Origin of the sequence: Methylocystis sp. L43 (assembly GCF_015709525.1) — a bacterium.
Taxonomy (GTDB): domain Bacteria; phylum Pseudomonadota; class Alphaproteobacteria; order Rhizobiales; family Beijerinckiaceae; genus Methylocystis.
The window spans coordinates 172055-229725 of sequence record NZ_JADNRA010000032.1; the positions used below are offsets into that span (position 1 = coordinate 172055).

Sequence of the window (57671 nt, forward strand, 5' to 3'; positions counted from 1 at the left end):
AATTACCGTCTCCGCGCGATGCGTTTCGCGGTTGACCGGCGTGGATGCCCGGCACAAGGCCGGGCATGACGGCTGAGAGTGAGCTGAAATCCACTCGAGCTCGAAGCCCTGGGCTGGACGCGCGCGCGCTTGCGACTTGCGCCTCCCTGTGGCACACAGGCGCCGAACGCGTCGGACGCGATTTCAGTCGTTTCGGGCGATCAAGCGCTGCAGTAGCTCAGTGGTAGAGCACTCCCTTGGTAAGGGAGAGGTCGAGAGTTCAATCCTCTCTTGCAGCACCAGCTTTCCCTAAGGAAATCCAACACTTTGCGAAAGACACGCTCGCGGCGTTTCAGAACGTCCGAGACGGAACGGAACGCGAAAACCCGCGCAAGTTGGGTGAAAACTGGGTAGCGCGTCTACTTCGCCAGGCGCAGTTCGCCACCTCGCGCGGCGAAGAGCAGGACCGCCTCTCACGTGGCATCTATATCACCGCCGTCGCTGCGCGCGAGGAAATGGCGAGAATTCCCCGCCGCATCGTGGACGCCTTTGATGGCGCGATTCCCGAGTTCGCCGCCGCGCTCGCCGCGAAGTGGCAGATCCCTGCGCGAGACGCGACGCATCTGCTGCGCGCAGAGTTTCGGCGGACGCGAACTCGGATGGCGCAGGAATTCGCCGCGCTCGCGGCTGAAGGGCCGGAATTTATCGAACACGACCTGGACGACGACAGACTGACGACGATCTCGGAAGGAAAATTTGAGCGGAATGACAACAACCAAAGGCCACAGCGCCGTTCGGGCAATGAAAAAGCCGACCAAGCTCTCGGAAGGCACGGTCTGGGAGAACTTGGAACTGTTTCCGACGCCGCCATGGGCGACGCGGGAGCATGGCGGCAAGGCGGGGAGAGGAAGAGCCAGTTGGAACTTTGTGCCGCCGTTATGGTTGTGCGTGATCACCAACCATGAGGGCTAAAGCCATGATTGAGAACATCGACATGGATGCACGTAAACGAGCTGCCGTAGGTGTTGCGGCGCTAGTTGGGGTTCTCGTTGGACTTTCCATCCTCACGTCGGAGTTCGGCCGCAGATCGACCGCGCAATTGGGTACAAATTACTCGGATGGCGCCTTAAACGCTGAAGGGATGTTGGCCGAAGTCCGGAACATGCCGCAGAACATTTATGGGTATGCCGGCGGCATGGCGAGAAATGTCGCAGCAGCTGCGAAGTGGTCGGAGGAGGAGTGGACCGTCGCCATTAACGCTGTCAGCGAGCTTCGGCAGAAAAATGAAAAAAATAACGTGGCTCGCCAAGATGACTCCAACGGGGCTTGGCAGCCGCCCGAGGAGATTCGAGGCAACCCCAACTAATTCGCAAAGCGGTCAAGATCAACATTTCATCCAAACGAGCCTCCGCTTCGCGCAACGCGGCCTTAGCTTCCGCGTTGCGTCGATCCCTAGCGAGCACGACTTTAACAGCGCGGGTCCATCGGGTGGGTGGAACTGGATCTTCCGGAGGAACGGCGCTCACTCCGCAGTCGCAGCACGATAACAAGGAGCGATCGCGCCGGCGTCGGCAGGGGCGAGGCGATGCGTGACCGTAAAGGCATGTTAACCATCGGGAAGAAGCTGTGCGCGGGCGCACTGTTCATTTCCATGAGACGCGCGATGATCTGATCGTTGCGAAAACGTTCTGCGTTTCGGAGCGATCAGGGGCCGGGCTGTGAAGGCGCGCCGGCCCCTTTTGCGGGCTTTTTCGATGTCGTCGAGGGGGACGGCGACGCGAGGCGCGCCGGGAGATCTTACGAGAGGATCGAGTTCAAGCGGGAGAAGGCTTTTGAGCTGTAGTCTCTAAAGGGAAGGCTTTCGAAAAAGTCCTCAACGGCTTTGGGGTTCTGGCCCCAGGCGATCAGGAAGCCCGCCACCGCCAATAGCAGCAGGGACAGCAACCCCGACGAGAGGCCGGCGAGAACCCCAACCGCCAGAACGACACCAATCTTGGTCCTGTTGCTCATCGCCATCGCTACGTCTCCTGATTGCGCCTCATCCGCACGCATCACTTAGATCAACATGGTTAATGAACAATGAGCGCGCAAGCTCGCCTGCGCGGCTTAGGCATGGGACAAGCACGGCGCTCCGACGCACGCCAGACTGCTCGGGCGAGCGGGCCCGTTGAGCTTGGAGCGACTTCGAGACAGGCCAGAGTCGATTCAGCAAGCGCGTCGCCGGGGCGACAAACCGGCCCTGAACTCGCGACTTGCGGCGACCGAACGTCTTCAGCCGGAGTAATAGCTGACGATCGCAGCGCCGAGAAAGAAACCGATCGCCCCTAGAATCATCAGTCTCGTTAAACCTTCCGGCATGAACTCTCTCCAGGCAGCGCCGCTCGCCTCAAATTAGCGGTCTCAAGTCCAAGATCAAGAAGCGCTGCGCCCAGAGCGTCGCGATCGCGTGGGCGGAAAAGAAAAGAAAAACCGCAGGCGACGCGGCCTGCGGTTTAAAAAATTTAGCACGCCTTTAGTAGTTATAGAAAGCGACGCAGACGCGGTTGCCGTAATAGTCCCAGCCCCAGCGCGCACAGCGTGGCGGCGGAGCGGTCGCCGCGCCGACGACGGCGCCGCTGGCCGCGCCGATCGCCGCGCCGGCAAGCGTGCCGCCCGCGCGTCCGCCGGACGCCAGCGCGCCAATGCCCGCGCCGCCTAGGCCGCCGATCACGGCGCCGCCTGCTGCGCGTTCACCGGGAGTGTTGCACGCCGCAAGCGGCGCGGCCGCCGCCAGGGCGGTCGTCAGCAGCAGAACTTTCTTCATGCGTTTCTCCTAGGGTGAGGCTGGATCGTCCGCATCCAGGCGAAGCGGCGCCGGACCAGTCCGTTCAATGCGCGCCGCGCGAGTCTTTAACGACGCCGCGGCCGGCGACCGCTTGGGTATGCCGCAAGCCGCATTGGCGTCGCGTGGAGTTTAATAAAAGCGGTCTGCGATGACTGTCGCAAAAATACAACATCGTGCGAGTTTCAGGCGTTCGCCGCTTAGGAAAAGCCCGAAACGCGACGCGTTTTCGCCATAAAGGGACGCGCGCGGCGCTTGGGGCGGGGCCGTAAATTTGCTAGCAGCCACTGTCATTTGCTTTGAAGGACATCGCTCTCATGGATGCAGCCGCATGCGCGGAGGAATTTCGCCGCCGTCTCGACGCCGCCGCCGACGCCACCGAATCCGCGCTCGACGCGCTGCTCGCGCCTGCGCCGCTTCCCGGCGAGATCGCCCGTCCCCCGCGCCTTCTCGAAGCGATGCGTTATTCCTCGCTTGGCGGCGGCAAGCGGCTGCGGCCGTTTCTCGTCATCGAATCCGCGCGACTCTTTGGCGTCGTCGGCGAATCGGCGCTGCGCACCGCCTGCGCGCTTGAAATGATTCATTGCTATTCGCTCGTCCATGACGACTTGCCGGCGATGGACGATGACGATCTGCGCCGCGGCCGGCCGACGACTCATAAGGCCTTCGACGAGGCGACGGCGATCCTGGCGGGCGACGGGCTGTTGACCTACGCGTTCGACGTCGTCGCCGATCCGAAGACGCATCAAGACGCTGGCGTGCGCGCGGCGCTGGTGCTCGCCTTGGCCCGCGCGGCGGGGCTTGGCGGCATGGTCGGCGGACAGGCGCTCGACCTTGCCGCTGAAACCGCGGCGACGCCGCTCACGCTCGAAGAAACCTTGCAGATGCAGGCGATGAAGACGGGCGCTCTGTTACGCTTCGCCGTCGACGCCGGAGGCATCCTCGGCGGCGCGTCTGTGTCGCAGGCGCGTGCGCTGACGCGCTATGGCGAAGCGCTGGGCGCGGCTTTTCAGATCGCCGACGACATTCTCGACGCAGAGGGCGACAGCGCCGCGCTCGGCAAGCGCGCCGGCAAAGACGCCGAACGCGGCAAGGCGACTCTCGTCGGTCTTCTCGGTCTCGACGCCGCGCGCGCGAGACGGGACGCGCTGGTCGCGGAAGCGACGGCGGCGCTGCGCGAGACAGGACTGGGGGAGGGAACCGACATTCTGGCGGAGGCCGCCCGTTTCGTCGCCGCGCGGCGCAACTGAGGAATCGCGCCGATGCCCCGACTAGGACTGTCCACGACCCGTCGGCGCGCCTCGGCGATCCTGGCGCCATTTCGTATTGTTCGCGCGCGCCCGCAGCTCTTTCTCAGTCTCGCGCTCGGCGTCATTGTCGGATTGCTTCTGCCGCAGGCGATGCAGCCGGTCGCCCGCGCGCTCGTCGCATGGAACGCCGTCGCGCTGTGCTATTTCGCTCTCGTCTACATGCTCATCGCGGGCGCCACGCACGACACCATTCGCGAGCGCGCCCAGATTCTCGACGAGGGCCGCTTCGTCATGCTGTTGCTCACGACGGCGATCGCCACCGCCTCTTTCGGAGCCGTCGTCGTCGAGCTTGGTTCGGTGAAGTCAATGGAAGGCTGGGAGAAGGGCGCAGCCATCGCGCTCACCATCATCACGGTGCTCAATTCCTGGCTGTTCCTGCACCTGACCTTCGCCTTTCACTATGCGCATGAATTCTACTTCGAGGAAGAGCATGATCCGGACGAGCCGCCGACGGCGCGCGGCGGACTGCATTTTCCTAACACCCGGATGCCGCAATACATCGACTTCCTGTATTTTTCCTACGTCATCGGCGTCGCCTTTCAGACGGCCGACATAGAAACCTGCTCGTCGCCGATGAGACTGCTGGTGGCGACGCATGGCATCGTCGCGTTTTTTTACAACACCACCATCCTCGCGCTCATGGTGAACGTCGCCAGCCAGCTGGTCTGAAGGACATATGAAGGAAGACGCGGCGGCGATCGACATCAAGACCGAAGCCGCGCGACTGCGCGCGATTTTGATCGGCTCGGTCGGCAATCTCGTCGAATGGTACGACTTTTACGTCTATTCGGCCTTTTCGCTTTACTTCGTCGACTCGTTCTTTCCTGGCGAAGACCCCCTCGCGCAGATGATGTCGGCCTCCGGCGTCTTTGCGCTTGGTTTCTTGATGCGGCCGATCGGCGCCTATGTCTTCGGACGGATCGGGGACGGGCGCGGCCGGCGCGCCGCGCTGATGCTCTCGGTGCTGCTGATGTGTCTGGGTTCGCTCCTCATCGCGCTCGCGCCGACCTATGCGACGATCGGCGTCGGCGCGCCGGCGACGCTGCTCTTCGCGCGCCTCGTTCAGGGCGTCAGTCTTGGCGGCGAATATGGGTCGAGCGCGACCTATCTTGCCGAGATGGCGCATCCCGAGCGCCGCGGTTTCTATTCGAGCTTTCAATATGTGACGATGATCGCCGGCCAATTGCTGGCGCTTTGCGTGCTGCTCATCTTGCAGAATGTTGCGCTCGACGCTCAGGCGCTGCGCGACTGGGGTTGGCGCATCCCCTTCGCCTTCGGCGCGCTGCTCGCCATCGTGGCGCTCTATATGCGCCGCGACCTTGCCGAGACGCCCGCCTTCAAGGCGTCGCGCGCCGAGCGGCGGCGCGGATCGCTCAGCGCGCTGCTCGCGCATAAGCGGGAGACGGCGACAGTCGTTGGACTGACGCTCGGCGGCACCATCGCCTTCTATGTCTACACGACCTACATGCAGAAATTTTTGAAGCTCTCCGCCGGATTGAGCGATGCGGAGACGACGTGGATTGCGGCCGGCTCGCTTCTCTTCGCGCTATGCCTGCAACCGATCTACGGCGCCTTGTCGGATCGCGTCGGCCGCCGGCCGATGCTCATCGCCTTCGGCGTGCTGGGAACGATCTTCACGGTTCCGCTGCTGACTGCGATTCAGAATGCGCGAGACGCATGGATCGCCTTTGCGCTCATCTGCTGCGCCTGGCTGATCGTCGCGCTCTATACGTCCATCAACGCCGTCGTGAAGGCCGAACTCTTTCCAGCGGCGATCCGCGTCACCGGCGTCGCGCTGCCGTATGCGGCGACGGTGTCGCTCTTTGGCGGTTCGGCGGAATATGTGGCGCTCTGGTTCAAGGCGCAGGGGCATGAGAGCTGGTTCTTCTACTATGCGAGCGCCGCAATCTTCATTTCGCTCATCGTCTACGCGACGATGCCGGATACGAAGAGGAATTCTCGGATTGAGCAGGAAGAAAGTTAGGCCTGCTCCGCAGCCGGCCCTATGCCGAGGTCCGACAGGCGCACAGCAAGTTCGGGCGCAAGCATCGGCGTCGCAAGCTCGCTTGACGGAAGCTCCGCGATCTCCGCGTAGCCGCTGGCGCCCAACCGGCGATGAATCCAGATTGTCGCGCGAATGGCGTCGACGACCCACACCTCGCGAACGCCATGAGCCGCATAAATGCCGATCTTACGGCCCTTGTCGTAATTGAGGCTCGAATCCGCGACTTCGATCGCCAGCAGCACAGAAGATCCGTCGAGCGCCTGAAGATCGAGATCGCGACGAAAGACACAGAAATCTGGCTCGACAAACGTGCGTGCGTCGAGCCGAAGCGTGGTTTCCGGCGCGATGGTCAGATGGGCTGGCGCAACACGTTGCAAGAATCGATTCAGCTCAATCTTAATCCACTCATGCCGAGCCCCCTTGGGCGACATGGGCACGACCTCCCCGCCGATGAGTTCGAACCGTTCGTCTTCGTCGATGATGCCGACGCGGACCATCTCCTCGACCTCGGCGACCGTCCAGCAGCGCCGAGGCATGCCCTCGGCGGCCTGGGTCGAGAGTGGGAGTGACGCGGGTCGCAGATGCGGGTTCATATGGGCGCCATAGCACGTCCAGCGCTGGGGGACGTCAGTTATCCAAAAAGCTTCGGAGCTTCCGGCTCCTTGACGGATGCTTCAGCTTCCGCAGCGCCTTTGCCTCGATCTGACGGATGCGCTCGCGCGTCACCGAGAACTGCTGGCCGACTTCTTCGAGCGTGTGGTCGGTGTTCATGCCGATGCCAAAGCGCATGCGCAGCACGCGTTCCTCGCGCGGCGTCAGCGAGGAGAGAACGCGCGTCGTCGTCTCGCGCAGATTCGACTGGATCGCCGCCTCGATCGGCAGCACGGCGTTCTTGTCCTCGATGAAATCCCCAAGATGCGAATCCTCCTCGTCGCCGATCGGCGTTTCGAGCGAGATCGGCTCCTTGGCGATTTTCAAAACCTTGCGCACTTTCTCGAGCGGCATGGCGAGCTTCTCGGAAAGCTCTTCGGGAGTCGGCTCGCGTCCGATCTCATGCAGCATCTGGCGCGAGGTGCGCACGATCTTGTTGATCGTCTCGATCATATGCACGGGAATGCGGATCGTGCGCGCCTGGTCGGCGATCGAGCGGGTGATCGCCTGACGAATCCACCATGTCGCATAGGTCGAGAATTTATAGCCGCGGCGATATTCGAATTTGTCGACGGCCTTCATCAGACCGATGTTGCCTTCCTGGATGAGGTCGAGGAATTGCAGGCCGCGATTGGTGTATTTCTTGGCGATCGAGATGACGAGACGCAGATTCGCCTCGACCATTTCCTTTTTCGCCTGCCGGGCTTCGCGCTCGCCCTTCTGCACCATATGCACGATCTTGCGGAACTCGGAGATCTCGAGTCCCGTCTCGGTCGCAAGCGCATGAATGTCGCCGCGCAGATCCTTGATGCGATCCTTGTCCGCGGCGACGAACTCCCTCCAGCCCTTGGAGCCGAGCTTGGCGACGCGCATGACCCACTTCGGGTCGAGCTCCGAGCCGTGGAACTTGTCAATGAAGTCTTCGCGCATCACGCCGTGGCTGTCGGCGAGCCGCAGGAGCTTCGTCTCATAGCCGATGAGTCGCTTGTTGATGTCGTAGAGCTGCTCGACCAGCGCTTCGATGCGGTTCTGGTTCAGCGACAGCGATTTGACGTCGGCGACGACTTCCTTCTTGAGCGTCTTATATTTGCGTTCCTGCGCGGGCGTCAGGGTCTCGTTCTTGAGCTTGTTCTCGACGTTCTGGTCCTGGAGCCGGCGCAGCTTCTTATACGCGTCGGCGATGCGCGCGAAGGTTTCGAGGACCTTCGGCTTCAGTTCCAATTCCATCGCCGAGAGCGACACGGAGTTTTCCATGTCGTCTTCTTCCTCGAAAGATTCTTCGGCGGGCGGGACGTCCTCCTGCAGCCCGGCGGGCGGGGTCCGCGGCGCGGTCGCCGGCGCCACCAGGTCGGCGGCGGGCGCCGGCTCAGCGGTTTTCGTCGCCTTGCCCTCGGGCCCGGCGTAGGTCGCCTCAAGATCGATGATGTCGCGCAGCAGGACCTTGCCGGCTTCCAATTCCTCGCGCCAGATGATGATCGCCTGAAAGGTCAGCGGGCTCTCGCAGAGCCCGGCGATCATCGCCTCGCGTCCGGCCTCGATGCGCTTGGCGATCGCGATTTCGCCTTCTCGCGACAGAAGTTCGACCGAGCCCATCTCGCGCAGATACATGCGCACGGGGTCGTCGGTGCGATCGGCGGGCTCCGACGTGCGCGTCGCCACCGCGGTCGCACGCGGGGTCTCGACGAGTTCCCCGCCTTCCGGTTCTTCTTCCTCGGGGCTTTGTTCTTCGGCCTCGACGTCGTCCGGATCGTCGCCTTCAGAGACAGTGATGCCCATCTCTGAGAGCATCGCGTAGACGTCCTCGATCTGATCCGACGACACTTCCTCGGACGGCAGCACCGCGTTCAGCTCGGCATAGGTGACAAAGCCGCGTTTTTTCGCGAGCTTGATCATCCGCTTGACGGCGGCGTCGTTGAGATCGAGAAGCGGTCCGTCGGAAGCCTCCGTCGCCGCTACGGTTTCGTTCTCGACCTTATTTTCGTCTTTCTTCGCCATCCACAAGCTCCAAACGCCTCGCCCCGGATCGGCTCCCCGAACCAGGCAAGGCGCAAGTTTTCCAAAAATAGCCAGAGAGGCCGGCCCTCTCTACGCCAAAGCGCGGCAAGCGGACGAAAAAAGCCCTGCCGACCGCGAAAATACCTTCGCACCGCCCCCTAGCGGCGCGTCTTCCATCCCCTCTTCGCCACGGCGCCAACCCATGCGAATTCACAAATTGCGCGATGGCCGGCCGGAAAGCGACCCATACCCTTCCACCGCTGCTTCTGCGCCCTCGAGCGCCGACAACTGGGTCTGAATATCCTTCAGCCGCGCATGATCCCGCTCGCTGGGGTTGTCGGCGAGCAGCGCTTGCACCGCGCGCAACTCTCTATTTAACGCCAATGATCTGCGATGCAAGGCGAAAGCCTGTCGCAGGCTCTCGCCGGCGTCCGCCGCCGCAGCCTCGGGGCGCACGCTCCAGAGCGTCGAATGGGCGGCCATCGCCTCCAGCCGGGCGACCGTCCGCGCGAGTCCAAGCGACGCTAAGAACGGGTGAAGCTCAAGTTTATCGCCCGCGCTGCTCTCCGCAAATCGCAGGAGCGCGTCGCGCAAGTCGCGCGCGTCGGCGGACTCAAGATCAAGCGTGGCCAGATCCTCCGCACGGGAGTCGATCAGATCCGGATGGTTGATCAGGATCAACAGGATAAGCGCCTCACGCGGCGCAATCGCCGACTTGACGCCGCGAAACAGCGGCGAATTCGCCAAGCCTGGACCAATGGTCAAAGGGCCCTCGTCGGAAGCGCGCCGGCGACCGCTCGCGCCACGCCGCGCGACGTCTGGTCGTCGAAACTGGGCGCGCCGGTCGCGACTAAAGAGGCGATCCAGCCGCTGCGCCAGCTCCTGGAGGTAATGACGTCGCAGGTCGTCATCGCCGATCTGACCGACAATCTCGCGCAGCCGCCGCTCGAGGGCGGCGCGGCGCTCGGGCGTGTCGAGCGTCGTCGCGTCGGTCTCGCGCATCCACAGGAGATCGACGAGCGGCAGCGGGTGGTTCAAAGCTTCCGCAAGCGCCTCGGCCCCGCTTGAGCGCAGCAGTTCGTCAGGGTCCTGGCCGTCCGGCAGAAGGACGAATCGCAGCGAGCGCCCGGGGCCAATCAGCGGCAGCGCCGTATCCACGGCCCGAAAGGCCGCTTTCAATCCCGCCTTGTCGCCGTCGAAGCAGAGGATCGGCTCCTCGGCCAGGCGCCAGAGCAGGGCGCATTGTTCGGGAGTCAACGCCGTGCCGAGCGGGGCGACGGCGTTGGGGAAGCCCGCAGCGGCCAGCGCGATGACGTCGACATAGCCCTCGACGGCGATCACCGCGCCGGTTTCATGCGCCGTCTTGCGGGCGTTGTGCAGATTGTAAAGCGTCGCGCCCTTGTGAAAGAGCGGCGTCTCGGGGGAGTTGAGATATTTGGCCTGAGCCTCCGCCTCCAGCGCGCGGCCGCCAAAGGCGATGACCCGTCCGGCGCGGTCGCAGATCGGAAACATCACCCGATTGCGGAACCGATCGTAAGGAACGGCGATCTCCTCGCCGTGGACGAGCAGGCCCGCTTCGATCATGGTTTCGACGCTTGCGCCCTTGGCGGCGAGGTGATCGCGCAGCGCATGGCGCTCGGGCGGCGCAAAACCCAGACGGAATTTTTCGCGCGCGGCCAAGGAAATCTGCCTGCGGTCGAGATAGGCGCGCGCTTCGCGACCCGCGGCGCCGGCGAGCTGCTTTTCGAAAAAGACCGCCGCCGCCTCCAGCGCCTCGCCCAGCGTCGCGCGCCGTCGATCCTGTTCCTGCTGCTCTTTGGTCTCGACGGGCAGGGGCAGGCCGGCGAGGGCCGCCAGCCTCTCCACCGCCTCGGGGAAGGAGAGCCCCTCCGTCTCCATGAGAAAATCGAAGATGTTGCCGTTCTTCCCGGCGGAGAAGTCGAACCAGCGCATCTTCTGGTCGTTGACGTAAAAGGAGGGAGTCTTTTCGGCGTTGAAGGGCGACAAGCCCCGCCACTCCCTGCCTTCCTTCCGAAGCTTCACCTTCTGGCGCACGACCTCGGAGACGGGCAGGCGCGCCCGTATCTCATCGAGGAAGGAAGGGGAAAAGCGCATCGGCTCTCCCTAGCACTCCTTTGCGGCAGGGCGCGAATTCACCAGGATCGTTTGGTCGCCCGCCCGACTCACGGCAAATAGGGAGCATAACGTTGAGACAGAAAATGACTGAAGCGGAAATTGACGCCGCCGTCGCAGCCGATCCCGATTGGGCGGAGTTCGAGACCGTCGACTGGAGCAAGGCGGAGATCGTCACGCCACCGAGAAAGCAAGCGATTTCGATCCGCCTTGATCAGGACCTGATCGATTATTTCAAGTCGCAAGGCCCGGGCTATCAGCGGCGCATCAACGCCGTCCTGCGCAGCTATGTGAAGCAGCGCAAGGCGGGTTGAGCGCGGCTATTCCGACACGACCCGCAGCGGCGCTGTGAAGTCTGGCAGCGAGTCAAAACTGATCGGACCGCCGAACGTCAGGCGCACCGCCGGCGGCTCGACCGGCTTGAAGTGGCGGTCCATGACGCCGACGCCGCAAACCGCGCCGGGAGCGAGGCCGTTGACGCACTGCTGGTAGAGAGGATCGCTCGGCAGCAGCGACCCATAGCCGTAAGTGATCTGGTCGGAGCGCGAATTGAAAATGTTAAAGGCGTCGAACTGGATGCGCCAGCCGTCCGCCCAGCGATAGCCGAGCCGCGCGTTGAGGGTGCCAGTGGCGGGCGAGGTGAAATAGCCATCCGGCGTTAGCGGGCGCGCGCCGAAATAACGATATTTCATGCCGGCGAACCAGCCGGTGGCCTCGCCGATTTCAAGCCCGCCCATTGCGACGATCGCGGGGGCGTTGAAGAGATAGTTGCCGGGGGCGTTGCCAAGGAAGGTTCCGTAAGGCAGCGTCTCCGCCGTCGTCAGTTCGGCATAGCTGAGCCACGCATTCTGATCGACGCCGCGGAAGCGCGTATTCACAATGGCCACATTGCCGTCGAAGCTGATCCAGGACACCGGATGATAGTGATTGGCGATTTCGATGCCGTAGCGGCGACTCGGGCGGCCAAATTCCGTCGTGCCGGCGTCGCCGACATATTGGTTTTCGGAGTCGAGATTGAGCCAGAACAGGCTCACGCTTGAGTCGAGTCCCTCGATGAATTTGGTGCGCCAGCCGATTTCCGCGCCGCGCGACTTCACGAGCAGCGGAATGCGCCCGACGACGGAGAAGCTATCGAGGTCGAGCCCCTCGATGCCGCCAATTTCCGCGCTCGCGAAGCTCTGCACCGTGCCGCGTGCGTCGGTGGAATGGAACCCTTCGCCGAAATTCAGGAACATCTCGGTCGCATACCAGGGACCGAGAATGATCGAGGCCTTAGGACTGAAGATAGACGCGTCCTTCTGGCCATTGTTGAAGGGACCGGTCCACAGAAAGACCGGCAGCCCGGCGCTATTGAAGACTTTCGGGGCGTCCGCCAGGGTCTGAATCGAGTTGGTGGCGGCTGAATAAAGGTCGACGCGCGCGCCCGCCACCGTTCGCAGCCACGGCGTCCAACTCACCGTCGTATCGGTCCAGATGCCGATGCTGCCTTCTCCGACATAATCGTTTCGGATCGAATCGTAGATGTTGCGGCGGAAGCTTTCCTGCAGGCCCAGACGAATGTCGTCATAGCGACCCTGAAGCCCGAAGCGGGTCTGGACGGGAAGACCGAAAGAGTTCCAGGCGATCCCATGCTGAGCGTTGACGCCGACGATCGTGCGGCGGTCGAACTGGCGGAACTGATCTCCGACGTCAGGATGCGCGAGGTAGTACGTGAAGTTGTTGTAGAGCTCCAAAGTCGAGCGGATCGCGTAGGCTTCGACGCGCGAATAGTGATTGCCTTCTGTCTGGCTCCATCGTCCAGAGAGCGAAAAACGAGTCGTGTTGCCGCCATCGGTCGGGTCGAGCGTGCCCCATAGCGACAGCAGGCCGGAGTTGACGGCGCGCATGGGAATCTGATCGGTTGAATACCAGCGGTTGGCGTAGGCCATCGCGGTCAACGACATGCCGTCGCTCTGCGTGCCGCGCGTCCAGCGCAAGACGCCGTTGATCTTCTTTACTTCGTCGCCGCGCTCCCAGGGACCGTTGTAGACATTCATTTCAACGGCGCCATAAGCGTCGCCGCCATAGATGTCCTTGTAAGGCTGGATGGCGAATCCGCGGCCATAGCCGAAGCTGCCGCCTGTTCCGGAGAAATAGCCTTTGTCGATTTTATCGATGTATTGGATGTAGATCGAGCCGGCCGAAGAGAAGTCTCCGTCTTCTGCCGCGTAGGGCCCCTTGTGCACCAGAATCGACGATAACAGCTCGGGCATGAGAAAATTCGTGTCGGCGTAGCCCTGCCCGTGGCCGTGCGTGCGCATGTTCAGCGGCATGCCGTCGAGATAGAGCGCAAGATCGGTTCCGTGATCGAGGTTGAAGCCGCGCAGGAAATATTGGTTGGCTTTGCCCTCGCCTGAGTGCTGCGAGACGATCAAGCCTGGCACGATTTCAAGCGACTCGCTGGGACGCGAATAGGGATAGGCCGTCACTTCCTCGCCGGTGTAGAACTTGTCGCTGGACGACGTGAGCGGCGGCGGCTCTTGCCCGACCGACACCGTGGGATCCTGAATGGCTGGCGTGGGACGAACTGGGCCGCGGCTCGCCTGCCCACTTGGTCGCGATGGCCTCGCAGCGGTGCTGGCCGCCGGGCGATGACCGCCGACATTGATCGTTGGCAGCGCGGTGAACTGCGCCTGCGCCTCCGCGCCCAGGAGCGATATCGCGACGGCGACGGCGGATACGGAAGCGGCGTTTCTGCGGTTCATTCGACGTCACCAACATGCGCGTTATTGTGATTTTTTTTGAAAATTGTCTTACGCGATGCGTTGGGTCAATTGGCTCAATGCAATTTGCCGAAAGCGTTGCCGATTTGCCACAGACGACGCGCTCTAGCTGGAATGGTGCGGGTGGCGGCCGGTCGTGTGACGATCGACGTGGGGCGTTTCGCCCTGCTCGAGATCCGCCGGCAAGACGACGAGCTGCCCGTATCGAACGCCGCGCTCGCCTATCACATGGCCGGCGAAGTGCTCGACATCGGACTTCTGGCCCTTGAGCAGCGACACTTCGAGACAGGTCGCTTCATCGATGTGCACGTGCAGCGTCGCGATCGACATGTCGGCATGAGAGTGATGGTCATGCATCAGTTTTTTCGACAGCTGTCGCGTCTCGTGATCATAGACGTAAACGAGCGCGGCCATGCAGGGGCGGGCGCTGTCATCGGCTTCGGGCGTTTTCAGCAGCCCTGCGCGGACGAGATCGCGAACGGCCTCGGAGCGATTTCGATGACCGCCTGCCTCCATATACTGATCGAGCGCGCTCATCAGCTCTTCGTCGATCGTTATCGTTACGCGTTGCATATGACGGCTCCGGCTGTTCGCGCCTCGCCAAGCGTTCAACCCAGCAAACGTCGGGCAAGCGCGACCACTAGTTCATTACGCCAAGGCGCATAGGCCGCCAATAGCGTCGCGGTTTATCCCATCGGTGATCATCAAGACATTCGACTCGCCTTTTATCGGATGAGTATTGACCAGCGCGCGATGGGCGCTATTGTCTGCATCCGTGCGGTTTTTGAGATTTTTTGGGAGGAGTCTATGGCGCGCTCATCGGACAATCCACAGAACAAACGTCGAGGCAAGAAAGCCCTCGGGGTGATGGGTGTATCTTTGTCGCTTGCGGGCGCCGCCTGCGTCGACAGTTCTCCTGCTGATGCTTCGACGGCTCCCACGACCAGCCGGACGCGCACGATCGACCTCCGCGAACAGGAAGTGTTCGACGTGGGGCTGAATTCGTTCCGCCTGTTCGATCGCGAAGAAGTCCCGGCTGTCAAGACCGAGCAGGTCGCGTGGTGGGTCGGATGCCGCGGCTGCGGCTGCAGGGGCTGTGGCTGCCGCGGATGTCGGGGCTGTGGCTGTCGCGGCTGCGGCTGCCGTGGTTGCGGGTGACGCACTACTGCACATTTGACGGCTGAGTCGGTTCCGATAGGCCATCGGCGCTTCGGCCCGAGGACGTGGGCCGAGGCGAGGCGTGCAGTCAGGTCGTGCGGAACATTTACATAGTGTTCCGCGCAGGTCTGTGGGTCTACGTCGTCTCTCGGATTCCTGAATCGAACAAATCTCGTCGCTCCTGGGCGCGACGAGACGGGGGCGCGCGACAGCCAAATGACAATTGACGTATCTAAACCGCTTGCGCCGAAGCCGGTTTCACAAGAGCGGTTAGGCGACGCCCTTCGATTTGCGCCAAATTTTTCTGTCTATGTCCTGCCGCCTGACGCTGTCTGCCTTTATTCGGAGGACAGAAAGTTTTTCCTTCGAGGCGCGCTTTATTGCGCGCTGGCGGAGCGGATCGGCGCGGGAGAGGACTCCGACGCCATACGCCGGGCGCTCTCCGCAGAGTTTCCCCTCGACTCAATAGACGAGGCGTTCAAGCGACTGCTTGATCGCCGATTCGTCGTCCCGGCGGGCGCATCCGATGACGTTGCGGCGGCCTACTGGGCGAGTCTCGGCCTGCAGCCCGAGGTCGCCGCCAAAAATCTGCAGAAGGTCTCCGTTCAGATCGAAGCCATCGGGATCGGCGGCGCGCGGGAGCTGGAGAAGGCGCTGGACGTTTTCGGCGTCAAGGTCGTGAAGCGCGGAGGCGATCTGACCATCGCCTTGGTCGGCGATTATCTTGAAGGTCAACTCGCGGAGTTCAACCGCCGGCGGCTCGAAGCGAAGCAGGATTGGCTGTTGGTGCAGCCTTCCGGCGTTTTCCCGCTGGTCGGCCCGATCTTCAGCCCGGGCAAGAGCGCCTGCTGGAGATGCCTCGCCGATCGCATGAACTGGAATCGACAGGTCAAGGCTTTCCTCGGCCGCAAGGAGGCGCGCTGCGTCGCTGTCTCGCCGCTTGGCGCCAATCCGCTCGGCCTGAGCGGCGCCGGCATCGCCGCCGCAGAGATCGCCAAGGCGATCGCCAGCGGCTTCCGCACCGATCTGCACGAGCACATCGTGAGCCTGGACCTGATGGGCTCGACGGTGGCCCGTCATTATGTGCCGGCTCGGCCGCAATGCCCAAGCTGCGGCGAGCCCGAGCTGCGCGATCCCGCGCGAGCGCCCACGCCCATCCCGCTGCATGCCGGCAGCGCGAGCGTCGTGACGAGCGGGGGCTACAGATCGGTCGCGCCGGGCGACACTCTTGCCCGCAATCGCAAGCATGTGAGCCCGCTGACCGGCGTCGTATCGCATCTCGATCGGATCAAGAGCCAACAGCCGCTCGACGCGAGCTTCATCGCCAGACATAATTTTTCGCCGCGCCCCGAAACTGTCGACGCCCTCCAGGCCGGACTGAGCGGAGACAGCTATGGCAAGGGCAGCGTCGCCGAACAGGGCGAAGCCAGCGCGCTGATGGAGGCGATCGAGCGCTACTGCGGGATTTTCCAGGGCGACGAGATCAGGACCGTCCGACGATTTACGGATTTCCCGGCCGGCGAGGCGATCCTGCCCGATGACATCCTGCTCTATAGCGACGCGCAATATGAGCAGGGCGCGAAAAGCGGCGGCTGCGGCGAGGGCGCAAAGCGCTTCGATGCCGCCGCGGAGGCGGAATGGTCGCCAGTGTGGTCGCTGCGCGACGAATGTTTTAAATACGTTCCCACCGGCCTTCTGTATTTCTTCCACGAGTCCGGCTGCGCGAATCAGATCAGCGCGGATTCGAACGGTTGCGCGGCGGGCAATACGATCGAGGAAGCCATTATTCAGGGTTTCCTCGAACTCGTCGAGCGGGACGCATATGCGATCTGGTGGTACAACCGTCTGCGTCGTCCGGAGATTGATCTCGACAAGCTCGGCGACAGCTATGTGCGCGACCTCCGCGCCGTCTTCGCGAGGATGGGCCGCGACGTCTGGGCGCTGGACATAACGAGCGATCTTGGCATTCCCGTCGTCGTCGCCGTGGCCCATTGGATCGAGGACGGACGGGAATATATCGAAGTCGCAGCGGGCGCGCATTTCGATCCAAGGATCGCGACGCTGCGCGCCATGACCGAGCTCAACCAGTTTCTTGCCATCGAGAGCCTCGGCGGCCGTCCCGAGCTCGGGCCCGATGACGATTATGGAGGCGACCCACTGCCGCTGCGCAAGCACGCCTATATGCGGCCGCAGGGCAAGGCGTCCTTCGGGCGGTCGCGGTTCAAGAATTTCGCCCAACTCGACGGCCGCGACCAGGTGCTGGCCTGCGTCAAGCTCGCCGCGCGGGCTGGGCACGATTTCCTCGTCCTCGATCAGACGCGCCCCGACATTGACGTGCCGGTGGTCCGGGTGATCGTTCCGGGACTGCGGCATTTCTATCGCCGCTTCGGCCCCGGACGTCTCTACGACGTGCCCATCGCGCTAGGTCTGCGCAAGCGGCCGGTGCGCGAAGCCGATGTCAATCCCTTGTTCCCCCGCACCTAATTTGTTTAGCGATACGTCCCAACCGCCCGCGCCGCCGGCAAGGCTCTTCGCACGACTCAATCCTGGCGTGACGCTCGAGCCCAACGCCACGGGCGGCCTCTCCGCCGTTTTCGACGGTCGGACCGTGGAGTTCGGAACTTTCGGCGCCGATGTCGCAGGGCGCGCCGCCGAGTTCGAAACGGGCGTAGCATTCGATGGGGAGCGGGACGGGGAGATCCGCGAACTCGTCCGCAGGCTGGCGCTTTACGGACTCTTGGAATATCGCCTGGCCCGCGCGCCGAGCGGTCCCGACCTCATCGTCATCGAGCCGCAGATGCGCGACTATGCGCCACGGCTGGTCGCGGTGGACGAGGATCGCGCGGTGGCGCTGTCGCGCTTCGCCTATATTCGGCGGCGCGGCGCCGACATGGTGCTCGAGTCTCCGCGCGCATGCGCGCTCTTCCGATTGTGCGATCCTAGCGTTGCAGCAATGATCGCGCATCTGTCGGAGGCGCGTACGGTGAGAGAGCTCCGCAATTCGCCTAACTTTCCGGGCGTTGAGCTGCTGGCGCTGCTCCTTGACGGCGAGATCCTGTTCACGCCCGACCCTGACGGCGACACAGCGCTTCGCGCGGCCGAAGGCGACGACGATCTCATCTTATGGGATTTCCACGATCTGCTGTTTCACGCCCGCAGCACGAACGGGCGTCACGCCAATCCCTCCGGCGGAATCTATGCCCACGCGCATCTCGCAGCGCTGCCGCCCGCGATACGGCCGAGCTGGCCAGGGCCGGCGATCGACTTGAAGACGCTTGATGCGGCGCCGCCTTCGGCCTTTGCGGCACTGTTGCGGCGCCGACGCTCGACTCGCATTTTCGATGAGCAGCGCCCGATCACGCTGGCGGAGGTGGCGCGGCTCCTCGACGGCGCCGCACGAATCATATCGCGAGAGCGAAAGACTGACGAAGACGAGGATGAATCGTTGGAGGTCGCCCCTCGCCCCTATCCGTCGGGCGGCGCGAGCTATGAATTGGAGCTCTATCTCGCCGTCGACAGATGTGAGGGTCTGGCACGCGGCTTCTATCATTACGACGCCAGCCGCCGCGCTCTTGTTTTGATCGAGACCAACGCGCATTGGCTTACGGCGATGCTGGAGGACGCGCAATTCGCCATGGGCGCGCCGGCGGTCCCGCAAATCCTCATTACAATGTCGGCGCGGTTTAGCCGCGTGTCCTGGAAATACAGCGGTTTCGCCTATGCGCTCGTTCTGAAACACGTCGGCGTGCTGATGCAGACGCTCTATCTGATGGCCGCCGAGATGGAGATCGGCGCCTGCGCGATCGGGGTCGGAGACATCGACCTCTTTGCAAAAATGACGGGCCTCGCGTTTCACGTCGAAGGATCGGTCGGCCAGATCGCGATCGGACGCGGCGTTCAAAGCGATTCAACGCCCGTCACCGATTGACGGCGCATCGCCAGCGCGACTGACAGATCTGCGATCAGGGATCGTCCCATGACTGGCGCAGCACGACGCGATGTATTGATCGGAGCCGGGACATCCGCTCTGGCGGTCGCGACCGCGCCATGGTCGCGCGGGGCGTTGGCTCAGAAGACCCATTCCCTTCCCGCATCGGAGTGGGATTACTGCACGATCAAAGATCTCGTGGCCGCCTTGCGGGCGCGAAAAATTTCCGCGCTGGAGCTCACGGATTGCGCGATTGCGCGCATCGAAACGGGAGACCGCCGCGTCAATGCCGTCGTCGTGCGAGACTTCGAACGCGCTCGCGAGGCGGCCAAGGCGGCGGATATCGCACTGTCTCGCGGAGAAAGGGGCGCATTGCTTGGCGTCCCGATGACGGTGAAGGAATCCTTCGATATCGCCGGACTGCCGACGACCTGGGGCGACCCGCAGTTCACGCGCTTCATGCCGCAAGAAGACGCCTTGGTCGTGGCGCGTTTGAGGAAAGCGGGCGCCGTGATCCTTGGAAAGACCAATGTTCCGCTGATGCTGAGCGATTGGCAGACCTACAACGACATCTACGGCACAACCAACAACCCTTGGAATCTTCGGCTCACGCCAGGGGGATCCTCGGGCGGCTCGGCGGCGGCGCTTGCTTGCGGTTTCGGGCCGCTGTCGATCGGCTCGGACCGTGGCGGTTCGTTGCGCGCGCCAGCGCATTATTGCGGCGTCTATGCTCACAAGCCGACATCAGGCCTTGTGCCTAATCGCGGACTGACCCCGCCGGGCGCGCCGCCCTTGCCGCGCGATTGCGATCTCGGGGTCATCGGTCCTATGGCGAGAAGCGCTGCGGACCTCGCGCTTGCGCTCGATGTGATCGCAGGACCGGACGAGGAACGCGCCGGCGCCGGCTACCGGCTGGCTTTGCCCTCGGCCCGGCACGATAGCCTCAAGAACTTCCGCGTTCTCGTCATCGACACGCATCCGCTTGGCCGTACCGCCAGCGTGGTGAGGGCGGCGCTCGGTCGATTGTCGGAGCGGCTCGTCCGTGCGGGGGCCAAACTCGCGCACGCGAGTCCTTTGCTGCCCGACCTTGCCGAATCGGCGCGTCTTTATGTTCGGCTGTTGTCCGCATTTTGGGGCGCGGATTTGCGACCCAGCGTCTATGCCAGGCTGCGCAGCGCGGCCGCAGCGCTGTCGCCCCGGAACCGGAGCCTCGCGGCCGAACGTACGCGCGGCGCGGTCATCAGCCATCGGGATTGGCTGGCGGCGGACGGGGCGCGGAGCGAGCTTCAGGAGCGGTGGCGAGAGCTCTTTCGTGACTGGGACGTCGTGCTCTGCCCGGCGACGCCGACGCCCGCTTTTCCGCACGATCATTCGCCGATCGAGTCGCGACGCATCCAGATCGACGGCCGATCCTACGCCTACCTCGACGCCCAAATCCTGTGGGCGGGGCTTGCCACGATCTCCGGTCTTCCGGCGACGGTGGCGCCGATCGATCGAACAGAGACCGGCTTGCCGATTGGCGTGCAGATCATAGGACCTTACCTCGAAGATCGCACGACGATCGCCTTCGCCGAACTCCTCGAGCGGGAGTTCGGCGGTTTCGCGCCTCCGCCGGATTACGCGTAGGTCATTGAGCGCAACGCCGCCATCCGCGCTCTTCGTAACCCCAACGGACGCGTCGCTGGCGTTAATTTTTCTCCGCCGGCGACGGCGACGCCTGCAGGGCGACTAAGCCGAGCTGTCATTGACGACCGCCACAGGGGGCCGGCCGACGTCGCGCACAACAATCATTGGCTGTCGGCGCGCGCCTTCAGGTCGTCTCCATAACTCCCAAAACCGCGCCGATCTTCTGCGCCAATTGCTCGATCGAGAATGGCTTTGGCAGGAAATTAACGCCGCGATCGAGCACGCCGTTATGAATCACCGCGTTTCGCGAAAACCCCGTTGTAAACACCACCTTCAGATCGGGACGACGGCGCAGCGCCTGTTCTGCAAGGGCGCTACCGTTCATGTCTGGCATAACGATATCGGTGAATAGCAGCGCGATCTGAGGATTGGCGTCGATAAGCGCAAGCGCCTCGGCGCCGTTCCCCGCAGCGAGCGCGCTATATCCCAAGTCGTCCAACATCGCGACGGCGACGCTCCGCATCCGGTCCTCGTCTTCGACCACGAGGATGAGCATCTCCGGCGTGCCCTCAAAGCCGGCCCGATATCGCTCGTCTGGTGAGTTGGAGCCACGGCTTCTCGCTCGATGACGAAGCGCGGCAGATAAATCTTCACCGTCGTGCCCTGGCCAGGCTCCGAATAGATTTTGATGTGCCCGCCCGACTGCTTGACGAAGCCGAATACTTGACTGAGGCCGAGTCCCGTTCCTTTGCCAGGGCCCTTGGTTGTGAAGAACGGCTCAAACGCCTTGGCGATAACCTCCGGCGGCATGCCGGCTCCAGTATCGCTGACGGCGACCAATACGTATTGACCCTCCTTCACTTCGGCGTGTTCCCGCGCGTAGTGGTCGTCGATATAGGCGTTCGAGGTCTCGATCGTCACCTTGCCTTCGTCGTTCATCGCGTCGCGGGCGTTGACGGCTAAGTTCAATAGCGCGCTCTCGAGTTGGTTGGGGTCGACGTGGACCCGCCAGACCCCGCTCGCCAGAACCGTCTCGACGTTGATGGATTCGCCAAGGGTGCGCCGGATCATCTCCGCCATGCCGCCCACCAACTTATTGGCGTCCACGGCCTGAGGCGCGAGCGGCTGCTGACGCGAAAAGGCGAGCAGGCGATGGGTTAAAGCTGCCGCGCGATCGACGCATTCCATGGCCTTGTCGATCAAGCTGTCCTGGTCGATCTCGCCGCGCGCCATCTTGCGCTTCAGGAGGTTGAGGCATCCGACGATGACCGCAAGCATATTGTTGAAGTCATGCGCCAGTCCGCCTGTAAGTTGACCGACGGCTTGCATTTTTTGAGACTGTCTGAGTTGGCTTTCCACGCGCTCCCGCCGTTCGCTTTGCTCGGCTGCGAGGGTGAGCGCGTTTTGAAGCGCAATATTGGCTGTTTGGAGTTCGCCAACCTGCCGCTGTCGGTCCTTGAGGGTCGCCCAACCCAGGAGAGCCGCTAACAGGAGAGCGCCTGTAACGCCGAACTGCGTCAACGTCACCGTCCAGCGCATTTCGGCGTTTCTTTTCGTCAAGAGGCGCGCTTCTTCGGCGAGCATTTCGGCAATAATGCTGCGCGCCTCGTCCATGAGCTGTTTGCCGGCGTTAACGCTATCGGACAAAGACATATCCGGCGTGATCCGGCGTTCCTGAATGCTTTTTTGTAATGAAGCCAGTCTTTCCGCCGCGACCGAACGCAAGCGGTCCAGTCGTTGCTTCTGCTTTTCGTTGTCTGATACAGCCCCTTCCAACGTCGCCCAGCGCTCGCCGATCGTTTGGTCGGCGTTACGGAACCGCTCCAAAAACGCTTCGTTGCCCGTCAGCAAGAACCCCCGCTGGCCGGTTTCCGCATCCTGAAGGGTGGAGAGAGCTTGCAGAAGCGCTGTGCGCGCTGAAAGCGTGTGCTCGACCCATGCTTGAGCTATCACCTGTTTCTCAAGGGAGAGGGCCGCGCCAACGATCGCTGCGACGAGAAGTCCAAAGATAGTCCAGGCAGGGTCTTTCTTGGAAGCGTAACCGTTACTGTCATTTTCCATGACCTGTTCCACGACCTGGCAGACAGACGACGCGATCAGATTTACACGAGTGGGGGTCTGTCAACCTCCCGCTGCATTGGCCCGCGTGCTCAGGACGGCGTACGTCTCTCCCGAGGACGCGCCGCGCGCTGCTCGCGCCATGATGACAGCGCAAAGTCTTTGTGGAATGCCTTGAGCGGAAGCGCGGCGGGCGCGCCCGCCGGGTCATGAGTCGCTCGGGTTAAGAGGCGCCGGCGATCACGGCACTGATTGAACGCCCTGCGCTCCAGACGCTTCTTACGTTCGAACCGCTTCCATGTTCTGAGCGGGAATGGTGTGGGCCGTCTTATCCCAACTCAACGGTTGCCCGCGCACTTTATGGCGCCAAACGAAAATATAGAGCGCGCGCAACGCTGCGGAGAAATTAATGAAGTTCGAGAAAACGACCCTTGGCGCCGCCATCAGACCTTGGCCGAACCCATAGATCGACGTCGTAAAGATCATTCGCTGGATGAGCCGGTTGATGAGCAACAGGATGTTGACGAAGAACACTACGCGCAGGGTAGGGTCGAGCATTGCATAGCCGGCGATGCGCCATTCTTCGCTCACTGTTCCAAGAAGAAGGATCGCAACTGCGTCGAAGGCCAGGAAATATGCGACGACGGCGATGATGCCGGACAGGATGCCCTTGCGGTCGCGTAGAAAAAACAACCTCTCGGTAAGCGTGTTGCCCCAGCCAAGCTTCGAGGCCCCCTGGAAGCCGATTCCCAGGAGCCAGCGTGCGCGTTGGCGATAGGCGGCTCGGTAGTCGCTCGGAAAATGTTCTCTCGCCGCAATCGCGAGCGGCGTTGCGATCCGCTGCACCTGATCGGTCCCGCGCGGAATATCCAGCGTATAGGGAGCCTCATTGAGAATGAACGCGGATTTCAGGCCAAGGCTCTTCATCGCGAAGGCGACGTCGTAGTCCTCAGTTAAAGCAACCGGGTCGAACACCTCGCCCTGTCGCCAGGATTTCAGCGCTTCGATCGCTCTCCTGCTGAAACAGGCGGCCACGCCGGCGCACGGAATGACGCCCGTTAGACGCTGCCGGACAAACAGATCCTTATTATGAAACTCCGCGAACTCATCCATGTAGGTGCCCGCGGTCATTTGAAGGAGCGTGCGCCGAAAGGAATATACGGGGATCTGGATGAAATCGAAGGTGGCGATGAGCGCGCTGAACAGCGGAAATTCCAGCGGATGGATGACATCCTCGCTGTCGTGGAGCACAAATCCTTGAAACTCTATATTTGAGTCTTTCTCATACTTGCCGATTTCCGCGATGAGCGCGTTGAGACAATCGGCTTTCGTCGTCGGCCCGTCATGCGGACCGATCACGAGACGGACATTCGCCGGGAGTTCCGCAGCGGCCCTGAGCACTTCGCGCTGAGTCGCCGCATCGTTCGGATAGGCGCCAACGAAGAAAACCGTTGTCGCCGAATGGACGGCGTTGGTCTTCAACATGTCGTAAATGACGTCCTCTTCGCGCCAGGCCGGCACCATGACCGCGAGAGGGCGTTGCGGACGTTCAAGCAGCTCTTGCTCAGAAAGCTGAGACTGTTCGGCGCGAATCGTTCCTGAAATTCTCATAGCCCAATAAATGATGTCTACGAGGACATCATCGAGGCTATAAAGAATAATGGCGACGCCAAATACAAAGAACAGCCCCACCAGCGCGTCGACATAGGCGACCGTGGCGTCCGTCAAGTCAAACATCAGTCGTCCTTAAGCCCTTCAGCCTCGCGTGTTCGGCGGATTGAGCGCGCGTCGGACATTCTTGTTTATGCGCCTTGCCGCTTAGAGAGCGGCAAGACGAAGCGCTGAAGCGGCCTAAGCCGCCGACAACGCCGGAATCGCGCGCACCAGTCGCGCACGCATCGCGGCGACGATCCGCTGTGCCGCATGCCCATCGCCATAAGGGAAAACCGGGACGGCCATGCGGGCGTATAGCGCCGGATCGTCGCACAGCTGCGAGATCGCGCCCGACACCGCCGCGGCGTCTGTGCCGATCACGCGAACCGCACCGGCGCGAACCGCCTCTGGCCGTTCGGTGGTGTTCCTCAGCACGAGGACAGGCTTTCCCAGAGCGGGCGCTTCCTCCTGGAGGCCGCCGCTGTCGGTGACGACGAGCCAGCATCGCTTCAGCGCCTCAACCATATCCGCATAGCCGATCGCATCCGATACCACGATACGCGGATGGCCGCCAAGAATCCGTTGCGCCGGCTCATGAGCGTGCGGATTGGGGTGGGTGACGAAGAACAGCCCAAGGTCGTCATGCTGGTCGACCGCCGCCCTTATGCCCCGTAGCGCGTTTTCAATGGGCGCCCCGAAGCTCTCCCGCCGGTGCGCCGTTGCGAGAATGACTCGCGGCAAATCCGGAAACCCCTTCGGCGCAGGCAATCGGTGGGCTGCGGTCTGCAGCAAGGCGTCGATGCCCGTATTGCCCGTGACGAGACAGTCGCCAGGAACGACGCCTTCACGCAGGAGATTGTTGAGCGACGCCGAGGTCGGAGCGAAATGCATGGCCGCCGTCAGTCCAGCGATTCGCCTGTTGAGTTCTTCCGGATAGGGATCGTTGAGTTTTCCCGTGCGGAGCCCCGCCTCAATGTGCATGAAAGGCACGTTCATGTGAAACGCGGCGAGCGACACGACCGCAACCGACGTCGTGTCGCCCTGGGCGATGACGCAGTCAGGTCGAACTTCGTCGATCACGCGATCCATCTCGGCGATCACCTTGCCGAACAGTTCATTCAGCGAGCCGTTACGACGTTCGAGGTCCAGCCGGCGCGAAGGAACCACGCCAAAATCCTTTAGCGCGCCTTCGACGACATCGGCGTGCTGACCGGTCGTCACCACATAGGGAAAGGCCCAATCCGACCGATTGAGTTCGGCGATGACAGGGCCCATTTTGATGGCTTCGGGTCGCGTCCCAACGATGCATAAACAGCAAAGTTTTGATTTACTTAGTCGAAGTTCGGCTTTTTTGATGTTCGTCAACTCGTTCATCTCAGCCCTGCTCGTTATTCAGTGTAGAAGCTGTATACTTGAAGAGCAGGGATTTGTCGAATGAACAATTCGACATCTTCAGATGAACAATTCGACATCTCAGCGCCCTATAAAGAAGGCGATCCCGATAAATGAGACGGACAAACCCAGCACCATCAGTGCTACTGCCCCCGTTGTGCCGAAAAAGAGCGCTCCAATGAAGCCGGCGATAGAAATAAATGTAAACAATACGAGGATGATTACCATAAGTTGCATTGTGTTTTCCCTGCATTTAGCTTGCCAAGCTCATCCAATCTGAGCGCAACGGAAGCGCAAGCGCATAAGTATAGATTTTCGCTTGGTTTCACCGTGACCAGCATGCGGCGGCGTTTTAGCTTAGGAAGCAGATGAACGCCGGGGGCGACCCAAAACGAGATCGCGCCGTCGCATTCTGAGACACGTTTCGCCAAGATTTTGCTTTGCTACCAATTTAGGTTAATAAAAACAATATGTTTGGTGCCTGATTCGCGTGATGCGTTTGAATAACTTGTTGTGGGAATTCCGATTCTGCAACGCAGATGGAGCGCAATCGTGGGGCGCGTTTTTCGAAGGCCTTGCGCAACAATCCTCTTTTTGACGCTGGCGCTCGCGCCCACGACGCCAATCGCTGCTCGCGCTGGAGTCAACGACGGCGTTCGCGAAGAGATGCGGCCAGGCGAACCCGGCTACCAAGAGCTTGCCCTGGCGTTCGCGCGTGTGGCCAAGGGCGATTACGAGGGCGCCCTCAAATACGCGCAGCGCGCACGGAGCCTCGCGCCCGATTATGAGATGCCCGTTCGACTGCTCGCTGACATTCTGAACAAATTGGGGCGAATGGGCGAGGCGGTTGACGTTATCAACGACTTTGTCGCCAGCCATAAGCATTCGATGGCGTTGATCGCTCAGCGCGGCCATCTGCGCAAACGGCTCATGGACGTCGCCGGCGCCGAGGCGGATTTCCGCAGCGCGCTCCGGAGCGGCGCGCTGAATCAAGAGCAGGCCGCGGCCGTCGACGCCGCGCTCTTCGATCTTGCAATGAGCGCCGCATATAAGGACTTCAACGAGTCTCGGCTGAATGAAGCCATAGAGAAGGCGCGAGCGGCGCGCGAAATGGATAAAAAGGCCGAAGCGCCCGTCCGGCTTATCGCCGAAGCCTTTAGCCGACAGGGCAGGGCTCAGGCGGCTCTCGACGAGCTGAATCGCTATATCTCGCAGAACAAGCCGAGCGGGCGTCTTCTCGCCCAGCGCGGATATTTGCGACGCGCCATGCAGGACGTGAAAGGCGCGGAGGCGGATTTCGAAGCGGCGCTCGCCGCGCCGGACATTGAGCCAAGCGAAACAGCACCATTGCGCAACGCGCTCGCAGAAGCCGCCAAGGCTGAGCGCGACAGCATCGTGCAAGCCGAACTCGCAGAGGTGTACGCAGCGATCGCGAAACGCGATTACGCTCGTGCGGTGAAGGCGGCGCGCGCCCTTCGCGCCAAATATCCGAACGCCGAAGCGCCGCTATTTGCGCTCATGACGGCGTTGACCAAATCCCGGCAGGCTGAAGCGGCGGTCAAAGAAGCGGATGCGTTCATCAAGGATAATACGCCGAGTTCGACATTGCTCGCGCAGCGCGGATACAGCCGGCGCGCAACGGGAGACCTGCCCGGCGCGATTGCGGACTTCCGGGCTGCGCTCGCTCAGCCCGCGCTCGAGCCCGCGCAAGTCAAGAGGCTGAAACTGGCGCTTGCCGAGGCGGAGCGCGCAAATGAACGGGGCGGTTCGCTGGTCGCCGCGCCGCAGGCGACGCCCCTGCAGCAAGCGCTCAACAGCGGCTATGACGCGTTGAAAGTGGGACAGCTGGACGAGGCGGTGCGCGCGGCAAGAGAGGCGCATAGTCTCGATCCCAAGGCGGAGGAGCCTGTTCTCCTCCTCTTGACGGCGCTCCTTCGCCAGGGGCGCAAAGCCGAGGCGCTTGCGGAAGCGAACCGCTACCTGGCGTCGGTCCCGCAAAGTCCCGGGGTTCTCGCGCAGCGCGGCTTCATGCGTCGACAGGCCAAGGATGTGAGCGGCGCCGTCGCAGACTTCGAGCAGGCCTTGAAATATGGACTTCCGGCCGATCAGAAGCTCAATGTCGCGCGGGCGCTTGATGAGGCGCGCTACACGCTCGTCGCCGAAAAGGCTTTCAAGGCTCTGGCCGCTCGCGATTGGGTGAGCGCCTTGCGTTATGGCCGGGCGGCGGAGGCTTTCCCTCGTGCCGACGAGGCGGTTTTTCGCGTGACGATCGCCGCGCTCGCAGGGCTTGGCCACACGGACGAGGCGCTGCGGGCGTCGAACGCGCTCATCGCACGAGGCAAGGCCACGGGCCAAGCCTATGCGCAAAGGGCCTATCTTCGTAAGACGCTCGGAGACGGCGCTGGCGCGCTTGCGGACTTTGTAAAAGCGCTTGATCGGGGAGATTTGCCTGCAGCGCAAAGGGTGGCGGTCGAACTCGAAGTCGCTGCCGCCAGGTCGTCTGCGTATGAAACACAGGGAGATCTGACGCGCGCGCGCGACGAGCTCGTCAACTTCGCGCACACGCATCCTGACTACGCCGCCGGATGGTCGACGCTTGGCCAGTTTTATGCGCGTCAAAAGGAATATGCCGCCGCCGTCGCGGCCTTTGAGAATAGCCTCGCGGTCGAGCGCAGCGGCGAAGTGTTGCTGAATGCGGGCTATGCGAGCGTCTATGTCGATCGCTCAAAAGAGTCGCAGTTCTTTCGGGAAGCGCTCGACCGCTGGTCGAGCGATCCCTCACTCAGCGCCCGGCCGCCCCGCGATCGAGAGGTGATCAGAACGCAGATCGTCGAGTCGGATGCGAGCGTTCGCACCCTTGTGGTGTTCAACGGCATCGCCGATCGTCGAAAACGCTGGGGCGGGCATCAGCTTCAGCCGAGCTTTGAAACGGTCATCCGGTTCGATGGGCGCTTTCTGCCGAACATATTTGGTCTCGAGGGTTTGATCGGCGGCTTTTGGTCCCAGGACCAGACGCGCTTCACCGAGAGCTATTCGCGGCTCGGTTTGCGCTTGCGTCCGTTCGACGGCGTTAATTTCTCGGTGAGCGCTGAGTGGCAGCACTATTTCACGCGAAACGCGCCGTTCAATCAGCTCGCCTTGTCATGGGGCTATGGCTACGGCGGCTTCGCCTATTCGAGCGCCCCAAGCGCGGGAGCGGCGGGCGCGATCGAACCGACAGACATGAGCTATCCCCATGAGACGGCATGGCAGCCGCTGACGAGCTTTGCGACCTTTGGCACTTACAGGGCCGGCGAGCGTCGGTATCTGCAGAACGCGGTGGGTTTGCTCGGCTATTCCTACTGGAACGCTGACTCCCGCGTCGTGCTCGGGGCGGCTGCAATGGGCATGGGGACATATGACAGCGCGGACACCCGTCGATTCGCCTTTGGGGCAGGTCCGGCGCTGGTCGCGCGCACATGGCTGGGCGGCGACTTCTATCGCGCCTTTGACGGCATCTTGACTGCACAGATTGGCTATTTGTTCCCCTTCGGGGAGAGTCGCCGTCAAGGCGGTCTCAACGCGACAATCGGCATTTCCTTTTGACCCCATGCATGTCCGGAGTCCGCCTCTGACGCGGCATAGCGCGACGTGGCCCTCGCCCGGACTCCTGCCTTGCGGCCGATCGTTCCTATTTCAAGGCCGCTAACGCGCGAGGAATCGTCACCACGATCGAATGGAAATACGCTGCCGCATCCTCGGAATAGAATCCGACGAGCCCATTCGAATAGGGTCGCTCTCGGTCAGTGAAGGTGGTCAAGAGAACGCCGTCGACGAATACCGAAATCGTCGTCGACGTCGAGGTGACGGCCTGAACAATTTTGACGACATATCGATTTCCGATGGGATAAAGCGGGCGATTTCCCGACGCCAAGAAGCGCTGATCGCCGGGATAAGCGGGGTCCGCTTTGCCCAGCTCCCAGCCGTTCGGCTTCGGGATGAAGTAATAGAAATGCGTTTTGTCGACGTAGTCCCACAACAGCCAGCCCACTTCCCATGGATTTGGCGCGTTCTGCCGTCGCAACTGCGCCTCTGTGTGAAGCGACGCCTCTATGGTCAAATTGCCTTTGACGTCGACGGGCCAGGACGGATGTGGCCCGCTGATCAGCCCAGCATGCGTTTCATTCGCGGCGTTTGACTCCTTCGGGCGTATCGCCAGCGCCTGGCCATCGAACAGGCGAGCGACCGAGTTCGAACCATAGCCGTGATAAACGGACTTCCAATTGTGAGCGAGAAGCTCGCCATCTTGAGTCCGGGTTTCAGGCGCGTGAGGAACAGCGCTGTCGAAAATCTCCGAGAGGATGATGCGTTCCGGCGTCACCGTCACGACAGCGCGATGCGACGTGGACGCCGCGCCTTTCTTGCACTTTATCGTGTAGGTCGTCGTGCGGGCGGGGCGCACGACGACAGCGCCCGACAATTCACGGACCACAAAGTTCGGATCGCGCGGGCGGCTCGAACCCGTGCAGACGTCGGCGTTCGTTGCGGAAAACGCCAGAGTCGCCGACTGACCTGGATTGATCATCGTCGGCTTCGCCGACAACGCGGAGATGGGGGCGTTCCTGGTCGCCTCCGGGCGCTTCAACGCATCCTCGGCGGCGGCGTCGGCCAATGAGATCGACACCAAGGCGATAGATCTCAGCAAAAAGGCCCATTTCATTTAAGCCAAGCCACGGATGGCCCCCCACGCGCAAACGCAACGCTCCGAGACCGCAACTTACTCAACTTTGCCAATCGGCGATGAGGATTCCACGGCTAAGCTTAATAGGCCCGAGCGCGCGGACGACTGGCTCTTTGGCGCAGGGGCGTGACGGGCGCGGCTCCATTTCGCTGCTCGCGTACGTCGCATCAAGCGATCGTTGAGCGCGCCAAACCCCCATCGCACGTTTTGAGGCTGCGTTAGGAAACCGCGCGCTCGTCCTGCAGACGGCTTGCCGGGGTCCATTGGTAGACCTCGTAACCGTCCACCACCTTGCCGGCGTCGTTGAAGCCTCCGCGCTGTTGCACCGGCTCGATGATCTGCTTCGCGCAGGCGATCGTCCCGGGCTGAGCATATTTCTGCATATGGCCGGCGATATCGATGACGCGATCGCTCATCTCCTCCATCGGCGTGTGCTCGTCGTAATAAACGTGCCCGGCGTTGATGCCGCACCGAACGGTGAAATTCGACTTGATCATCTTCACATTCGCGTTGAACGCGTCGAGACCGGCGATCACTTCCTTGGCGGCTTTCAGCGCTGCGTCGATCGAGGGAAAGCAGGCCATGACGCCGTCGGGCGTCCACGCCGCCTTCAGCGAGCCGTTGCTGCGGAGCTTGCTGTCGACGAGATCCTTGTATTCACGAAAATCATGCTCGATGAATGTCTTGTCCTCGCCGAGCTTCATCTTGGTCGAATCGACGACGTCGATGGATAGGAAGGCGAGGTCACGGCCCATCGACTCCAACTGACGTTTGGCGTCGCCCATGACCTTGAGCAACTCCGCGCGGCTCTTCGGGTTGCGCGCATCCATCGTCTTCATTTTTTCCTTGACCGGCGCAAGCACCCGCGCGTCGGCCGGCGCGGCGGACTGCAGCGCCTCGAAGTCACGCTGCACCGTCGCACGGTAGATCGTGGTCGTAATCTTGCGCCGCAAGCTGTCGACCCACATGCGCCCGAAGAGAAGTCCGCCGACGATAAACCAGCGCGCCAGTTCGTAGCCCTTGAAGTTCGTCGGGATTACCGACTTGACCCGCCGGATCATCCGCGCGTCGAAGACTTCCACATATTCAATCCAGCGGTATGAACCCGCATGCTTGAAATAAGGCGTGACGAGCGGGAGCAGGACGAGCGCAAGCGCGATGAGCAGGGCGACGTTCAGCAGCCCGAGTAATACTCTGGCCAGCCTCAGAGGGAGCGGGGATCCGGGATTGCGCGAATGATCCATGAGCTTCTTTCAATCCGAGCGGGGGGGCGCCGATCGCCGCCGTTATCGCACGCGCAAATTGGTCCGCGCAATTCTGGACCGATCTTCGACGCGCGCTCGACGCAAGTGCCGAAATTCCTTGGCCATTGCCGCAAGGCGCGCCTGACGCGATTTAAATTTTGGTCGCAGATCTACGGCGAGCGCCATCCGCTGCGCTTGCGCTGCATGCCCCCGGGTGAGCCCCGAGCGCTATAAATTTTGAGTCTCAGGATAGGAGAGAACGCCCCGAGCCCGGATGCGCGCGCGGAGCGTTTTTCTATTGTTGAGGGAGTCCTTTATTGAGGGGCTCCTTGGTCGAGAGAATCCCTACTTGGCTTGGTGAAGATCTTTCGCATGAAGTGAATCTAATAGCTCATTGCCCTTCAGCGTAGAGACGCGTGCGGCCGTTCCGTCTTCGTTGCATTTCCCGCTCGTGTTTTTCGAGCCGGTGCATTGGCGGCTCCCGTCGGCGGGGCATTCGAAGACGACGTCATTTGTGCATCCGACCAAAGAATTGCCTTTGATGCCGTAATTGCAGGTTTGCCCTGCGCCATGCATCCGATCGCACGCCGAGATAACGGCGCCAACCGGCGCCGCAAGCGCAGCCGAGATCGTCACAGAAGAAATAAGCGCGAGCGCGCATGTTCGTGCAAAGGTCGTCCTCATGGCAAATCTCCAAACTTGCTGTTTTGGCGTTGCCCTCCCTAAGCCCCTTGAAATGTAAGCTCGCGAAAGAGCCAAATTAACGGCGAGCGAGATCGCGAGAAAGTTTGCGTTTTTTCGGTTCTTTCCGAGGGGTCAGAGCCTTTGCGGTTGTCGGCGCGCCGCCGGCCTGGAAGCCTCGTGAATTGTTGAATGGATGGCCGAAGCCGCGCCTGTCGCCGGGCGCGACTTGAAGGCATTGCTCGATCTGCCGCCGCGAACTCGAAAATCTGCTTCCAGGACGAAGCGCGCATCGGCCAGAGGAATCGCCTCGTGCGGCAAGGGGCGGCAAGTGGCGGCAAGTGGCGGCGTGGAATGCGGCCGCCTCAGCCCGCCGATCCAGCACGTGACAGGGGCGCGCCGCAGAGGGCGAGCCGGCCCGTCCGACCAATTGTGGCGCCTCTGCCACAAAAGCAAAATCGACACGAGAGAGTTAGGAAAAGTTCTCACGTCAGTAGTCAAAATCAGAATCTGATGATTAAAATACATGATCCGAAAAGTTAACGCACAGTAACTTTCGGCGACTGCCCATACGCTTTCGAAAGCAGCAGTGCAGGATGAATCGCATGTCTAATAAAGAGATTATTCGCGCGCGACATAGTATTCGTCCTGCTTCCAATACATCCCGATCATCTCGTCATACGCTCTTCGCGTCCAGCGCTTTATCGAGCGTCTTGTCCGGCGCCTTAGCAGGCGGCTTCGTGCTGGCGACAGGGCTGGTCGCGCCGACGCCCTCTCAAGCCTTTACCTGCGACAGCGTCACCAATCCGGCGGGCGGCAACGCCGGCGCGACCGATAATGGCAATGCCACCGCGACCGCCTGCGGCCAGCTAGCCAACGCCAACGGCGTTAACGCGACAGCGCTGGGAGCGGGAAGCGTGGCCAACGGCGCCAACGCGACCGCGACGGGACAGAACAGCTTCGCGAACGGCCAGTTCGCCACCGCTACCGGGCAGAGCGCCAACGCCAACGGCGCCGCCGCAACGGCGACAGGCTACAGCGCCAACGCCACTGGCGCGAATGCAACGGCGACAGGACAGAACAGCTTCGCCAATGGCGCTTTCGCCACGGCGACGGGCGCCTTCGCCAGCGCCAACGGCGGGTCCGCCACGGCCACGGGCCGAGGCAGCGTCGCCAGCGGCGCCAACGCCACCGCGACGGGACAGAACGCCAACGCCATTGGAGCCAACGCCACGGCGACGGGCCAGGCGAGCAACGCCTTTGGAGCGAGCGCCACTGCGACGGGGCAGAACAGCTTAGCCAATGGCCTTCAGGCCACCGCAACGGGGCAGGGCAGCCGCGCCAACGGCGCCGACGCCACCGCGACGGGACAGAATAGTTTCGCCAATGGCGTTGGCGCGACTGCGACGGGTCAGGACGCCTCGGCCCAGGGCAATAACGCCACCGCGACGGGCTCCAATTCATTCGCCAACGGCCTTGGTGCGACGGCGACGGGGCAGGCCGCGGTCGCCAACGGAGCCAGCGCCACCGCCACGGGCGATGACGCCCGCGCCAATGGCGCCAACGCCACTGCGACCGGACAAGCAAGCCGGGCCAACGGCGCCAACGCCACCGCAATTGGCCAGAACGCCAACGCCAACGGGTCCGACGCGACGGCGACGGGGCAGGCGAGCTTCGCGAACGGTGGCGCGGCCACGGCGACGGGGGTCCTCGCCAACGCCACTGGCGCTCAAGCTACGGCGATCGGCGCCTTCAGCCTCGCCAACGGCGCCGGCGCCACCGCGACGGGATCTGGAAGCTTCGCCAATGGCGCCTCCGCCACGGCGACGGGACAGGCCAGTCGCGCCAACGGCGCCAAAGCCACCGCGACCGGCGCCAGTTCCGACGCCAATGGCGACTTCGCCACGGCGACGGGCCAGAACGCCAACGCTTTCGGCGCCAGCGCCACCGCGACCGGGCAGGCCAGTGTCGCCAAAGGCGAGTTCGCCACGGCGACGGGACAGAACAGCTTCGCCAACGGCTTCGAGGCGACCGCGACGGGCGCTAAATCCAACGCCAGTGGCGACGCCGCCACGGCGACCGGCGTCAGCAGCCGCGCCAATGGCACGCTCGCCACGGCGACGGGCGTCGGGAGCTTCGCCAACGGCGCGGCCGCCACGGCGACGGGCCAGGGCAGCTCGGCCGACGGCGGCTCAGCCACGGCGACAGGACGCGGCGCCTTCGCCAATGGCGGCAGCGCCACGGCGACCGGCGAGAGCGCTTTTGCGAACGGCCTCAACGCCACCGCCACGGGCCAGCTCAGCCTCGCCAACGGTCAGAACGCGACCGCCATGGGCCAGAGCAGCAACGCGACTGGCACCAACGCCACCGCGCTGGGCGCCTTCAGCATCGCCAATGGCGGCAACGCCACGGCGACGGGCGCGAGCAGCACGGCCAATGGCGCCAACGCCACCGCGACCGGCCGAGGCAGCTCGGCGAGTGGCGCGAACGCCACCGCGACGGGCGCGACCGCCACCGCTAATGGCGCCAGCGCCACCGCGACGGGACAGAACAGCTTCGCTAATGGCGTTAACGCGACCGCGACCGGCAGACTCGCCACGGCCAATGGTGTCGCCGCGACGGCGACGGGGATGCTTGCCCGGGCTAACGGCGCACAAGCTACTGCAACCGGGCAGAACAGCCTCGCCAACGGTTCTGAGGCCACCGCGACGGGCGCCAATTCGAACGCCAATGGCGACGCCGCCACGGCGATGGGCGTGAACAGTCTCGCCAATGGCATTCTCGCCACCGCCTCCGGCTCTGGCGCAAACGCGACCGGGAACAATGCGACCGCAACCGGCGCCACCTCAAATGCCAATGGCGCCAATGCAACGGCGACCGGCATGAACGCCAACGCCAACGGCGCCAACGCCACCGCGACCGGCCAGGCCAGTGTCGCCAACGGCCAGTTCGCCACGGCGACCGGACAGAACAGCTTCGCCAACGGCACCCTTGCGACCGCAACCGGCCAAGCGAGTTACGCCAATGGCGGGACCGCCACCGCGACGGGCCAATTCAGCATCGCCAACGGCGCTCAAGCCACCGCGACGGGCGCGGGCAGTCTCGCTGACGGGGCCAACGCGACTTCGACCGGCGAGTTGAGCCGCGCCAACGGCGCCAACGCCACCGCGACCGGCCAGCTGGCGCAAGCCACCGGCGCCAGCGCCACCGCGACGGGGCAGGACAGCTTCGCCAATGGCGCCAACGCTACGGCGACGGGACAAGGCAGTCGCGCCAATGGAACGAACGCCACCGCGACGGGACAGAACAGCTTCGCCAATGGCGCCAACGCGACGGCGACTGGTCAGGCTGGAATCGCCAACGGCGAATTCGCCACCGCGACCGGCGCCTTCGCGAACGCCAATGGCCAGTTCGCCACCGCGACGGGCGTTGGGAGCAAGGCCGAGGGCGCCTTCGCCACGGCCACTGGCGTGAGCAGTCGCGCGATAGGCCAACAGGCCACCGCGACAGGGCGGGGCAGCTTCGCCAACGGCTTCGGCGCGACCGTGACCGGCGCCTTCGCCTTCGCCAATGGCGACGACGCCACCGCAACCGGGCAATCCAGCGTCGCGGATGGCGCCAACGCCACCACAACGGGCGCAAACGCCAACGCGATCGGCGCCAACGCCACCGCGACTGGCGAGAACGCCAACGCCAATGGCGCCAACGCCACGGCGACCGGACAGAACAGCTTCGCCAACGGCGCGTTCGCCACCGCGACGGGGCAGTTGAGCAACGCCAACGGCTCCGCTGCGACGGCGACCGGGCAGTTCAGCAGGGCCAACGGCGATAAGGCCACGGCCACAGGCGAGACCAGTTTCGCCAACGGCGTGAACGCTACCGCGACCGGTCAGAATTCCGTCGCCGACGGCGCCAATGCGACCGCGACGGGTCAGTTCAGCACCGCCTCTGGCGCCAACGCCACCGCGACGGGACAGAACGCCACCGCCAACGGTGCCAACGCTACGGCGACGGGACAGGCGAGCAAGGCCAACGGCGTGAATGCGACGGCGGTTGGCCAGGGCTCGGTCGCTAATGGCTCGACAGCCTCCGCCTTCGGCCAAAGCGCCAACGCGACAGGCGTCGGCGCGACGGCGCTCGGCCAAAACGCGCAAGCGACCGCCGACAACAGCACGGCGGTCGGCGCGGGCGCTAACACTGCGGGATTCCTGGGGTCGACGGCGATCGGCGCAGGCGCGACAAGCACCGCCGCCAATCAAATGACGTTCGGCACGTCTTTAACCACATATGTCGCGCCGGGAATCACCTCCCTCGCGAGCACGGCGGCGCAAATCGGGGCGGTACAGTGTGTCACGACCGATTCGTTCGGCCATCTCGCAGCCGGGGCTTGTAACGCCGGCGGCGTTCCCGCCGGCGTCGCGATCGGCGCTAAAGCCACGGCGATAGGCGCGAACAGCCTTGCCGACGGCGACAACGCCACGGCGACCGGGCAGAACGCCAATGCCACCGGCGCCAACGCCACCGCGACGGGCGTGAGCAGCCTCGCCAACGGGGCGAACGCCACCGCGACGGGGCAGAACGCCAACGCTACTGGAGCCAACGCCACCGCTACGGGACAAAACAGCTCCGCCAACGGCGCGGCCGCAACGGCGACCGGCCAGAATAGCGTCGCAAACGGCGAGTTCGCCACCGCGACCGGCCAGAACAGCAACGCCAATGGGGCTCAGGCGACCGCGACCGGGCAGAACGCCATCGCTGATGGCGCCAACGCCACCGCCTCCGGGCAAAACAGCAACGCCAAGGGAGCGAACGCTACCGCCTCGGGCCAAGCCAGCACTGCGAATGGCGCCAACGCCACCGCGACGGGACAGTTGAGCGCCGCCAATGGGGCGAACGCCACCGCGACGGGGCAAAACAGCTCCGCCAATGGCGCGGCCGCAACGGCGATGGGTCAGGCGAGCGTCGCGAATGGTCAGTTCGCCACCGCGACGGGCCAGAACAGCAACGCCAACGGGGCTCAGGCGACCGCGACCGGGCAGAACGCTATCGCTGATGGCGCCAACGCCACCGCAACGGGACAGTTGAGCGTCGCCAATGGGGCGAACGCCACGGCGACGGGACAGAACGCTTTTGCCAACGGCGCCTTCGCCACCGCGACCGGCATGAACGCTGTCGCTGATGGGGCGAACGCGACCGCGGCCGGGCAGGCCAGCAACGCCAAGGGAGTTAACGCTACCGCTTCCGGCCAAGCCAGCGATGCGAACGGCGCTAACGCGACTGCGACAGGACAGGCGAGCGTTGCGAATGGCTCCAACGCCACCGCGACCGGGCAAGCGAGCATTGCGAAGGGCGAGTCCGCCACTGCGACAGGCGCAGGCAGCTCCGCGAACGGCATCAACGCCACATCGACGGGACAGAACGCTTTCGCCGTCGGCGCCAACGCCACCGCTTCGGGCCAGGGCAGCTTGGCCAATGGCGCCAACGCCACGACGACGGGGCAGTTCAGCTTCGCCAACGGCCTCAACGCCACCTCGACAGGTCAGAACAGCGTCGCCAACGGAACGAACGCCACCGCGACAGGCCAGGGGAGCGTCGCCAATGGCGAATTCGCCTCGGCGACCGGAGGCGCCGCCAACGCCAACGGCTTGAAGTCGACGGCGACCGGCGCGGGCAGCAAGGCGGAAGGCGCTTTCGCCACGGCGACGGGCGCCGAAAGCATCGCGCAAGGCGCGAACGCGACGGCGACCGGCGAGAACAGTTTCGCCAATGGCCTTCATGCGACGGCGACCGGCCAAAAGGCGACGGCCAATGGCGCGAACGCCACGGCGACCGGTCAAAACAGCTTGGCGGATGGAACGAAGGCGACCGCCACCGGCGTCGACAGCGTCGCGCAGGGCAACAACGCGACCGCAACCGGACATCTCGCTCTGGCCAAGGGCGACGCATCGACTGCGACTGGCGCCGGCAGCGTCGCCAACGGCAAGAGCGCCACCGCAACAGGCGCGGTCGCCGTGGCGACCGGCGACTACGCCACAGCCACCGGCGTTTTCAGCCAGGCGACGGGCAACGCCGCGACGGCGTCAGGCTGGGCGAGCTTCGCCACTGGCGAGAACGCCACCGCCACGGGCGCAAACAGCAAGGCCGCCGGCGAGAACGCCACCGCCGCCGGCTCCAACAGCAACGCAACCGGCCAATTCGCGACTGCCGCGGGCGCGAACAGCATCGCTAATGGCGCAAGCGCCACCGCGACGGGCGCGAATAGCAACGCCGCCGGCCAATTCGCCACTGCAACCGGCGCGGGCAGCCTCGCCTTCGGCGAGAGCGCCACCGCGACCGGCCGCGCCAGCAACGCCACAGGGACGTTCGCAACCGCGACCGGCGCCGAAAGCATGGCCAGCGGCGAAGAGGCCACAGCGACCGGACAGGGCAGCCAGGCGATCGGCGACAAATCCACGGCGACCGGCAGAAAAGCCAACGCCACGGGCGAGAAGGCGACCGCGATGGGGTGGAACGCCAACGCCATCGGCGAAGAGGCCACCGCGACCGGCGCGAACAGCCAGGCCGAAGGCAAACGCGCCACCGCGACGGGGCAGTTTGCGCGCGCTTTGGGCGGCAACGCCACGGCGAGCGGACAATTCAGCACGGCGAGCGGCGAGAACGCCACCGCCATCGGCCAGCAGAGCGCGGCCTACGGCGAATACGCCACCGCCGTCGGCCAGGGTTCGGTCGCGACGGGGGCGACGGCGTCCGCCTTCGGCCAAAACGCCAAAGCCGTCGGCGAAGGCGCGACGGCGCTCGGACAAAACGCCAGCGCGACCGCGAACAACTCAACGGCCGTGGGCGCTGGCGCGAATACCGCAGGCTATGCCAACGCCACCGCAATCGGCGCTGGGGCGACCAACACCGCCGCCAATCAGATGATGTTTGGCGGCGTGACAACGACCTATGCGGCGCCGGGAATTACCTCCGCCGCGAGCCGCGCCGCGCAGAACGGCGCCACGAATTTCGTGACTTCCGACGGAAACGGCAATCTCGCGACAAGCGATTACGGCCCAGGCTCTATCGCCGGCCTTTCTGGCGCGGTGAACAGTCTCGGCATGAACGTCGCGGGCATTTGGCAGAGCGTCGGCAATTTACAGAGGTCGGTTCGGCGCGGCTATGAAGGTTCGGCGGTCGCGATCGCCAACACCGCGCCGACGATTTCGCGCGACGCCAGATTCGGCGTCTCGGCGAAATGGGGTAATTTCCGCGGAGAGAACGCCTTCGGCGCAATGGCGCAAGTTCGCCTGAATCCGAATGTCGTCATCAACGGGAGCCTTGCCATCGGTCTGCGCTATGGCGGCGTCGGCGGCGGCGTCGGCGGCCTCTACGAGTGGTGATCGCGTCACTGTTCGCAAGCGCGAGGCGTCAGGGAGGGGTTTCGGAAATCTGGCGCGCGCCTGCCGCCTGCCGCCTGTTTGCGCGGGGGTGTATCTCTCGCGCAGCGCCAGCCCGCGCTCGGGAATGCCGATCGCCGGCAGCAAGGAGAGCACTCTTGTTCACAATCATCGACCTGCGACGTCGGCGTATTTTCCGGTCTTTCCGTCCAGCCATCGACGATGCACGGAAGCGCCGATTTGCTACGATCGCCTTGAGCCTCTACGTGGCGGGCGTCTGCTTGGCGAGCGCCGCTCTTACGAATTGCGCGCGCGCCGAACAGGCCGGGAAGCCCGCCAGCATCGAACGCCCCGGAGTGCTGATCCTGGTGCGTTCGAGCTTGCTCGCTTTGGATCACGCCAACAAGACGGGCGTGTACACCGTTCTGCGCGATCTCGGTTCGCCTCAATTTCAAACCAACACGGCCGCACGCCTTTCAGATATTTTCGCGGGCCAGCGGCGCGACAAGCTCGATTTGTCCGCCGTCGCGGCGGTTGACCCGCAGCTGACCACGCCGCCTCAGATCGACCCCAACGGCATGTTGCGCTTGGTTGGTTTCTTCCCCGCCGCCCAGCAGCAACTCAACTTTGACCTGAGCTTCGCGCCGGTGAACGGGCAGTGGCGATTGTTTGGAATTTCGGCGGGGCTCGGTCCATCGTCCGCCACGGCGCAACTGCCTCAAAACCGGCAAGCGCCGAAGAAATGACGATCCCGGAATAGCGCGCGTCGAAGCGAGACGATAGAGAAGAGCATGCTTCCAGATTCAGCATTGCAGTCCATGAATGTGATGTTTGCGACGCCTTGCTATATTTCGGCGGTGAGCATGAATTACGTCACAAGCATATTCAATCTGACTTGGCATTGCGCGCGCTTCGACCTCAAATGCATTTTGCACATGCATGCGGAAAGCCTCATCACGCGCGGCCGCAATAAGATGGTGATGAAATTTTTATCCGACGAGTCGTTCACGCATCTGTTCTGGATCGATTCGGATATCGCGTTCACGCCGCAGTCCGTTTGCCGCTTGCTGCTTGCGGACCGCGACATTGCGGCAGGCGTCTATCCGATGAAAAGTTTCAACTGGCCGGAAGAAGGTCTGCCCGCCGGCACGACGCGCGAAGAGTTCGAGAAGCGCTACACCGACTACCCGTTCAATCCGATCGGGCATGGCTCGAAGCGGATAAGCGAGTTCGCCGATCGCGACGGCTTCGTCGAGGTGGCGGAGGCGCCGACCGGCTTCATGTGCGTCAAGCGGCATGTGTTCTACGACATGATGGAACGCTATCCGGATCTGCGCTACACGCCGGATGGTCCGCCCAACAATCCACAAGCGCATCTGCATTGGCGATTTTATGATTGCATGATCGATCCCGACTCCGGCCGTTATCTGTCGGAAGATTTCGCCTTTTGCCGTCTGTGGCGCGACATGGGCGGGAAGGTGTGGGTCGACCTCGACTGCAAGCTGATGCATCTCGGTCAGCACAACTATGCGGGAGACCTCTCCGAAAGCCTGCGGCGGCAGGGCCGCTGGTGACGGCGCAGCGCCCTAATCTTTGGCTTTCGAATGGCTGAGCCAGTTGCGCCTTGCCCCTCTGCCGAATCGGGAAGGGAATTCGGACATACGAACCTATGGTCTGGCCTACTTTCCCCTCGCGCAAAACGTGACCCACTCGGCGACAATGCGGCGGAAGTCTTCGCCCTGCAGAAAAAACCAAGTGGTGAAGGTCTCGGCTGGACGTTAAATCCACCTCGCGGAGAAGCTGGGCGGCCTGATCGAGCAATTCCGTCACAGTCCGAGCTCCTGCACGGCATCAGCATGGGTCTGCGAAGCACGCGAGCGGCGCTTCGACATCGGTCGCCTCCAGCCGCCGCCATGAGCGACCCATAGGCGTCGAGGGTGGCGTTATCTTCAACGCCACGCTGAATTGCTGAGACTAACTTGGCCTTGTCGGGGCGCCAGATAAGGCGACCTGCGCCTCTCTAGGTCCGCTGTGGGTCCGCCGAAAAAATGAAGAGTTTCGATTTTCTAATAAACATTTGATTTTATTGGTGGGCGCACAAGGGCTCGAACCTTGGACCCGCTGATTAAGAGTCAGCTGCTCTACCAACTGAGCTATGCGCCCGTCCGGCGAGCGCCGCGAGCGCGACGCTGTTTCGAACGAAGGGTGCGAATATCAAACCCGCTCGCCGCTGTCCAGCGTTACGCGCGGTCGCCCGCGGTTTCGCCCGCATTTTCCTGCGTGGAATTAGGGCGAGCGCGCCGCCGGCCATCCGTGGATCAACCGTGCTTTTGTCACCAGATCAGCCCACGGGCCCGTGTGGGCGTTCCCCGCGGCGGGCGTGGGCGCGGCCTGTTTGCGGGCGCAAACGGCCTTGGCCGCCTCGCTCTTCGGCCCTTGCGCGTAAAAATAAATGACGTTCATCTTGAGCTGCGAGGCCAACTGGTCGACGATCGTGCCTCTCTTCAGCACATTGAAGCCCCAATGCGCGTCACGCGGCGCGCCCGGCTTGAAGCCGTAGCCGTAATCGCCCTCGCCCTTAATGAGATCGAAGCGGATATAGCAGAGCTCCCCCTGAGCGGCAGGCTGGGCCACCATCTCGCGGGTGACGATCACGTCCTGATTGTTGTAGCGGACGCTATAGTCGACCGGAGCATGCCAGACGTCGACCTGCTCGAAATGCGCCAACAGCTCGGATTCGTCCGGATCCGCCGCCTGCGCCGCGGCCGGGCCAAAGAAACAAGCGCCAGCCGCGATCGTGGCGGCGAACAGGCGTTTCAGCAAAAACTCGCTTTTCATGTGTCGGCCTTCCGCCAAGCGGCTCGCGCGCGCTCCCCTCGAGCTTCGCAGGTAAGGAGCGCGGCGACGGCCCGCAATCCCTGCGACATTCGGCGCGCCTGGAAATCGCCGGGCGCGCTGTTGGGTCGCGGAGACTTCGCGCCTCCGTGTAAGGCTCTGCTTACGACAAGCGCCAAGAAGTCTTCCCACCGCCGCAAAAGCGCGGTAGCTGTTTCTCAGAAGCAAAGAACGAGTTTGATTATGTCGCGAAGAAAAATCGCTTTGATTGGCGCCGGCAATATCGGCGGAACGCTTGCTCATCTCGCCGGCCTCAAGGAATTAGGCGACATCGTTCTTTTCGACATCGTCGACGGCGTGCCGCAAGGCAAGGCGCTTGACATCGCCCAATCGTCTCCCGTCGCGGGGTTCGACGCCAGGCTCACCGGCGGCTCCGACTATTCGGCGATCGAGGGGGCGGACGTCGTCATCGTTACGGCGGGCGTGCCGCGCCAGCCGGGCATGAGCCGCGACGATCTTCTGTCGGTCAATCTCGGCGTCATCGCCAAGGTCGGCGCGGGCATCAAGCGCTATGCGCCGAACGCCTTTGTCATCTGCATCACCAATCCGCTCGACGTCATGGTGTGGGCGCTGCAGAAGGCGTCGGGCCTGCCGACGCAGCGCATCGTCGGCATGGCGGGCATGCTCGATTCTTCGCGCTTTCGCTATTTCCTGGCCGAGGAGCTCAATGTTTCGGTCGAAGACGTGAGCGCCTTCGTTCTGGGCGGCCATGGCGACGACATGGTGCCGTCGGTGCGCTATTCGACGGTGGCCGGCGTGCCTTTGCCGGATCTCGTGGCCATGGGATGGACCACGCAGGCGCGCATCGACGCGATCGTCGAGCGCACGCGCAAGGGCGGCGGCGAGATCGTCGGCCTTCTCAAGACCGGCTCCGCATATTATGCGCCGGCGACCGCGGCGATCGCCATGGCCGAGAGCTATCTCAAGGACAAGCGGCGGGTGATGCCCTGCGCCGCTTATCTCACCGGCCAATATGGCGTGAACGGACTCTATGTCGGCGTTCCCGTGATCATCGGCGCGAATGGCGTCGAGAGGGTGATGGAGATTCAGCTCGACGCGGCGGAGCGGGCGATGTTCGAAAAATCCGTCGCCTCGGTTCGGACGCTGCTGGAAGCCGCCAAAGCGCTCGACCCGGCTTTCGCCTGACGCCTCGCTGCCGCGCCCGGCGATCCGGGGGGCGACTTTTCTTGCGACGCAAGCGTCGACCGGCGGCGCCGGGGCTCTGGCGCTTGGGCGCGACCGTAGGAACATTCCTTGCAAGTTGGGGGTTAGACTGTCTGAAGACTGAATCTCGCCGAGAGGTTCAGGCTTGCTGGAGTGGATTCGAAGCCATGTTTGACCCTGACGCTTATGGCTTTATCAAAATACTCGCCATCGCGGGCACGCTTTACTTTGCAGCGCGCGCGGCAATCCTTATCGGCTTCGCGGCGATAAACGCCGTTGCTCTTTTACCCTGAGTTTTTAAGGTCGAGGCCTGATCTATACGTCTGGCGCGACGCGGGTCTTGTCCGTTGCTCCAGCAGCTACAAAGCTTCGAAAAAACGCTCCGGTGCGCCCGTTTCAGCGGGTGCGGGTTTCCGCGTCCTGTTCGGCGGAGACGTCCTTGGTCGAGTGACTGCGTCCGCGGGAGCGGGCGGCCGCTCGAAGGCCGGTCGAAGAGCCTAGGAGAGGGGTTGCGCCGCGAGCGGTCGCTTCGTCGGGGACGGCATTTTTTTCCGCTCCGGCGGCGTCCGACGGCTCAGCGCCCTGCGGCGGCTCAGGCGCATAGGCGAGCGACTCATGCCGGGCCGCCGCTCTGGACTTTCTCGTCTCATTTTTGGGCGGGTCGACCAGCCGCGCGATCGCGCTCGTCGCCTTTGCGTGGGGGATCCCGGGCCGGGTTGGGGGCAGGGGCGCAGACACGAGCTTTGGACGGGGCGGCGCATCAGTTGCGGGCATTCTGCCCGAACGGCGATCAGCGCGGTCGGCGTCCTGAAATTCGACCGCGCTTTGCAGCTCGGCAGACCTGTCATACGCCGTCCGCGCGTCGAAGCGTGCGGCGAGCGAAGACGGACGCTGCGGCGGCAGCGGCGCTCGAACTGTTGGAAGCTTCGCGGCGGGCGGCTCTTGCTCGGGCGATTCCACGCCCGGCGCGGACAGGGTGGTCTCGCCACGCGGCAAATCGGACTCCGCCCGCGAAAGCTCTTTCGCGCCGTAGCGGTAGGCGTCCGTCGTGGCGGAAGGCGCGCTTTGCTCTTCCATCTCGCCGCTTGTCCCGCGCGCCCGCCGCGGCGCGAGGGAAGCCCACTGCTTGCGGGTGTTCGGCGCCGGCGCCGTGACCTCCGCGTCGTCCTCTTCGCCGCCCCCGCCGCCGCCAAACAGCATCGCGAAGAAGCCGCCAAACGTGCGGCGAGGCGCGACGACATAAGCGCCGTCGCCGCGCGCTTCGATCTCGGCGCGCGCCTCTTCATAGCGCGCCAGCGGCTGGCCGTTGCTCGGCAAATGCACGGTCTTGCCGTCAGGGAAGAGCCGCACGAGCTCGTCGTAGTTCATGCGCGGCCAGGCGCGCACATTGCCGACGTCGAGATGGACGAAAGGCGTGCCCGCCGTGGGATAATAGCCCACGCCGCCGCGCTGCATGCGCATGCCGATTTCGCGAATTTGCGACATCGGCATTCCCGGCATGGTGGTGTCCATCGCCTTGCCGAGCATGTGCTGGGAATATTTGGCGACGGCGCGCGAACGGGCGCGCAACATGGCGTTGGTCTCGGGAGAGCGATAGGCGGAGACGACATGCACGACCTGATCGCCGGCGCCCGCGTGGCGATAGGCCTCCCACACGACGTCGAAGAGGCGCGGGTCCATGTTGGTCGGCTCGTCGCGTCGCCAGTCGCGCAGGAACCAGTTCAACTGCTGAAGGACTTGGGCGTCATATTGCCCGTTGACGAGATACGTCGCCGAAATCGATTCATGCGTATGGGCGTGGTAGAGATGAATCGTCCTTGTGTCGCCATTGGCGACCGCGGTTTCGGTCATCTTCGGCGCGAGCGTCGCCAGACTAAAGACCACGAGGCCAAGAACCGTCGAAAGCGGAGAGAAAATCAGGCGCGCGCTGGAGCGAGGCGTCGTCAATAGCTGCTTCCCGTCTCGCTTGAAGCGCGCCTCGACCGACGTCGCCCCAGATACTAACAAGCCTTCTGACCTTTCGGCCGAAAGGCGCCCTTTGCGCCGGGCGGCGCGAGGCGACGGCGAAAATCACATGCGGAATGCGCAGTTAGACGCGCTTTGCCCCTCGGCGGTCGCTACCGCCCTGATTCCCCACCAATTCGGACGCTATGGTAACATCGTGGCGAAAAATTGCTCAAGCTTCGCCGGATCAAAACGGCGCGGCGTCGTTTTACGCTGCAATATTCAAAATGGCTTCGAGAGCGGCGCGAAGAGCTTTGCCCGTCACCGGCTTCTGCAGGAGAGTCTTGTCGCGCAACTCAGCCGGCAGGTCGCCCGCGCAATGTCCCGTCATCAGCAAAAACGGGATGTTTCGCTCAGCCAGCACGGAAGCAATTCTTCCGGAGGTCTCGTCGACAAGTCGGTAATCGAGCAGGGCGCAGTCCAGACGCTCCTTGTCGATAAGCCGCAATGCGGCTTCAACGGAAGGCGTGGGGCCGATGACTTCACAACCGCTGTCGTTCAATTCGCATTCAAGCATCATCGCGATGATCGATTCGTCCTCGACGATGAGGACGCGCTTTCCCGCTATCGTTGAACTCGCCATGGTCTCCCAGCTATTCCGGCCTCTGTTTCAAGGGTCTTATGAACGTTCCCGAAAAATCCGGTCTCGCCAAAATCATAGGCGGCGCTGCCAGAGAGCCCATAACTCACTTCGCAGTCAATGAGCGTCAGACCAATACCCCTTTTCTTTGGATCCGCCACGCGAGGCCCTCCGTCCTTACGCCACCTCAGGGTCAGCGTGGACGCTCTCTCATCCGGCCCCTCCATCGAAGACCAGTCGAAGACATGACCCGAACTGTTCGACAGCGCGCCAAACTTGACCGCATTGGTCGCGAGTTCATCCAGGATCATGCCAAAGCTCATCGCAACCTTGGGCGGCAGCGTGGATTGGTGGCCTGAAACGTCAGCCGCGGGCTGCTCTTGGAGAAATAGGGCGCGAGCGCCTGGCGCACCACTTCTTCCATTCTGACGGCGCCGTAACTTTTCCGCGCCAGCAACTCGTGACTTCTCGCCAAGGCGTAAAGTCTGGTCATCAAGGCTTATGATCCGGCGTCCGAGCCAACGTCTGTTGGCGAGGGCCAAGATAACGGTGATAATATTTTTTACGGTGGTTGGGTTCGGCGACCAATTGTCCTTTGACGTTCTTCTGATCTGGCCAGGCTCGTGACGTCGACGAACGTCCGGTTCGCCGCCGTCTGATTTCAAGCGGCTTCCTGGAGTCCTGTCGGTCACCCAGCCGAGGCGCCCAAACGCCGTTATCGCGAAGGAATGCTGAAGCTTACGGCGTGGAATATCGCGCAGCGGCAGATCAAAAGCGCGAGCTTGTTGGACGTGGTCCAAACGGCGTGAAGTTCTGAACGCTCCTCACAGCTGCGTCGCGCGGCGGTCTGCGACGTCGCCGCTTCAGTTCGACGCCACTGTGCGCACGAGCTGCGGCCCGAGGATGGGCTGCGCGCCGCTGATGAGGCGCAGATAGGCGGGAGATAGCGACGCCGTATCCTGGAACCCCGCAAAGGCCTCTGACGGCGGCCGCCGCGGCGGCAGCGGCGCGGGCTCAGGAAGCGCGTTCGCTTCTTCGCCGCCGCGCGCCAACCCCGTCAGCTGTTGCCGGTCGGCGACGGCGACATGGATCGGATCGGTCCGGCCGCTTGTGCTCGCAAGGGCGGTGGCGACTGCGGACTGCACCTTCTGCGCGATGTCGCCAAAGGAGGCGAGACTCGCGCCGGACTGCCCATCGGGCCGCGCGCTGGCGACGCTGGTCGAAGGCGCGCGCTGCTTGCGGCTTGCGATCATAGTCGGGCCGCCCTCGCAATTGCGCATGCCAAGAGCGATCAGCTCCGTCCCGGTCAATACGCGATATTCTCGGGTCAAATGGCCAAGACGCGCCTGCACGGCGGTCGGGTAGGAGGCGAACAGCTGCGAAGAGACGCCGAGGTCAACTTCCCGGTTGATGGCGTTGTAGGCTTGATGAAATTTGACCTTTGCGTCCGGATAGACGCAGACGTTGGGCAGGCTCAGCGCCAGCGTGCAGGCCGAGCGGCATTCATGCAGCCTGACCTCGCGATTCTCGCGGCGATATCGTTCGGTGAGCGCTTCATAATCGCTGACCAAACCGCCGACGTCCTTGTAGACGACGACCGGCGCCGGCATGGGGGGCGGCGACAAATAGCCCAAGACGCACCTCTACTCTACGCATTGCGGGCTTCGCTTCAGCAAACATTCACCATGTCGCGGTGAACATCGCCTTAAAGCAGCGACATCAGCCTCGGATGCCGACGCGAAGCCCTGGCGCGGGCCTTTCTTGCAGAACATTGCGGCGAAAATGGAATAGAGCCGCGGGGCGTCCGCCTGTCTTTAAGGACATTTCCCCTGTCGGCTCGACAATGGCCGTTGATTCCACCAGACGGCGGAAGTTCTGCTTGTGCAGATGTCGGCCAGCGATGGCTTCTACTGTCCGCTGCAGCTCAGTCAGCGTGAACTCCGACGCCATCAACTCGAAGATCACCGGACGATATTTCATTTTGGCGCGCAGTCTGCCCATGGCTGTGGCGAGAATGCGGCGATGGTCATGGCGCATCGGGGTCCCGAGCGGCGTCAACGGCGCCCGTTTCTCCGCCGATTCACGACCATCGCGCAGCGCCTCCTCGAGAAGCCCGGCCTCATAAAGAAGCTCGTAGCGCTCAAGGACGTTCTCCTCATTGAACGCGCGTCCCTTGCCGCCAAAGAGAAGGCCAAAGAGAAGATTGACCCGCACCCGGCGCGAGACGCCCGAGGAGGAGACGGCGTCCGGCGCCTCGGCCACCCAGTCCGCCAACCCGGGCGCGATCGTTTCCTCGAGGACCACGGGCGGACCTTTGCGCCAATCCTCCCAGGGAAAGAAATCATGCCAGCTCCGCCAGACGCTTGCGCGCCGATTGGCGTCGTCGCGGATGCGCGTCAACGCCAGATAGCCGACCGAGACGACGTGCGGATCGCGGTCGCCGGCGCGGGCGTGGCGACCGCGATCGCCGAATGTATAGAGCTGCTCGACATAGCCCAGCGGCGCGCCGGTCTGCTCGGCGACCCATTCGCGCAGGCCGATCTCGAAGGTGCGATGGCGGATCGGATCGAAAGGTCCGGAGGGAAGAGCGGCTATGCTGGCCGGCCCGTCGGCGCGCGTCGTCAGGATCAAGGGCTCGTCGTCTCGAACGGCGACGATTGCGGCGGTGAGGCCGATTTCGACGGGCGGGGAAAGGGGCGCGAGCTCTTCGGCGGCCCGGTTAGGCGTCGGCGAATTCCAGGGCGAAGGGCGCTCCCTCATAGCAGTCGGTCCCGCGTCCGATCGCGGCGATCGCGGCGGACATCCGCCCGTTCCGCCCGAGCCTTTCGTCGGCGAGCGCGACCATCCGTCTGTTTGGCGTCGCGGTCGGCGAGACGCGGCGCAGTTCGCGCGCGATCTCCATTTCGCTGCGACGCGGCGCTAAAGCGCAGGCCGCGACAAAGGCCGCCGCGGGCGATCGGCTCACCCCAGCGTAGCAATGTATGACGAGCGGCGCGGAGCGGTCCCATTCCTCAAGGAAAGCGAGCAGCCGATTGATATGTTCCTCGCCCGGGAGGATGTGTCCCCCCCGCGGCGCGTCGATGTCGGAGACAGCAATGCGCAAATGGCGCTCGCGGGAGATTTCGCAAGGCCGAACAAGCGACGCCCCGGCAGTAAGGATGGTGACAAGCGAGCGCGCGCCGCTTTGGCGCACCGTGTCGACCACCTTAGTCAGGGAACAGACGTACAGGCGCCCATTCGGCATTTCTCTCCCCGACGTTCTTCTTCAACTTTCGTCGACCGCCCGAAACCGAGCGAGAAAACACGCCTGCGCCTCCTCAATGGGAGCCGGGGCGAGTTCGTCAATGAAGGGCTGCGGCGGGATCGCCGGGCGGCCGAAGATGCGCTCGGCTTCGCCCCGTGTAAAGCCCGCAAGCTGCACCGCCTCAAAAAAAGCGGCGGCGCGATCGGCCTCTTTGCACAGGCGCCGCAGTGCGGGAGAGGGCGTCGGCGGCAGAGAGAAACGCAGGAGAATTGCGCCCAATATGCGGTGCTCGACACTTTTGTATGCGTCGCCGATCACCGCCTTGAATGGGGAGATCATATCGCCGATCACATATTCGGGCGCGTCATGCAGCAGCATGTAAAGCCGCTCCGTTCGGCCGATCGCCGGGTCGAGCGCGCTTGCGACCTTTTCCACAAGCATGCTGTGTTGCGCGACCGAGAAAATATGCGCGCCGATTGTCTGACCGTTCCATCGCGCGACGCGCGCGAGTCCATGCGCGATATCTTCGATCTCCACATCGAGCGGCGAAGGGTCGAGCAGATCGAGGCGGCGTCCGGACAACATGCGCTGCCAGGCGCGGGGCGCTTCGCCGGGCGTCGGCCGCCCGCGATTTTTTGCTGGAGGGGAGCGCATCGCGTCAGCCGCCCTCGCCCCCTGCGTGGCGATGGCAGCCCGTCAGATGATCGTCCACCATGCCGACCGCCTGCATGAAGGCGTAGACGATCGTCGGTCCGCAGAATTTGAAGCCCCGCGCCTTGAGATCTTTGGAGAGGCGTTCGGAAAGTGGGGTCTGCGTCGGCACCTCGCTCATGCGCTTCCAGTGGTTGACGATCGGTCGTCCGTCCACGAAACCCCACAGATAATCCGAAAAGCCGGTCGTCGCCTCGATTTCCAGCCACGCCTGCGCCGAGAGCACGGCGCCTTCGATTTTTGCGCGATTGCGCACGATTGCATCATTGCCCATCAGCGCCGCGACCCGCTTCTGATCAAATCTCGCGATCATTGCCGGCTCGAAGCCGTCGAAGGCCGCGCGAAACGCCTCACGCTTGCGCAGAATGGTGATCCACGAGAGGCCAGCCTGAAAGCCGTCGAGCGTCAGCTTTTCGAAGAGCGCCCGGCCGTCACGCTCGGGACGCCCCCACTCATTGTCGTGATAGTCCAGATAAAGCGGATCGACGCCGGGCCACGGACAGCGTTTCAGCCCGTCGAGATGGGGCACGACCGCGAGTTCGCGCCAACTTGCCGGCTGTTGCCGAACGCTTGCCAAGACGCACCTTTAAAAAGCGGACGAAAAAACGCCGCGCGCTCGGGCTTTATCGCGCGTTCGGATTGCGTTCACAACCAAGTTGGGACTATCGTCGGCCCCGCGGGCGCAGATGGCGCGCGTCATGCTTCTATGCGCCGTCGCAGTTGTTGCGGCTCGGTTGGCGCCGTCCATCAATGGAGATTTATATGGGGATCCGTATCGCTGTTTCTTACGCTGCGGCCGGCGGCGCTCTGGCCGTCGCCGTCGCCCTCGCCGCGAGCTCAGGGGACGCGTATGCGCAAGCCAATGTATTGAAGGAATGCGGTTCGCAATATCAGGCGGCTAAGGCCGCCAACGAACTCGGCGGACAGAGCTGGCAGGAATTTTTGAAGGCCTGTCGCGGGCGGCTAGCCGAGCAGACCAAGCCTGCCGAGGCGAAGCCCGAGACGCCGCCGCCGGCCGCCGCAGAGACGAAGCCTACGCCGCCGCCGGCCGCCGTGGAGTCGACGCCTACGCCGCCGCCAGCGACCGAAGCCAAGCCCGTCGAGCCGACTCCGCCCGCGGCGACCGAAGCGACCCCGAGCCCCAAACCCGCGACGGACTCGAAAACCGCGACGCGCGAGCGCCAGAAGAAATGCGCCGCGGAATGGAAGGCGAAAAAGGCTGAGCTCAAAAAGGCCGGTTCAAAAATCACCTGGCCAAAATATTGGAGCGAATGCAACAAGAGGCTGAAAGCCGCAGGCGAATAACGCCCTTCGCGCTTTTTGACGTCGCCCGGCGGCTCTCCGCCGGGCGTTTTTCATGCGCTCTTGCTCGGCGAAAGGCGTCGTGGCAGAGGAGAGAGCTGATCGCTGAACGGGGGCGGGCGTTTGGATAAAACCGAGTTGCGAAAATTGCAGGCGTTCCTGCGCCGTTCGCTCGGCAACGACGGCGTTCGCGTCACGGCGGATCCGAAGAATCCGGACGACGCGGCCGTGCATCTTGGCGAGCGAAGGATCGCTTCGATCTCGGTCGACGACGAAGACGGCGATCGTTCCTTCGCCTTCGAGATGAAAATTCCCGTCGGACGCGAAGTGCTGCAGTCCTATTTGCGCAAGCTGTTCGAAAACGATCGCCTGTCGATCGTGGCGCGAGGGCGCAAGACCGATTCCGTCGAACTCAATGCTGACGGCGAATTTCTCGGCGTCATCTCCGCTGACGATCCGAAGCTGTCGAGCTTCACGCTGCAAGTCGCCATTCTCGATTTCGATCTCGAAGAAGAGTGACGCGCGGCAGGATATCGGGGCAGGCGTACGATCGCTGATCCCGTCCCGAGCTTTGTTCACGCCCGGCGCGGCGTATCTCAAAATCCCGGCAGTCGAAGCTCCGCGTGCAAACCGCCGCTGGGGCTGTCGTCGAGTTGCAGCGAACCGCCATAGGCGGCGGCGAGATCGACGACGATTGACAGGCCGAGACCTGATCCGGGCTTGGTTTCGTCGAGACGCCGGCCCCGCTGCGTCGCCGCCGCGCGCAGATGCGGGGCAAGTCCCGGCCCGTCGTCGCTGATCGCAATGCGCAGCGTCGGCCGCGCCGCGCCATCCGTTTCGGCGGAAACGTCGATCGTCACTTGGCTCTTCGCCCACTTGCCGGCGTTGTCGAGCAGATTGCCGATCATTTCTTCGAGGTCCTGGCGCTCGCCAAGAAAGCGCAGACGCGGATCGGCGCCGCCAGAAAAGATCACGCCCTTATCGCCATAGATTTTACTAAAGGCGCGCAGCAAGGCCTCGATCGACGGCGCAATCTGCGTCGCGGCGCCGAGCGCGCCGCCGCGCGCCGCAGCCCGCGCCCGGTCGAGATAGAAGGAGATCTGATCGCGCATGATCTGCGCCTGTTCTTGAACTTTCCCGGCGAGTTGCCCTGGCGCGGAATCGGCTTCATTGACGATGACGGAGAGCGGCGTTTTCAGCGCATGGGCGAGATTGCCGACCTGCGTGCGCGCGCGTTCGAGAATGTCGCGATTGGCGCTGATCAGCAGATTGAGCTCTTCGGCGAGCGGCGCGACTTCGCTCGGGTAAGCGTCCATGATCCGCTCCCGTTCGCCGCCGCGGATCGTCGCCAGTTCGCGCTGCAATTGCCTCAACGGCCGCAAGCCGAAGCGGACCTGGAAGGCGGCGCCGATGGCGAGCGCAATCGCGAGCGCCGCGAAAGCGACGACCAGCGCGAATCGAAAACGGGCGATTTGCTCTTCCATCTCTTCGCCGCTGCCTGCGACCTGCACGAGATAGATGCCGACGTCGCCGACGTCGATGACGCGCTCGACGATGCGCAGCCTGCGCCCGTCCGGGCCCGGCCCGTAGCCGCGGCGAAAGCCGCCGACCTCCGCTGCGACGCCAAGGTCCGAGAGCTTGGGCAGCGTGTTGGCGAAGAGCGAGCGCGACGCCTTGATGTCATGCGACTTGTCGTCGAGACGCGTGATCTGCCAATACCAGCCCGAGCCCGGCAATTCGAACTGCGGATCGCCAAGCTGGCCCGGTCCGGTGCGTCCCTCCTGTCCCGACTCGGACACGTCCGCGACGATGGCGCGCAGGTAAACGTCGAGGCGACGTTCGAAAACCTCTTCCGCTTCGCTTCGGTAGTAGGCGGTAAGAAGAATGCTGGCGACGATCAGCACGACCGAACTCATCGCCGCCGCAGTCAGGAACAGACGCGCGGCGATGGAGCGAATGGAGACGAAGGAAAGGGGCATGCGCCTAGCGCTTATAGCCGGCGTCCTTTGCCGGCGCGGCCGCCATGTAGCCCAGACCGCGCACGGTCTGGATGAGATCGACGCCAAGCTTTTTGCGCAACCTGCCGACGAAGACTTCGATCGTATTCGAGTCGCGATCAAAGTCCTGATCGTATAAATGCTCGATAATTTCGCTGCGGGACACGACGCGTCCGCTGTGATGCATCAGATAGGCGAGCAGCCGGTATTCGTGCGAAGTGAGCTTCACCGGCGCGCCGTCCACGACGACGCGGCCGGCCTTGGTGTCGAGGCGCACCGCGCCGCAGACGATTTCATTCGTCGCATGGCCCGTCGCGCGGCGCAGCAGCGCGCGGATGCGCGCCAGCACTTCCTCCATGTGGAAGGGCTTCGAAACATAATCATCGGCGCCGGCATCGAAGCCTTGCACCTTGTCGCTCCAGCGGTCGCGCGCGGTAAGGATCAGCACCGGCATGTCGCGTCCCGCCGCGCGCCATTCTTCGAGAATGGTCACGCCGTCCTTCTTCGGCAGACCGATGTCGAGGACGACGGCGTCGTAGGGCTCCGTTTCGCCGAGATGACAACCTTCCTCGCCATCGAAGGCGCGGTCCACCGCATAGCCCGACTGCTCGAGCGCACGAACGATCTGGCGGTTTAAATCCTTGTCGTCTTCAACGACCAGCAACCGCAATGCGTCCTCCCGCGTGCGAGACTCAATTCTCCGTAGAGTCCACGCCTATAGAGCTAGAATGAGGCCGCCCGCTGAACGCGTCGACAAGAATTTTGACGATGTGCCCGTCCCGGCGCAGCAGGCTGATCTCATAGATAAGTCCTTCGCCCAATTGGCACAGCCGCGCGCCAAGCGGTTCGGCCTGCAGCCGCAGGGCGACATCCCGCATGCATCGGAAAGGATCGGCGAGCTTCTGCGCTTCCATTTTACTGCGCGCCTGCGCCATGGTGAAGCATTGCAGCCGCGCCGGAGCGTCTTCGGCGCGGGTCGCGGGCGCGCGCAGGCAAGCGCCCGTCGCCGCGAGAGCGGCGACGGTGAGCGCCCGTCTCCAACAACGTCCGGCAGACCGCATGCGCCTCTCCCCAGCGCATAGTCGGCCGAATGCCCTGAATGCGCAATGAATAGTCAAGAAATGCGGCCGCGCGCCTCAGCGCTCCGAGGCGCGGCAGGCGTCCCGCATTTTCTTGTAGTCGACGATCATGGCGGCGAGAGGCGCGTTTTGGGGCAAGGCGCGCAACTGCTTCGCCGCAATCTTCTGTTCTTCGAGAGAATAGGCGACGAGCGGCGGACAGCCGCCGCCCGTCGACCGGCATGCCGCAAGAGCGAGGCTAAAAGCGACCATGATCGAGATCTTGCGAAACATTTTCGACGCTCCGGCGCTCCATCATGATTTCGGCCTGACGCTTGGCCGCGCGCGAATCGGCTTCAGCGCGGCGCGCCTTCTCCCGCTCGACGCCGCCGGCGACGAGACGCGCCAGCGTCGCGCGTCCAAGCGCGTAGGCCACCACGCCAGCGACGACGACGAGAGAGAGCGCGATCAGCTTCGACATGTCAGGCGGTTCCCGGCGGCGTCGAGGTGATGCTGCGCATGATCGCCATCAACGCCGCTGAACCAATGGCGATGGCGCCGGCCTTCGGATCATTGAGGAAGGCGATCCAGTCGGTCGAGGCGAGCGCGCCGAACAGCGCGACGAGTGCGGCGGCGACATAGGTGCGATAGCCTTGCATTTTTCAGTTCCTTTCATGATGCCGGACGCCGCCGGCGCGGTTTCACTTGCGGCCGAGGACTCGCGAGATGAATGATTCCATGGCGAAGGCGGGACCCGGATCGCGCTTGCGCGTCGGCGCAATGTCGTCATGGCCGGCGATGTCGCTGATGCCGTAGGTTTGACAGAGCGCCTTGGCGACATCGGCGGCGACTGAGATCTGAACGGCGGGATAGGTCATCCAGGGTTTTTCCCCGGTCTTATCCAACTTGTGCGCGAGCATCGCCACCTGGCTCGCCGGCACGCTTCTCCCGTAAGCGTCGGCGAATTTGCCATTGGCGAGCTTCGTCAACGGCCCGGCGTTCGTGAGCTCTATGCCGATCGAAAATCCATTGCAGTTTGCGCGCCGCTTCCAGACGCTTTTGCCTGCGTGCCACGCGACGCGATTGAACGGCGCGAGCTGCGTCACTGCGCCGTCGAGATCTATGACGAGATGCGCGGAGGCTTTTGCATTGGGATTGCACAGCCAGGAGATTGCGCCTTTCGCCGACTGCGAGGCGGTGTAATGCATGATCAGCAGCGAAGCCTTCAAAGCGCCGCCGACATTGGGCGTTGGCTTTTGGGCGACGGGCTTGCCGTCGCAATGCAGGACGTGATTCTTCACGGCGAAGGCCATGAGCCGACTCCTTCATGTTCGTCGAAAAGGTTTGTGAAAGGCGCCTTCTTTTGCGCGCGAGGTTTGGGCGGTCGCGGAGCGCTTCTCGCTCAAGATGAGCGAGAAGGAACCAGGGGCTCGCTTCGTCAGTCTTCAGACGCGCCAGCGCGGCGCGGGTGGCGCGCTTCAATCAGAAGAATTCAAAGATGATGGCGTAGCCGTCCCCGCCATTGCCGCCGGCGCCGGAATTCGCGCCGTTCTGGACGGCGCCGCCGCCTCCGCCGCCTCCGCCAGCAAGACCGCCGACGCCGCCTGCGCCAGGCGCGGTGAGGCTCGAAGCGCCGCCGCCCCCACCGCCGCCGCCCTGTTCAAACGGGCCGGCGCTTGCGACCCAGGAGCCGCCTGCGCCGCCATTCACGACGCCGCCGGCGATTCCCGCTGCGCCGGCGATGGGCAATCCGTTGACATAGACGATGCCGCCCGCGCCGCCATTTCCTGCGGCGTTGGCGGCGGTGATCCCGCCGCCGGCGCCGCCGCCGGAGGGCCCGTTGTAGAGGCACGAGCCCCCGGCGCCCGCCGTCGAACCGGCGGCGTTGCATCCGCCGCCGCCGCTGCCGCCAAAAAAATGCGAACCCGCGCCGCCAACGGCGCCTGCGCCGCCCGTGCCCACGCCAAAGGAGCCAACCCCGCCAGTTCCGCCGGAACCGGAGAGGCCCGACGAGCACTGACTGCCAGCGCCGCCGCCACCCGAGGCGCCGCCGATCTGCCCGCCCGCGCCGCCGCCCCCGGCGCCTGCGAAGAGCAACGTTCCGAACGCGGTGACGCCGCCGAGAGAACCGGCGTTTCCGTTCGTGGAGTTTGTCGTCTGCGCCGCGCCGCCGACTCCGCCGGCGCCGATTGCGACGGCTTTCGAGGCGCCGATCTGCGCTGCGGTGAATCGTCCGCGCGCCAGCCCGCCGCCGGCGCCGCCGGCGCCGCCCGAAGCCGCGGCGCCGGCGGCCGTTCGCGCCCCGGAGCCGCCGCCGCCGCCCGCGCCAAAAAGCAGCACTTCGGCAAAACGCAGCCCGGGCGTCGGCGTATAGGAGCCGCTCGACGAGAAGACGCGGATCTTCGTCGGCCCGCCGCTCGGAAAAGCGACTTCTCCGGTCGTGTGGTCGACGACGATCGACTCACGCCACGCCGCGCCGTCAGGCGAGACTTTGACGTGGAAGTTGTCGTCGCCGGTCAGACCGGTTTCGGCGCGCGCCGAATAATTTGATTCATACAGCTGCGAGACGGTTTTCGCCGCGCTCTCCTTGTTGAGCGCGAAGCGTAGATCGCCGGAGCCGCCTTCGCCGACGCTCGTTGCGGTGAAGAGCGTCGCATTGAGTTTGGCGAGCAGCGGATTGGCGCCGTCGGCGGTCGCGCCGATCCCGAGCAGCGCAAGGTTTTGCAGCTGGCGCAAGGACAGGCCGCAATCAATCCATCCCGCGCCGTCATAGAGCAGCAGAAGCGATTCCGCTTCGACATAAGCGCGCCAACCGGCTTGCGGGGAAAGGAAGGTCCAGCCGCCCGCGAGGAATGTCGCGATCTGGTCACTCTTGCCGGCGAAGGCGCCCGTCGCACCCGCGCCGATGAGCACACGATCGCCTTCCACCGGCGTTGCGGGGGGCGACGTCACGTCTCGCGCAGAGACCGAAAGCTGCGTCAGCGCGTCGATCAGCGCCAGAGCTTCATTATGCGTGACGTGCTTCTGCGCTTGCGACGCCTCGATGAAAGGCAGCGCAAGATGCGTGGTTTGCGTCATCGTTTTACCTATTGGATGGGAAGCGTCGTCGTCAGCGGGAATCCTCGTCCGACCGTCGCGCTCATCTGATAAAGCGAGAGCGTCAGTTCGCTTTGTGGCGCGCCGAAATCGGCCAGTTCTGCGGCGGCGGAATAAAGGATCGCTGT

The 57671-nt window shown here is 63.5% G+C and carries 49 protein-coding genes, 2 tRNA genes and 1 pseudogene (1 of these 52 cut by a window edge); 18 read left to right on the forward strand and 34 right to left on the reverse strand.

Translation table 11 applies throughout. The annotated features are described in order from the left end of the window. Window positions 1-206: 206 nt before the first annotated feature. A tRNA-Thr gene (locus IYX23_RS13240) sits at window positions 207-281 on the forward strand. 171 nt (window positions 282-452) lie between these two features. Here IYX23_RS13240 and IYX23_RS19955 read toward each other — a convergent pair. After that, the gene (locus IYX23_RS19955) at window positions 453-938 is read right to left on the reverse strand and encodes a hypothetical protein (protein ID WP_196393957.1); all 486 of its coding nucleotides are present in this window, start codon (window positions 936-938) and stop codon (window positions 453-455) included. Window positions 939-955: 17 nt separating this feature from the next. On the opposite strand from IYX23_RS19955, the gene IYX23_RS13250 reads away from it, so the two are divergent. Next, on the forward strand, window positions 956-1345 hold the full coding sequence (locus tag IYX23_RS13250) for a hypothetical protein (RefSeq protein ID WP_196393958.1): 390 nt from the start codon (window positions 956-958) through the stop codon (window positions 1343-1345). Between the two features lie 431 nt (window positions 1346-1776). Here the strand turns inward: IYX23_RS13250 and IYX23_RS13255 are convergent, their stop codons facing one another. Both IYX23_RS13255 and IYX23_RS13260 read right to left on the reverse strand, forming a co-directional pair. Then, window positions 1777-1995, reverse strand: a complete 219-nt coding sequence (locus IYX23_RS13255; RefSeq protein WP_246716758.1) for a hypothetical protein — start codon at window positions 1993-1995, stop codon at window positions 1777-1779. Between the two features lie 496 nt (window positions 1996-2491). Further along, window positions 2492-2782: a hypothetical protein gene (locus IYX23_RS13260; protein WP_196393959.1), complete on the reverse strand. Its 291-nt coding sequence runs from the start codon at window positions 2780-2782 to the stop codon at window positions 2492-2494. Window positions 2783-3117: 335 nt separating this feature from the next. Between IYX23_RS13260 and IYX23_RS13265 the strand changes: the two genes are divergently transcribed. The 3 genes from IYX23_RS13265 to IYX23_RS13275 are packed head-to-tail and all read left to right on the forward strand — an operon-like array spanning window position 3118 to window position 6094. After that, entirely contained in the window at window positions 3118-4050 is a 933-nt protein-coding gene (locus tag IYX23_RS13265; protein ID WP_196393960.1) for a polyprenyl synthetase family protein, read from the forward strand. Window positions 4051-4062: 12 nt separating this feature from the next. Then, entirely contained in the window at window positions 4063-4779 is a 717-nt protein-coding gene (locus IYX23_RS13270; protein WP_196393961.1) for a DUF1345 domain-containing protein, read from the forward strand. A 7-nt stretch (window positions 4780-4786) separates the two neighbouring features. Continuing rightward, a complete protein-coding gene (locus IYX23_RS13275) occupies window positions 4787-6094 on the forward strand; it encodes an MFS transporter (protein ID WP_196393962.1) in 1308 nt (435 codons plus the stop codon). On the opposite strand, the gene IYX23_RS13280 is transcribed toward IYX23_RS13275, so the two are convergent. The 3 genes from IYX23_RS13280 to dnaG all read right to left on the reverse strand — a co-directional run bounded on the left by IYX23_RS13280 (window position 6091) and on the right by dnaG (window position 10876). Continuing rightward, complete coding sequence (locus IYX23_RS13280; RefSeq protein ID WP_196393963.1) at window positions 6091-6708, reverse strand: Uma2 family endonuclease; 618 nt, start codon at window positions 6706-6708, stop codon at window positions 6091-6093. The two genes, IYX23_RS13275 and IYX23_RS13280, sit on opposite strands and share 4 nt — an antisense overlap. A gap of 34 nt (window positions 6709-6742) precedes the next feature. Beyond that, window positions 6743-8761 (reverse strand): RNA polymerase sigma factor RpoD, encoded by a 2019-nt coding sequence (rpoD, locus tag IYX23_RS13285; RefSeq protein ID WP_196393964.1) that lies wholly within the window; start codon window positions 8759-8761, stop codon window positions 6743-6745. A gap of 210 nt (window positions 8762-8971) precedes the next feature. Continuing rightward, on the reverse strand, window positions 8972-10876 hold the full coding sequence (gene dnaG / locus IYX23_RS13290; RefSeq protein ID WP_196393965.1) for a DNA primase: 1905 nt from the start codon (window positions 10874-10876) through the stop codon (window positions 8972-8974). Window positions 10877-10980: 104 nt separating this feature from the next. On the opposite strand from dnaG, the gene IYX23_RS13295 reads away from it, so the two are divergent. Further along, window positions 10981-11208, forward strand: coding sequence for a BrnA antitoxin family protein (locus IYX23_RS13295; protein ID WP_196393966.1), 228 nt, complete (start codon window positions 10981-10983; stop codon window positions 11206-11208). A 6-nt stretch (window positions 11209-11214) separates the two neighbouring features. Here the strand turns inward: IYX23_RS13295 and IYX23_RS13300 are convergent, their stop codons facing one another. After that, complete coding sequence (locus tag IYX23_RS13300) at window positions 11215-13638, reverse strand: TonB-dependent receptor (RefSeq protein WP_196393967.1); 2424 nt, start codon at window positions 13636-13638, stop codon at window positions 11215-11217. A gap of 123 nt (window positions 13639-13761) precedes the next feature. Further along, window positions 13762-14229: a nickel-responsive transcriptional regulator NikR gene (gene nikR / locus IYX23_RS13305; protein WP_196393968.1), complete on the reverse strand. Its 468-nt coding sequence runs from the start codon at window positions 14227-14229 to the stop codon at window positions 13762-13764. A gap of 801 nt (window positions 14230-15030) precedes the next feature. On the opposite strand from nikR, the gene IYX23_RS13310 reads away from it, so the two are divergent. From IYX23_RS13310 to IYX23_RS13320, 3 genes are all read left to right on the forward strand, one after another. Next, window positions 15031-17298, forward strand: coding sequence for a TOMM precursor leader peptide-binding protein (locus IYX23_RS13310; RefSeq protein WP_196393969.1), 2268 nt, complete (start codon window positions 15031-15033; stop codon window positions 17296-17298). A gap of 67 nt (window positions 17299-17365) precedes the next feature. Then, complete coding sequence (locus IYX23_RS13315) at window positions 17366-18742, forward strand: SagB family peptide dehydrogenase (protein ID WP_348643662.1); 1377 nt, start codon at window positions 17366-17368, stop codon at window positions 18740-18742. A 48-nt stretch (window positions 18743-18790) separates the two neighbouring features. Next, window positions 18791-20368: an amidase gene (locus IYX23_RS13320; RefSeq protein ID WP_246716762.1), complete on the forward strand. Its 1578-nt coding sequence runs from the start codon at window positions 18791-18793 to the stop codon at window positions 20366-20368. 184 nt (window positions 20369-20552) lie between these two features. On the opposite strand, the gene IYX23_RS20290 is transcribed toward IYX23_RS13320, so the two are convergent. The 5 genes from IYX23_RS20290 to IYX23_RS13340 form a co-directional block, all read right to left on the reverse strand. Continuing rightward, a complete protein-coding gene (locus IYX23_RS20290; protein ID WP_246716791.1) occupies window positions 20553-20867 on the reverse strand; it encodes a response regulator in 315 nt (104 codons plus the stop codon). Beyond that, window positions 20750-22429, reverse strand: coding sequence for a CHASE3 domain-containing protein (locus IYX23_RS13325; protein ID WP_246716765.1), 1680 nt, complete (start codon window positions 22427-22429; stop codon window positions 20750-20752). Before IYX23_RS13325 ends, IYX23_RS20290 begins: the two co-directional genes overlap by 118 nt. 276 nt (window positions 22430-22705) lie before the next feature. Next, complete coding sequence (locus IYX23_RS13330; protein ID WP_196393971.1) at window positions 22706-24163, reverse strand: glycosyl transferase family protein; 1458 nt, start codon at window positions 24161-24163, stop codon at window positions 22706-22708. A gap of 114 nt (window positions 24164-24277) precedes the next feature. Next, window positions 24278-25453 (reverse strand): UDP-N-acetylglucosamine 2-epimerase (non-hydrolyzing), encoded by a 1176-nt coding sequence (wecB, locus tag IYX23_RS13335; protein WP_196393972.1) that lies wholly within the window; start codon window positions 25451-25453, stop codon window positions 24278-24280. Window positions 25454-25552: 99 nt separating this feature from the next. After that, window positions 25553-25708 carry a hypothetical protein gene (locus IYX23_RS13340; RefSeq protein ID WP_196393973.1) on the reverse strand — a complete coding sequence of 52 codons (156 nt, stop codon included), beginning with the start codon at window positions 25706-25708 and terminating at the stop codon, window positions 25553-25555. Between the two features lie 315 nt (window positions 25709-26023). Between IYX23_RS13340 and IYX23_RS13345 the strand changes: the two genes are divergently transcribed. After that, window positions 26024-29056: a tetratricopeptide repeat protein gene (locus IYX23_RS13345; protein ID WP_348643663.1), complete on the forward strand. Its 3033-nt coding sequence runs from the start codon at window positions 26024-26026 to the stop codon at window positions 29054-29056. 85 nt (window positions 29057-29141) lie between these two features. On the opposite strand, the gene IYX23_RS13350 is transcribed toward IYX23_RS13345, so the two are convergent. Then, complete coding sequence (locus tag IYX23_RS13350) at window positions 29142-30035, reverse strand: hypothetical protein (protein WP_196393974.1); 894 nt, start codon at window positions 30033-30035, stop codon at window positions 29142-29144. Between IYX23_RS13350 and IYX23_RS13355 the strand changes: the two genes are divergently transcribed. Then, window positions 30028-30174, forward strand: coding sequence for a hypothetical protein (locus IYX23_RS13355; RefSeq protein WP_196393975.1), 147 nt, complete (start codon window positions 30028-30030; stop codon window positions 30172-30174). The two genes, IYX23_RS13350 and IYX23_RS13355, sit on opposite strands and share 8 nt — an antisense overlap. Window positions 30175-30409: 235 nt before the next feature. Here IYX23_RS13355 and IYX23_RS13360 read toward each other — a convergent pair whose 3' ends face one another. Further along, complete coding sequence (locus IYX23_RS13360) at window positions 30410-31435, reverse strand: guanylate cyclase (protein ID WP_196393976.1); 1026 nt, start codon at window positions 31433-31435, stop codon at window positions 30410-30412. A gap of 1394 nt (window positions 31436-32829) precedes the next feature. Here IYX23_RS13360 and IYX23_RS13365 point away from each other — a divergent pair. From IYX23_RS13365 to IYX23_RS13375, 3 genes are all read left to right on the forward strand, one after another. Next, window positions 32830-39495: a hypothetical protein gene (locus IYX23_RS13365; protein WP_196393977.1), complete on the forward strand. Its 6666-nt coding sequence runs from the start codon at window positions 32830-32832 to the stop codon at window positions 39493-39495. Between the two features lie 251 nt (window positions 39496-39746). Next, on the forward strand, window positions 39747-40238 hold the full coding sequence (locus tag IYX23_RS13370) for a hypothetical protein (RefSeq protein ID WP_196393978.1): 492 nt from the start codon (window positions 39747-39749) through the stop codon (window positions 40236-40238). Between the two features lie 45 nt (window positions 40239-40283). Beyond that, on the forward strand, window positions 40284-41066 hold the full coding sequence (locus IYX23_RS13375) for a hypothetical protein (protein WP_196393979.1): 783 nt from the start codon (window positions 40284-40286) through the stop codon (window positions 41064-41066). Between the two features lie 513 nt (window positions 41067-41579). On the opposite strand, the gene IYX23_RS13380 is transcribed toward IYX23_RS13375, so the two are convergent. Both IYX23_RS13380 and IYX23_RS13385 read right to left on the reverse strand, forming a co-directional pair. Further along, window positions 41580-41655 (reverse strand) — tRNA-Lys (locus tag IYX23_RS13380). A gap of 123 nt (window positions 41656-41778) precedes the next feature. Continuing rightward, on the reverse strand, window positions 41779-42330 hold the full coding sequence (locus IYX23_RS13385) for a hypothetical protein (protein WP_196393980.1): 552 nt from the start codon (window positions 42328-42330) through the stop codon (window positions 41779-41781). Window positions 42331-42570: 240 nt separating this feature from the next. Here IYX23_RS13385 and mdh point away from each other — a divergent pair, with 240 nt between their 5' ends. Together mdh and IYX23_RS20510 are read left to right on the forward strand one after the other, a co-directional pair. After that, window positions 42571-43533 (forward strand): malate dehydrogenase, encoded by a 963-nt coding sequence (gene mdh, locus IYX23_RS13390; RefSeq protein ID WP_196393981.1) that lies wholly within the window; start codon window positions 42571-42573, stop codon window positions 43531-43533. Window positions 43534-43718: 185 nt separating this feature from the next. Continuing rightward, window positions 43719-43844, forward strand: a complete 126-nt coding sequence (locus IYX23_RS20510) for a hypothetical protein (protein WP_281431789.1) — start codon at window positions 43719-43721, stop codon at window positions 43842-43844. A 103-nt stretch (window positions 43845-43947) separates the two neighbouring features. On the opposite strand, the gene IYX23_RS13395 is transcribed toward IYX23_RS20510, so the two are convergent. From IYX23_RS13395 to IYX23_RS13435, 8 genes are all read right to left on the reverse strand, one after another. Further along, window positions 43948-45498, reverse strand: a complete 1551-nt coding sequence (locus IYX23_RS13395) for a DUF882 domain-containing protein (protein ID WP_196393982.1) — start codon at window positions 45496-45498, stop codon at window positions 43948-43950. A 265-nt stretch (window positions 45499-45763) separates the two neighbouring features. Beyond that, window positions 45764-46138 carry a response regulator gene (locus tag IYX23_RS13400; RefSeq protein WP_196393983.1) on the reverse strand — a complete coding sequence of 125 codons (375 nt, stop codon included), beginning with the start codon at window positions 46136-46138 and terminating at the stop codon, window positions 45764-45766. Then, window positions 46120-46935, reverse strand: coding sequence for a hypothetical protein (locus IYX23_RS20295; RefSeq protein ID WP_246716770.1), 816 nt, complete (start codon window positions 46933-46935; stop codon window positions 46120-46122). The genes IYX23_RS13400 and IYX23_RS20295 overlap by 19 nt, the downstream gene beginning before the upstream one ends. Window positions 46936-46998: 63 nt before the next feature. Beyond that, window positions 46999-47769 carry a hypothetical protein gene (locus IYX23_RS13415; RefSeq protein WP_196393986.1) on the reverse strand — a complete coding sequence of 257 codons (771 nt, stop codon included), beginning with the start codon at window positions 47767-47769 and terminating at the stop codon, window positions 46999-47001. An 85-nt stretch (window positions 47770-47854) separates the two neighbouring features. After that, the gene (locus IYX23_RS13420) at window positions 47855-48895 is read right to left on the reverse strand and encodes an NAD regulator (RefSeq protein ID WP_210330694.1); all 1041 of its coding nucleotides are present in this window, start codon (window positions 48893-48895) and stop codon (window positions 47855-47857) included. Beyond that, entirely contained in the window at window positions 48855-49379 is a 525-nt protein-coding gene (locus IYX23_RS13425; protein WP_196393987.1) for a protein tyrosine phosphatase, read from the reverse strand. The genes IYX23_RS13420 and IYX23_RS13425 overlap by 41 nt, the downstream gene beginning before the upstream one ends. A gap of 21 nt (window positions 49380-49400) precedes the next feature. Next, complete coding sequence (locus IYX23_RS13430; RefSeq protein ID WP_196393988.1) at window positions 49401-50033, reverse strand: HD family hydrolase; 633 nt, start codon at window positions 50031-50033, stop codon at window positions 49401-49403. 4 nt (window positions 50034-50037) lie between these two features. Further along, complete coding sequence (locus IYX23_RS13435; protein WP_348643664.1) at window positions 50038-50619, reverse strand: DNA-3-methyladenine glycosylase I; 582 nt, start codon at window positions 50617-50619, stop codon at window positions 50038-50040. A 233-nt stretch (window positions 50620-50852) separates the two neighbouring features. Here IYX23_RS13435 and IYX23_RS13440 point away from each other — a divergent pair, with 233 nt between their 5' ends. Next, window positions 50853-51395 (forward strand): hypothetical protein, encoded by a 543-nt coding sequence (locus tag IYX23_RS13440; RefSeq protein WP_246716772.1) that lies wholly within the window; start codon window positions 50853-50855, stop codon window positions 51393-51395. A 120-nt stretch (window positions 51396-51515) separates the two neighbouring features. Beyond that, a complete protein-coding gene (locus tag IYX23_RS13445; protein WP_196393991.1) occupies window positions 51516-51911 on the forward strand; it encodes a DUF3126 family protein in 396 nt (131 codons plus the stop codon). Window positions 51912-51988: 77 nt separating this feature from the next. On the opposite strand, the gene IYX23_RS13450 is transcribed toward IYX23_RS13445, so the two are convergent. The 9 genes and pseudogenes from IYX23_RS13450 to IYX23_RS13490 all read right to left on the reverse strand — a co-directional run. Next, the gene (locus IYX23_RS13450; protein WP_196393992.1) at window positions 51989-53371 is read right to left on the reverse strand and encodes a sensor histidine kinase; all 1383 of its coding nucleotides are present in this window, start codon (window positions 53369-53371) and stop codon (window positions 51989-51991) included. A 4-nt stretch (window positions 53372-53375) separates the two neighbouring features. Next, window positions 53376-54059: a response regulator transcription factor gene (locus IYX23_RS13455; RefSeq protein ID WP_196393993.1), complete on the reverse strand. Its 684-nt coding sequence runs from the start codon at window positions 54057-54059 to the stop codon at window positions 53376-53378. 22 nt (window positions 54060-54081) lie between these two features. Beyond that, the gene (locus IYX23_RS13460) at window positions 54082-54450 is read right to left on the reverse strand and encodes a PepSY domain-containing protein (protein ID WP_196393994.1); all 369 of its coding nucleotides are present in this window, start codon (window positions 54448-54450) and stop codon (window positions 54082-54084) included. A 75-nt stretch (window positions 54451-54525) separates the two neighbouring features. Then, window positions 54526-54720, reverse strand: coding sequence for a hypothetical protein (locus tag IYX23_RS13465; protein WP_196393995.1), 195 nt, complete (start codon window positions 54718-54720; stop codon window positions 54526-54528). Then, window positions 54707-54928 (reverse strand): hypothetical protein, encoded by a 222-nt coding sequence (locus IYX23_RS13470; RefSeq protein ID WP_196393996.1) that lies wholly within the window; start codon window positions 54926-54928, stop codon window positions 54707-54709. The genes IYX23_RS13465 and IYX23_RS13470 overlap by 14 nt, the downstream gene beginning before the upstream one ends. Window position 54929: 1 nt before the next feature. After that, window positions 54930-55106 (reverse strand): hypothetical protein, encoded by a 177-nt coding sequence (locus IYX23_RS13475; RefSeq protein ID WP_196393997.1) that lies wholly within the window; start codon window positions 55104-55106, stop codon window positions 54930-54932. A gap of 42 nt (window positions 55107-55148) precedes the next feature. After that, a complete protein-coding gene (locus tag IYX23_RS13480) occupies window positions 55149-55760 on the reverse strand; it encodes an N-acetylmuramoyl-L-alanine amidase (RefSeq protein WP_196393998.1) in 612 nt (203 codons plus the stop codon). A gap of 169 nt (window positions 55761-55929) precedes the next feature. Beyond that, window positions 55930-57525: a DUF2793 domain-containing protein gene (locus IYX23_RS20515; RefSeq protein WP_196393999.1), complete on the reverse strand. Its 1596-nt coding sequence runs from the start codon at window positions 57523-57525 to the stop codon at window positions 55930-55932. An 8-nt stretch (window positions 57526-57533) separates the two neighbouring features. Further along, a pseudogene (locus IYX23_RS13490) lies at window positions 57534-57671 on the reverse strand (glycoside hydrolase/phage tail family protein); it runs 3740 nt beyond the window's last position.

Excerpts from the sequence above, each read along its gene's own strand:
- IYX23_RS13250 (WP_196393958.1), top strand. The coding sequence starts at position 956 with ATGATTGAGAACATCGACATGGATGCACGTAAACGAGCTGCCGTAGGT.
- IYX23_RS13255 (WP_246716758.1), bottom strand. The coding sequence starts at position 1,995 with ATGGCGATGAGCAACAGGACCAAGATTGGTGTCGTTCTGGCGGTTGGG.
- IYX23_RS13260 (WP_196393959.1), bottom strand. The coding sequence starts at position 2,782 with ATGAAGAAAGTTCTGCTGCTGACGACCGCCCTGGCGGCGGCCGCGCCG.
- IYX23_RS13265 (WP_196393960.1), top strand. The coding sequence starts at position 3,118 with ATGGATGCAGCCGCATGCGCGGAGGAATTTCGCCGCCGTCTCGACGCC.
- IYX23_RS13270 (WP_196393961.1), top strand. The coding sequence starts at position 4,063 with ATGCCCCGACTAGGACTGTCCACGACCCGTCGGCGCGCCTCGGCGATC.
- IYX23_RS13275 (WP_196393962.1), top strand. The coding sequence starts at position 4,787 with ATGAAGGAAGACGCGGCGGCGATCGACATCAAGACCGAAGCCGCGCGA.
- IYX23_RS13280 (WP_196393963.1), bottom strand. The coding sequence starts at position 6,708 with ATGAACCCGCATCTGCGACCCGCGTCACTCCCACTCTCGACCCAGGCC.
- rpoD (WP_196393964.1), bottom strand. The coding sequence starts at position 8,761 with ATGGCGAAGAAAGACGAAAATAAGGTCGAGAACGAAACCGTAGCGGCG.
- dnaG (WP_196393965.1), bottom strand. The coding sequence starts at position 10,876 with ATGCGCTTTTCCCCTTCCTTCCTCGATGAGATACGGGCGCGCCTGCCC.
- IYX23_RS13295 (WP_196393966.1), top strand. The coding sequence starts at position 10,981 with ATGACTGAAGCGGAAATTGACGCCGCCGTCGCAGCCGATCCCGATTGG.
- IYX23_RS13300 (WP_196393967.1), bottom strand. The coding sequence starts at position 13,638 with ATGAACCGCAGAAACGCCGCTTCCGTATCCGCCGTCGCCGTCGCGATA.
- nikR (WP_196393968.1), bottom strand. The coding sequence starts at position 14,229 with ATGCAACGCGTAACGATAACGATCGACGAAGAGCTGATGAGCGCGCTC.
- IYX23_RS13310 (WP_196393969.1), top strand. The coding sequence starts at position 15,031 with ATGACAATTGACGTATCTAAACCGCTTGCGCCGAAGCCGGTTTCACAA.
- IYX23_RS13320 (WP_246716762.1), top strand. The coding sequence starts at position 18,791 with ATGACTGGCGCAGCACGACGCGATGTATTGATCGGAGCCGGGACATCC.
- IYX23_RS13325 (WP_246716765.1), bottom strand. The coding sequence starts at position 22,429 with ATGGAAAATGACAGTAACGGTTACGCTTCCAAGAAAGACCCTGCCTGG.
- IYX23_RS13330 (WP_196393971.1), bottom strand. The coding sequence starts at position 24,163 with ATGTTTGACTTGACGGACGCCACGGTCGCCTATGTCGACGCGCTGGTG.
- wecB (WP_196393972.1), bottom strand. The coding sequence starts at position 25,453 with ATGAACGAGTTGACGAACATCAAAAAAGCCGAACTTCGACTAAGTAAA.
- IYX23_RS13340 (WP_196393973.1), bottom strand. The coding sequence starts at position 25,708 with ATGCAACTTATGGTAATCATCCTCGTATTGTTTACATTTATTTCTATC.
- IYX23_RS13350 (WP_196393974.1), bottom strand. The coding sequence starts at position 30,035 with ATGATCAATCCAGGTCAGTCGGCGACTCTGGCGTTTTCCGCAACGAAC.
- IYX23_RS13360 (WP_196393976.1), bottom strand. The coding sequence starts at position 31,435 with ATGGATCATTCGCGCAATCCCGGATCCCCGCTCCCTCTGAGGCTGGCC.
- IYX23_RS13375 (WP_196393979.1), top strand. The coding sequence starts at position 40,284 with ATGCTTCCAGATTCAGCATTGCAGTCCATGAATGTGATGTTTGCGACG.
- IYX23_RS13385 (WP_196393980.1), bottom strand. The coding sequence starts at position 42,330 with ATGAAAAGCGAGTTTTTGCTGAAACGCCTGTTCGCCGCCACGATCGCG.
- mdh (WP_196393981.1), top strand. The coding sequence starts at position 42,571 with ATGTCGCGAAGAAAAATCGCTTTGATTGGCGCCGGCAATATCGGCGGA.
- IYX23_RS20510 (WP_281431789.1), top strand. The coding sequence starts at position 43,719 with ATGTTTGACCCTGACGCTTATGGCTTTATCAAAATACTCGCCATCGCG.
- IYX23_RS13400 (WP_196393983.1), bottom strand. The coding sequence starts at position 46,138 with ATGGCGAGTTCAACGATAGCGGGAAAGCGCGTCCTCATCGTCGAGGAC.
- IYX23_RS13420 (WP_210330694.1), bottom strand. The coding sequence starts at position 48,895 with ATGAGGGAGCGCCCTTCGCCCTGGAATTCGCCGACGCCTAACCGGGCC.
- IYX23_RS13425 (WP_196393987.1), bottom strand. The coding sequence starts at position 49,379 with ATGCCGAATGGGCGCCTGTACGTCTGTTCCCTGACTAAGGTGGTCGAC.
- IYX23_RS13430 (WP_196393988.1), bottom strand. The coding sequence starts at position 50,033 with ATGCGCTCCCCTCCAGCAAAAAATCGCGGGCGGCCGACGCCCGGCGAA.
- IYX23_RS13440 (WP_246716772.1), top strand. The coding sequence starts at position 50,853 with ATGGGGATCCGTATCGCTGTTTCTTACGCTGCGGCCGGCGGCGCTCTG.
- IYX23_RS13450 (WP_196393992.1), bottom strand. The coding sequence starts at position 53,371 with ATGCCCCTTTCCTTCGTCTCCATTCGCTCCATCGCCGCGCGTCTGTTC.
- IYX23_RS13460 (WP_196393994.1), bottom strand. The coding sequence starts at position 54,450 with ATGCGGTCTGCCGGACGTTGTTGGAGACGGGCGCTCACCGTCGCCGCT.
- IYX23_RS13465 (WP_196393995.1), bottom strand. The coding sequence starts at position 54,720 with ATGGTCGCTTTTAGCCTCGCTCTTGCGGCATGCCGGTCGACGGGCGGC.
- IYX23_RS13470 (WP_196393996.1), bottom strand. The coding sequence starts at position 54,928 with ATGTCGAAGCTGATCGCGCTCTCTCTCGTCGTCGTCGCTGGCGTGGTG.
- IYX23_RS13475 (WP_196393997.1), bottom strand. The coding sequence starts at position 55,106 with ATGCAAGGCTATCGCACCTATGTCGCCGCCGCACTCGTCGCGCTGTTC.
- IYX23_RS13480 (WP_196393998.1), bottom strand. The coding sequence starts at position 55,760 with ATGGCCTTCGCCGTGAAGAATCACGTCCTGCATTGCGACGGCAAGCCC.
- IYX23_RS20515 (WP_196393999.1), bottom strand. The coding sequence starts at position 57,525 with ATGACGCAAACCACGCATCTTGCGCTGCCTTTCATCGAGGCGTCGCAA.